Origin of the sequence: Burkholderia ubonensis, from assembly GCF_902833085.1 — a bacterium.
Taxonomy (GTDB): domain Bacteria; phylum Pseudomonadota; class Gammaproteobacteria; order Burkholderiales; family Burkholderiaceae; genus Burkholderia; species Burkholderia ubonensis.
Genome location: NZ_CADFEB010000013.1, coordinates 1 through 57,671, shown reverse-complemented (window position 1 = coordinate 57,671; position 57,671 = coordinate 1). Strand labels below are relative to the sequence as shown.

General features: G+C 66.2%; 37 protein-coding genes, 1 tRNA gene and 1 pseudogene (1 of these 39 running past the window's edge). 18 read left to right on the top strand and 21 right to left on the bottom strand.

What is annotated here, in order from left to right; all coding sequences use genetic code 11:
• The 8 genes from HWX31_RS31550 to HWX31_RS31515 all read right to left on the bottom strand — a co-directional run.
• Positions 1-4,069, bottom strand: the beginning of a protein-coding gene (locus HWX31_RS31550; protein WP_174965709.1) for a choice-of-anchor Q domain-containing protein. 4,241 nt of this gene lie to the left of the window's left edge; only the first 4,069 of its 8,310 coding nucleotides appear in the window; the start codon lies at positions 4,067-4,069; the stop codon falls past the left edge of the window.
• Between the two features lie 17 nt (positions 4,070-4,086).
• Entirely contained in the window at positions 4,087-5,742 is a 1,656-nt protein-coding gene (locus HWX31_RS31545) for a multicopper oxidase domain-containing protein (RefSeq protein ID WP_174965710.1), read from the bottom strand.
• 66 nt (positions 5,743-5,808) lie between these two features.
• Positions 5,809-7,392 (bottom strand): multicopper oxidase domain-containing protein, encoded by a 1,584-nt coding sequence (locus tag HWX31_RS31540; protein ID WP_174965711.1) that lies wholly within the window; start codon positions 7,390-7,392, stop codon positions 5,809-5,811.
• A gap of 383 nt (positions 7,393-7,775) precedes the next feature.
• Positions 7,776-8,633 (bottom strand): hypothetical protein, encoded by an 858-nt coding sequence (locus tag HWX31_RS31535; RefSeq protein WP_175934005.1) that lies wholly within the window; start codon positions 8,631-8,633, stop codon positions 7,776-7,778.
• A gap of 51 nt (positions 8,634-8,684) precedes the next feature.
• Positions 8,685-9,341, bottom strand: coding sequence for a TerD family protein (locus tag HWX31_RS31530; RefSeq protein WP_174964993.1), 657 nt, complete (start codon positions 9,339-9,341; stop codon positions 8,685-8,687).
• Positions 9,342-9,428: 87 nt separating this feature from the next.
• Complete coding sequence (locus HWX31_RS31525; protein ID WP_059618806.1) at positions 9,429-10,445, bottom strand: DUF475 domain-containing protein; 1,017 nt, start codon at positions 10,443-10,445, stop codon at positions 9,429-9,431.
• A gap of 49 nt (positions 10,446-10,494) precedes the next feature.
• Complete coding sequence (locus tag HWX31_RS31520) at positions 10,495-11,244, bottom strand: VWA domain-containing protein (protein ID WP_174964994.1); 750 nt, start codon at positions 11,242-11,244, stop codon at positions 10,495-10,497.
• A gap of 9 nt (positions 11,245-11,253) precedes the next feature.
• Positions 11,254-12,333: a toxic anion resistance protein gene (locus HWX31_RS31515; RefSeq protein WP_174964995.1), complete on the bottom strand. Its 1,080-nt coding sequence runs from the start codon at positions 12,331-12,333 to the stop codon at positions 11,254-11,256.
• Positions 12,334-12,813: 480 nt separating this feature from the next.
• Here HWX31_RS31515 and HWX31_RS31510 point away from each other — a divergent pair, with 480 nt between their 5' ends.
• Positions 12,814-13,542, top strand: coding sequence for a hypothetical protein (locus HWX31_RS31510; RefSeq protein ID WP_174964996.1), 729 nt, complete (start codon positions 12,814-12,816; stop codon positions 13,540-13,542).
• A gap of 65 nt (positions 13,543-13,607) precedes the next feature.
• On the opposite strand, the gene HWX31_RS31505 is transcribed toward HWX31_RS31510, so the two are convergent.
• A complete protein-coding gene (locus tag HWX31_RS31505; protein WP_174964997.1) occupies positions 13,608-15,074 on the bottom strand; it encodes an amidase family protein in 1,467 nt (488 codons plus the stop codon).
• Between the two features lie 70 nt (positions 15,075-15,144).
• Positions 15,145-16,377 (bottom strand): MFS transporter, encoded by a 1,233-nt coding sequence (locus HWX31_RS31500; RefSeq protein WP_174964998.1) that lies wholly within the window; start codon positions 16,375-16,377, stop codon positions 15,145-15,147.
• Between the two features lie 124 nt (positions 16,378-16,501).
• Here HWX31_RS31500 and HWX31_RS31495 point away from each other — a divergent pair, with 124 nt between their 5' ends.
• The 4 genes from HWX31_RS31495 (at position 16,502) to HWX31_RS31480 (ending at position 34,486) form a co-directional block, all read left to right on the top strand.
• Positions 16,502-17,074: a TetR/AcrR family transcriptional regulator gene (locus tag HWX31_RS31495; protein WP_174964999.1), complete on the top strand. Its 573-nt coding sequence runs from the start codon at positions 16,502-16,504 to the stop codon at positions 17,072-17,074.
• Positions 17,075-18,062: 988 nt separating this feature from the next.
• Positions 18,063-18,731 (top strand): hypothetical protein, encoded by a 669-nt coding sequence (locus tag HWX31_RS31490; protein WP_174965000.1) that lies wholly within the window; start codon positions 18,063-18,065, stop codon positions 18,729-18,731.
• Positions 18,732-18,821: 90 nt separating this feature from the next.
• The gene (locus HWX31_RS31485; protein WP_174965001.1) at positions 18,822-22,415 is read left to right on the top strand and encodes a hypothetical protein; all 3,594 of its coding nucleotides are present in this window, start codon (positions 18,822-18,824) and stop codon (positions 22,413-22,415) included.
• Positions 22,416-22,489: 74 nt separating this feature from the next.
• On the top strand, positions 22,490-34,486 hold the full coding sequence (locus HWX31_RS31480) for a hypothetical protein (protein ID WP_174965002.1): 11,997 nt from the start codon (positions 22,490-22,492) through the stop codon (positions 34,484-34,486).
• A 213-nt stretch (positions 34,487-34,699) separates the two neighbouring features.
• Here HWX31_RS31480 and HWX31_RS31475 read toward each other — a convergent pair.
• The 4 genes from HWX31_RS31475 to acs form a co-directional block, all read right to left on the bottom strand.
• A tRNA-Ser gene (locus tag HWX31_RS31475) sits at positions 34,700-34,789 on the bottom strand.
• 60 nt (positions 34,790-34,849) lie between these two features.
• Positions 34,850-36,865: a sodium:solute symporter family protein gene (locus tag HWX31_RS31470; protein WP_174965003.1), complete on the bottom strand. Its 2,016-nt coding sequence runs from the start codon at positions 36,863-36,865 to the stop codon at positions 34,850-34,852.
• A 3-nt stretch (positions 36,866-36,868) separates the two neighbouring features.
• The gene (locus HWX31_RS31465) at positions 36,869-37,213 is read right to left on the bottom strand and encodes a DUF4212 domain-containing protein (RefSeq protein WP_059617482.1); all 345 of its coding nucleotides are present in this window, start codon (positions 37,211-37,213) and stop codon (positions 36,869-36,871) included.
• Between the two features lie 73 nt (positions 37,214-37,286).
• Entirely contained in the window at positions 37,287-39,269 is a 1,983-nt protein-coding gene (gene acs, locus HWX31_RS31460) for an acetate--CoA ligase (RefSeq protein ID WP_174965004.1), read from the bottom strand.
• 323 nt (positions 39,270-39,592) lie between these two features.
• On the opposite strand from acs, the gene HWX31_RS31455 reads away from it, so the two are divergent.
• The 9 genes from HWX31_RS31455 (at position 39,593) to HWX31_RS31415 (ending at position 46,862) form a co-directional block, all read left to right on the top strand.
• Positions 39,593-40,492 carry a DMT family transporter gene (locus tag HWX31_RS31455; RefSeq protein ID WP_174965005.1) on the top strand — a complete coding sequence of 300 codons (900 nt, stop codon included), beginning with the start codon at positions 39,593-39,595 and terminating at the stop codon, positions 40,490-40,492.
• 121 nt (positions 40,493-40,613) lie between these two features.
• Positions 40,614-41,264, top strand: a complete 651-nt coding sequence (locus HWX31_RS31450; RefSeq protein WP_059617488.1) for a TIGR00645 family protein — start codon at positions 40,614-40,616, stop codon at positions 41,262-41,264.
• Complete coding sequence (locus HWX31_RS31445) at positions 41,261-42,784, top strand: fumarate hydratase (RefSeq protein ID WP_059633599.1); 1,524 nt, start codon at positions 41,261-41,263, stop codon at positions 42,782-42,784. The genes HWX31_RS31450 and HWX31_RS31445 overlap by 4 nt, the downstream gene beginning before the upstream one ends.
• Positions 42,785-42,944: 160 nt before the next feature.
• On the top strand, positions 42,945-43,421 hold the full coding sequence (bfr, locus tag HWX31_RS31440; protein ID WP_059617493.1) for a bacterioferritin: 477 nt from the start codon (positions 42,945-42,947) through the stop codon (positions 43,419-43,421).
• Positions 43,422-43,463: 42 nt separating this feature from the next.
• Positions 43,464-44,324 (top strand): glutamate racemase, encoded by an 861-nt coding sequence (gene murI, locus HWX31_RS31435; RefSeq protein WP_174965006.1) that lies wholly within the window; start codon positions 43,464-43,466, stop codon positions 44,322-44,324.
• 138 nt (positions 44,325-44,462) lie between these two features.
• A complete protein-coding gene (locus HWX31_RS31430; protein WP_059535413.1) occupies positions 44,463-44,699 on the top strand; it encodes a (2Fe-2S)-binding protein in 237 nt (78 codons plus the stop codon).
• Between the two features lie 216 nt (positions 44,700-44,915).
• Positions 44,916-45,653 (top strand): energy transducer TonB, encoded by a 738-nt coding sequence (locus HWX31_RS31425; protein ID WP_174965007.1) that lies wholly within the window; start codon positions 44,916-44,918, stop codon positions 45,651-45,653.
• A gap of 35 nt (positions 45,654-45,688) precedes the next feature.
• Entirely contained in the window at positions 45,689-46,420 is a 732-nt protein-coding gene (locus tag HWX31_RS31420; protein WP_174965008.1) for a MotA/TolQ/ExbB proton channel family protein, read from the top strand.
• Positions 46,421-46,433: 13 nt separating this feature from the next.
• Entirely contained in the window at positions 46,434-46,862 is a 429-nt protein-coding gene (locus HWX31_RS31415) for an ExbD/TolR family protein (RefSeq protein ID WP_042584470.1), read from the top strand.
• Between the two features lie 420 nt (positions 46,863-47,282).
• Here HWX31_RS31415 and HWX31_RS31410 read toward each other — a convergent pair whose 3' ends face one another.
• Entirely contained in the window at positions 47,283-48,254 is a 972-nt protein-coding gene (locus HWX31_RS31410; protein ID WP_010090018.1) for a LysR family transcriptional regulator, read from the bottom strand.
• A gap of 121 nt (positions 48,255-48,375) precedes the next feature.
• On the opposite strand from HWX31_RS31410, the gene HWX31_RS31405 reads away from it, so the two are divergent.
• The 3 genes from HWX31_RS31405 (at position 48,376) to hemP (ending at position 50,222) form a co-directional block, all read left to right on the top strand.
• Complete coding sequence (locus HWX31_RS31405) at positions 48,376-49,248, top strand: pirin family protein (protein ID WP_059617500.1); 873 nt, start codon at positions 48,376-48,378, stop codon at positions 49,246-49,248.
• Between the two features lie 100 nt (positions 49,249-49,348).
• Positions 49,349-49,831 (top strand): SRPBCC family protein, encoded by a 483-nt coding sequence (locus HWX31_RS31400; RefSeq protein WP_045567435.1) that lies wholly within the window; start codon positions 49,349-49,351, stop codon positions 49,829-49,831.
• A gap of 142 nt (positions 49,832-49,973) precedes the next feature.
• Entirely contained in the window at positions 49,974-50,222 is a 249-nt protein-coding gene (gene hemP, locus HWX31_RS31395; RefSeq protein ID WP_059617502.1) for a hemin uptake protein HemP, read from the top strand.
• A gap of 243 nt (positions 50,223-50,465) precedes the next feature.
• Here the strand turns inward: hemP and HWX31_RS31390 are convergent, their stop codons facing one another.
• The 5 genes from HWX31_RS31390 to uvrB all read right to left on the bottom strand — a co-directional run bounded on the left by HWX31_RS31390 (position 50,466) and on the right by uvrB (position 56,017).
• Entirely contained in the window at positions 50,466-51,872 is a 1,407-nt protein-coding gene (locus HWX31_RS31390; RefSeq protein ID WP_059618759.1) for a 4Fe-4S binding protein, read from the bottom strand.
• Positions 51,869-52,711, bottom strand: coding sequence for an FTR1 family iron permease (locus tag HWX31_RS31385; protein WP_059617506.1), 843 nt, complete (start codon positions 52,709-52,711; stop codon positions 51,869-51,871). Before HWX31_RS31385 ends, HWX31_RS31390 begins: the two co-directional genes overlap by 4 nt.
• A 55-nt stretch (positions 52,712-52,766) precedes the next feature.
• The gene (locus HWX31_RS31380) at positions 52,767-53,099 is read right to left on the bottom strand and encodes a cupredoxin domain-containing protein (RefSeq protein WP_042584475.1); all 333 of its coding nucleotides are present in this window, start codon (positions 53,097-53,099) and stop codon (positions 52,767-52,769) included.
• 56 nt (positions 53,100-53,155) lie between these two features.
• A complete protein-coding gene (locus tag HWX31_RS31375; protein ID WP_095402589.1) occupies positions 53,156-53,707 on the bottom strand; it encodes an iron transporter in 552 nt (183 codons plus the stop codon).
• A 219-nt stretch (positions 53,708-53,926) separates the two neighbouring features.
• The gene (gene uvrB / locus HWX31_RS31370) at positions 53,927-56,017 is read right to left on the bottom strand and encodes an excinuclease ABC subunit UvrB (RefSeq protein ID WP_174965009.1); all 2,091 of its coding nucleotides are present in this window, start codon (positions 56,015-56,017) and stop codon (positions 53,927-53,929) included.
• Between the two features lie 245 nt (positions 56,018-56,262).
• Between uvrB and HWX31_RS31365 the strand changes: the two genes are divergently transcribed.
• On the top strand, positions 56,263-57,462 hold the full coding sequence (locus HWX31_RS31365; protein ID WP_010090027.1) for an amino acid aminotransferase: 1,200 nt from the start codon (positions 56,263-56,265) through the stop codon (positions 57,460-57,462).
• Positions 57,463-57,547: 85 nt separating this feature from the next.
• On the opposite strand, the pseudogene HWX31_RS31360 reads toward HWX31_RS31365, so the two are convergent.
• Positions 57,548-57,671: pseudogene (locus tag HWX31_RS31360) on the bottom strand (3-hydroxybutyrate dehydrogenase); the annotation flags it as partial.

The window sequence follows — 57,671 nt, the reverse complement described above, 5'->3', positions numbered from 1 at the left end:
CAAACGGCGTCTTGCCGTACTCGATGAACGAGTTCTGACCCGAGAAGCCCTGCCACGCCTCCGACGTCACCCACGGCGGATCGACCCGCCCGGTCGAGCCGCTGCCGGTCGACGCGCAGTCCGCGTCCGCGCAGTACTTCGCGCCCGGCACCCGAAGACCGGACGGCACGGGTACGGTCTCGACCGTGTTCGCGAAGTTCTTCGCAATCGTCGAATTCCCGCTGCCCGGCACGCCGGTGCCGTCGACCGCGCCGCCCGCGTCATACACCACGTGCGTACCGGTCGGCTTGAAGCGCGTCATGTCGTCGTCCACCACGTACCAGTTGAACAGCGGAAACACCTCGTTGAACGGCGCATAGCCGTTGCCGTCCGTACTGTTGAAGTTCGAGTAGCTGCCGTCGCGGAACCGCATGTTGACCGACGCCAGCGCGATGCCGGGATCGTCCGGGTGCGAGATGCCGTCGCCGTGCAGGTCGATGAAGGTCCGCGTATAGAGGTTCGTCTGCCACTGCAGCACCGGAATGTCGCCGAGGTCGACCGTCGTGCTCCCGTTGGCGGCAGGAAGCTGGACCGCCTTCGCGAGCCCGTCGACGATCTGGTCGTTCCACTGGTCGAACACCGTGATGCGCGTCGTGCCGCTCGGCAGGCCGCTGATCGTGAACTTGCCCTGCGCGTCGCACTTCGTGAAGCCGTAATCCTCGCCGTCCGGGTCGCCGACGCTCACGTAGCACTGCGAGAACGCCAGCGAATCGTGCGACCCGCTGCCGTACAGGTTTTCGTTCGGCGGACGGCTGTAGTGCAGGTTCGTGATACGGCCCGTGATCGTGTTCCCGCATGGGCCGGTGTCGCACAGCCCCGTCTTCGCCGCGTTGGTTCTCCTCGCGTTGATGATCTGCGGATTCGCGAAGCCGATCGACACGTGATAGCCCGCCGGCCCGAACTCCTGGAAGTACGCGGGCCCGCCGACCTTGATGAACGCGTCGTGCGCCTTCTGTCCGTCGAGCGTATTGGTCTGCAGCCATTCCTCGCCGCGGCCGATGCGGTCGGCCGCCGGCGTCGCGACCACGCCGTACCTGCCCGGCATCAGGTTCGCGATCACGGCCTGGCCGACGAGCGGCGACAACGTCTTGCCGTCCGATTCGTACTTCGGGCAGGTCGGGATCATGCCGACCAGGCCGTCGGTCGCCGTCGTGATCGGGCACGCGTTGAGCCCGGTGAGCGGGTCGACGGTGCCCTGCAGCGCATTCGACAGCGGCATGTTGAACATGTCGTAGGTCATCTGCCCGGTCGGGTCGCCCGTGCCGCCGGCATCGTCCCAGAGCTTGATCTCGAACCCGCCGAGGCCCGGCTCGCGCGCGGTGCCGAAGCCGTCGGTCCCGCCGCTGACGTCCACTTCGCCGTTGAGCGGCGCATCGTCCTCGAACACGAACACCGAGAGCTTCGCGGTCGGATACGGCGTTTGCGTCAGCAGCACGTTGAGCTGCCCCGCCTGTCCGGCCGCGGTCTGACCTGCCCGCGCGGCCGCGACCTGCGCGGGCGTGATCGGCGCGCCGCCCATGCTGTGCCCGCACTTGCCGGTGCCCGGCGCAAAATCCGCGCCGCTCGGGCCCGACGGGCAGTCGAGCGCGATGCTGAACTGCCGCGTGCCGTTGTACGGCACGCCGCCGCCGTTCGAGAACGTGTTGCCGGCGTCGCCGGGCAGGATCGAGATGTAGTAGTGCTTGGTCGGATCGAGCGCGACGTACATCGGATCGACCGGCGACTGTTGCGCGACGTTCGCGCCGGTGCGGCACACGCCGTTGCCGACGTCGCACACGGTCGGCAGGTGCGTGTTCGACACCGGGTCGTACACGGTCTGCCCGGATTCGCACGCCACCGTGCCGACGCAGCCCGCGGCCACCACCGGCATGTAGCTCGTATGGAAGTTCGTGCCGAGGCTCGGGACCGGCAGCGGCGGGCAGTTCGCGGGCCGCGACGTCGCGGAATTCACCTGGCAGGCCGGATCGATCTGCATCGTGCGGTCTTCCTCGATGATCCAGCGATAGTCGGTGAGCTTGACCATCTTGTTCGGCGCGGTGGCGTCCGGCGCCATGCTCGGCGCATCCATCACGTTGACGACGAGCCCGCTGCCGGGATTGAAGGTGACGGTCACGGTGCCGGTCGTCTTGCTCGTCTGCTTCTGCGTATTGGTCACGTTGTACTGGAACGTCACCGTCTGCGCGGACGCGCTGCTGCCGGCAAGCGGCGGCGTCGCCGGCGCTGCGGTAAACGAGCCGTCCGGGTTCAGCGTCACGGCGCCGTTCTGGGCCGCCCCGACGAGCTGCGCGGTGAGCGGCAGCCCGGCCGGATCGCTCGCGCTGGCGAGCACGCCGGGCGCGCCGACCTGCAGCCGCGACGCGATGTTGCTCGTGAAGCTGGCGTTACCCGCGGTGGGCACCGACAGGCACCCGTTGCCCGCCGTGCAGGCGGTCAGCGTCACCTTCGCCGTCACCGGCGGCGTGCCGTTCGTCGACTGATAGACGAAGCTGTCGTTCGACGTGCTGCTCGACAGATAGGTGAACGTACCGTCCGTGTTCAGCGTGAGCGTGCCGTTCGCGGGCGGCGTCTGGACCTTCACGCCGTAGACGCCGGTGTCGTTCGCGATCACGCCCTTGGCCGGGTCCGACACGGTCAGGGTCGTGCCCGGCACGAACATGTAGTTCGCGCCCGCGGCGGTCGGCGTCTCGCCGATGCCGGCCGTCGCCGACGGCAGCGCGTTGTTGACCGCGATGTAGCCCTGCATCCCGCCGTCGCGCTGGTTGTTGGTCGACAGGCTCAGCTCGCGGTCGTACACGGGCAACGGCCCCGCGGCCGGCGCGTTGACCATCACGTCGTAAGTCTTGCCGGCGGCCATGAACACGGCGTTCTGAATGCGCGGGTTGCCGGGCATCACGTTGCCGTCCTCGGCGACGAGCGCGAACCCGGGAATCGACGGATTGCCCGTCTGCGCGCCGACCACGGCGGGAATGTGCATGCGCAGGCCGGCGTTCACGAGGCGCACGAGCACCTGCCCGGTCGATGCCGTCACGTTCGCGCTCGGCGCGAATGCCGACGCGTTCGGGTTCGTGCGGTCGAAGGCGACGCCGTTGATCAGGTAGTAGCGCGGATCGTAGTTCACCGCCGGCGGATAGCACGTGCCGAACGATACGGACTTCGAATTGCCGCATCCTCCGGGCTGCCCCGACCATGCCGCCGTCTCGCTGAAGCCCGGGGTCGCGACGGCCGCGGCGACCGCCGCGTTCTGCACCGGATCGATCTCGCCCATCACGAGCGGCACGTCGGCGTCATAGCAGCTCGCCGTGTTCGGATAGGCCTGGTTCGTGGATGCGCAGGTCGAGCTCGGGACGCTCGGGCTCTTCACGACCAGCACGCCGTAGAGGCCCATCGGCCCCTGGATCGACGGGTGCGTGCCCGACTCGAGCAGATAGGTGCCGGGCTTGAGGCTCGCCCAGGTGAGCGTCGTATATGCCTTCGGGTCGGTCGTCGGCGCCACCTCGGTGCCGAACGACTGGATGCGCGGCCCTTGCGCGGGCGGCGTAAACGCGGCGGGCGGCGTGGAGTACGGCGTCGGAGGCGCCGTCGTAGACGATACGATCGGCCAGGTCGTCGCGGTCTGCGTCGGATGCGGCGGACTCGGCACGGTGGTCGGTGCGCTTCCCAGCCCGCCGCCCAGTTGCCCGACGATGACGAGCGACGTCGGCACCGGCGCCGGCAGGTTGTTGGTCAGGTTGATCTGCAACTGCCCTGCCGGCACGGTGATCACCACCGGCGACCAGTTCGCGCCGGCGGTCGGATTCGCCGCCGCGCAGGTGGCGTTCGCGGCCGGCACCGTCGCGTTGGCGGCCGGCGTGCAGGTGTAGCCCCACATCGGCACGGACTGTCCGTCCGGCATCAGCGCGGTGGAGGCCTTCGCCGTCAGATTGACGACCGCCTGCGCGAAGCACGCCTCGCCGGCCGTCAGCAACATGGATGCCGCGACGCCTGCCTTGAACAGACCAAGGAGCGTCGCCGTGAGCTTGGTGGATCTCATCGCCTTTCTCCCCACCCCTAATTGGATTCGTCGATCGGAAATACCGGGGGATCAACGAGCATCATCATCATCATTCCGCCGGGGAAGATGTTGTTCGTCGTGATCTCGCGCTCGTTATGCGAGTGCCACATGAATGCGAAGCCCGCTTCCGTCGCCGCCGGGTTCAGTTGCACGCCGCTCGGCGGCGTCGTTCCCGTCGGGGACGTTGCTCGCGTCGTGGCGTCCGGCCCGAGATACGGACTGCCGCCATACCAGGCCCCGTTGGTCAGGATGTTCGAGTCCGGCAGCGTGACCGGCCCGCCGCTGCCGACCTTGCCGAACGGCGCCTTCTCGAGCGCCTTGCCATGGTCCTGGCACCACTCGTAGTAGTTCGGCGCATTGCGCGGAGCCGGCGGATTCGAGGCCGTCGTGTAGTAGCCGTTCGCGTCCGGGATGCAGACGCTGCCGTCGCCCGCGTAGTGCGCGTAGACGTCCCAGTTCAGGCCCCTGCCGGTCCAGTAGAAAATCCCGTCCATCGTGATGCCCGGCGTCGTGGTCGTCGTAAACAGCAGCGGGCCGGCCGGCAACTGGGCGCTCGCCGGGTTGTTCGGGCTGGCCTGGCTCAGCAGCAGGTTGCCGTCGCGCGCGAGCACGCGCACGTGATTGCCGTGCTCGTGGAACGGATGCTGCCAGCGGCCCGTGCCGATGATCCGCAGCAGCACCAGTTCGCCCGGATGCATGTGCGGGTTGCCGTTATACGGCTGGTGCGGATACTGCGGCGCATAGTTCGGGTCCATGTCGTCCGGCATCGAGCGGCCGTTGACCATGAAATACGCGGGGTGATAAGGCTCGGTCTCCACCGTCATGCAGCCGGCGGGTTTCGTGCAGGACGTGTTCGCCGCGACCTGCTGCTCCGCCTGCTGATGGATGCGCGGGTCCATTTCGGAGAACTGAAAAAGATACTCGCGATCGTAGCAGGCCGCGCTGTTGTCGAAGGCCGCCGCCGCATTGCGGAAATCGTGCTGGCCGAAGGGCCGGCCCGTATCCGGGAATGCCATGCAGCCCGCCGTGTTGACCGACGTATTCGGCAGCACGATGATCGCGCCGTACAGCCCCATCTCGATCTGCAGATCGCCCTGCGTGCCGCTGTAGTACGTATGCGTGCCGGGCGTCGATGCGACGAACGTGTAGGTGACCGTCGCGCCGTGCGCCGCCTCCTGCGCCAGCAGTCCGGGGGTGCCGTTGCCGGCCGACGGCGTGCAGGTCTTGCCGTCCGTGCTCAAGGTCCCCGCACACACGACGAACCCCGGGAACAGGATCGACGTGTTGCCGGCCGCGACGGGAAGATTGTTGGTGAGCGTCACGGTGATGACGTCGCCCTGCCTGACGATCAAGGTCGGACCGGGGATCTGCATCGTCGGACAGGTCGCACCGGCGATCGTCGACGGCGAAAAGACGAGCGGCGTCGCGCTGTTCGCCGCACAGCCGTAGCCCCAGGAGTAGACGCTCGTGCCGTCGGGCTGGGTGATGCGGGCCTCCCCGGCGCTCAGGTTGAAAACCTTGCCGGTGATGCCCGGCGCGGCGGCCAGCGCGTGCATCGACAGCAACGCGGCGAGCGTCGCGACGCTGACGCGTGCAAGCCGTCCAAGGTGCGCGAGCGTCGCGGTCCACGCGCGGTGAGTGATGTGTCCCACGGCTTTTCTCCTCAGTGCAGGACTACCCGTTCTGGCCCGCCCGATGACGCAGGCGGGCCTTGGTCATCAGAGCGTGCAATGCTTCGTGGCCGGATCCACCGCACTGCAGATGTGAATCTCGGTCATCAGGCCGCCGAAGTTCTCCTGATCGTTCGACAGGTGATCGAGGTTCGGCGTGTACAGATAGAAGATCTGGCCCGAGTGGTATTTCGTCGTGTCGCTCGCGTCGAGAATCAGGTCCAGCGACTCGCCGCCGGCCAGTGTGATCGAATTCGTGTCGTAGGCCAGGTTGTTGCCGGCCATGTCGCGCAGCATGCGGGCATTGATCGCGATCACGTGCATCGGGATCCCGAGCGACGCCAGCGTCTGGTATTCGGTGACGTCGAGATCCGAGATCCGCAGCAGCGCCCTGCCGCCGGCCGGAACGTTGATCAGCGTCGGCAGCGGTTGCGAAGGATGCATCGAGCTGTCCGACGCGGGCGTCGACATCGGCCCCTGCGTCACCGTGTCCGGATAGCTTCGGCCGTTCAGCATGAAGAACTTGTCCTTCATGTCGGTGAACGGCTCCGGATTGAACGTCATGCCGACGAAGTGGAAGTTCGGATCGAACCCGTGGATCTGGATCGGATACTCGACGTCGTATGCGGTCGAGCCGTCGCCGTCGTTGTATGCGTAGAGCGACAGCGTCTCCGGCGTGGTCGCCGGGATGTTGGGGTTCGCTGCGCGCACGAGTCCGTTGTTCTTCGTCGGCAGCGGCGTCGAGCACAGGATGTCGTTTCCGCAGCGGGTGCGCAGGTCGGATTGCTGCGTGACGAGCGCGTTGTACAGCGACACGCCTTTCGGCACCCGGTCCTGGCGCGGCCGCACGTAGATCTGGCCGACCATGCCCATCTGCAGGTGCTCCGGCGGCGTGATGTGGCAGTGCCAGAAATAGGTGCCCGCATCCGGCGCGAGGTAGTAGTACGTGAAGCTTGCGCCGATGTTGATCGCGACCGACGCATCCGGCACGCCGTCATAGAACGACGACGCGTTCGGGTAGCCGTGGAAGTGCACCGTGTGCTTCTCGAACAGGTCGGGACGCATGATCATCCCGACGTTCGTGAGCGTGAGGAAAAATTCGTCGTCCTCGTCGATCGCCATCAGCGGCGCCGGCTCGTTGCCGTTCATCACGCCGATGTCCATGATCGGGCGCGGATCGACGTGCCCGGTCAGCGCGCCGCCCGCGTCCGGATCGGGCGCGAGGCCGACCGCGCCGTTGTAGGTCGGGTCCGTTCGCGGATCGCCGACGGTGTTGAACACCGACGCGAACTCGGTGCCGGGCAGGCCGGACTTGATGTCGGCGAGCCCCGACAGCGGACCGAACGCGAACAGGTAGGTCTGCACGCCATTGGCCATCGTCGCGTAACCGTCGCCGCCCGAGATCTGCTGGCATTTGATCGCGCCGTTCACGGCGCCGGTCGCCGTGGAGGTCTGTCCCGTATAGGTCGGCTTGGTGTAGGCCGGCTCGCCCGCGCCGAGCGGCAGCGCGGTCGGATGCGACGGCGTGGTGAACGGGCATTGGACACGGAACGATTGCGCGAACGACGGGACGGCGAACAACAGGAGCAACAGTGCCGCCACACTGCTGCAGTACGTGCGGGTGCTGAACATATGACCTCCATCCTTGGGGTCAACCAGCGATACGCGCTGGACGTCATGCTCGGTTGCGAACGCGGGCCGGCGACGTCTTCGCAAAGACCCGTAGCTGGATTGTGCAGAGGCGCACGCAAGCCCGGGATGGGTCACCCCCCTACTTTTCGGGTAGGGGGGACCCAGCGCATCCGATGGGTCGTGTTGTCCGGAACGCAGGCTGGCGCGCGTTCCGATGGCCGCCGGCGGTCAGTCGCACGCGACGGGGGCGTCGACGGGATACGGGCGCGGCAAGGCCGCTTTCATTCCTGTTTCAGGGAAATGGGTGTCGCGCCGGCCGGCGCGCACCCGCGTCGTCGTGCCGGGATGCGATTGGCGCCCGAGCGGCGCCCGCCCCTCGCCGCTCAGCCGCGCGGCCGCGCCGCGGCCGCCGCCGGCAACACCACGTTCATCAGGTGATCGGCGCGCGACAGCAGGTCGGTCACCCGCTCGTCGAGCCCGCGCAGCAGCGCCGGCTGCATGCGGATTTGCTGGACCGCCTGCCCGACGATGTTGCGGCGGTCGAACAGCGTGCGTTCGAGCCCCGGGTCGTCGGGCGCGCGCACGACGTCCGCGACCGCGCTCAGCGCCGCGAGCACGACGACGAGGCTTTCGTCCGCGTGCCGGACCTTCGCGGCCAGCGCCTCGGTCCGGCGCGGGAAGAAACCGAGCGACTGCTTGAGCGCGCCGAGCGCCGCGCGGTAATCGACCTGGCCGGACGACGGACGGAACCAGCGGTCGAGCATGCCGGCCTTGCGCGTGGCCTGCGCGAGCAGGTCCGCCATCAGGTCGGCCGCGCCGAGTTCGTTGAATTCGCGCGTCGTCGCCGCGACGGCCTCGACGAGATTGCCGGCGCTTTCGAGCGCGGCGTCGCCGATCGTCGCCACGCTCGCGAGCTTGAGCGGCACCAGTTGCCGGATATGCCGCTCGATGCGCGGCGCGCAGTCGGGATAGAGATTCGGGAAACGCGCCTGCGCGGCGCGGAAGCACTGCTCGAGCAGCGGATGATCCGATTCGCCGAACAGCGCGCGGCCGACCGCGTCGGCAGGCGCCGCGCGCGTGTGCCGCTCGGGCGCCGGCCCCAGGTCGAGCGCCTTCGGCGCGGGCCGGTCGGCCGGCCGCGGCGCATCGGCCGGCGGCGTGCCGAACGCGAGCCGGCCCGGCGTGCGCGCGGGCGCGTCGTCGAAATCGAGCGGCTTCGGCTCGTCAGGCTGGCGGGTCATCGGTGCATCCCGCCCGGCGCGCCGGTGGTCCGTGCGCCGGGCTGCGGCGAGTCAGACCACGCCGCCGTAGGCGCGGACGAAATCGCCGAGGCCGCGGTTGTAGCCCGCGCCGACCGCCTTGAACATGAAATGGCCGTCGCGCCGGTAGAAGCTGCCGACCTGCACCGACGTCTCCATCGAGAAGTCCTCTTCGAGCGCATACTTCGCGATCACGGCGCCCGTCACTTCGTCGGCGATCTGGATGTAGCTGTTGCGCACCTGCCCGAAGTTCTGGCGGCGCGCTTCGGCCTGGTCGATCGTGACGACCACCGAGATTTCCTCGACGTCCGCCGCGAGCTTCGTCACGTCGATGAAGATCACCTCGTCGTCCCCGTCGCCGCTGCCGGTGCGGTTGTCGCCGCTATGCACGACGCCGAGGCATTTCGACGCCGGCATCCCGCGCTTCGGAAAATCGTCGCCGGGCTGGATGAAGGTGTCCTTGCGCTCCATCGTGCGCACTTCACTGTTGTAGAACACGAAGTGCTGGTCGGAGATCAGCTTCGGATTGTTCTGCGCGTCGTACTTGCACAGGAACACCGACACGTCGAGATCGAAATCCGTGCCCGTGTCCGTCGCGTTCGCATCCCAGCCGAGGCCGATGCGGAATTTCTGCGTGCCGGGCGCCTCTTTCGACAGGTTGAGGCGGCCGCCCTTCGACAAATTGATCATCTGAACATCTCCTGCTGGAATCCGCCGGCCACCGGCGGTAACCCGGGCTGCCCGCGGCAGCCTCTCGTCAATAGGTGCCGCGCGCCGTCACTTGCCGCCGGCCGCCGCGCGCTCTTCCTTGCGTTGCACGATGATCGACGACCACACGGCCGCGCCGATCGTCGCCGCGCCGATCAGGCCCGTCACGACCTCGGGGATCTCCAGCTTCACGCCGAGGAACATGATCGCCGCGAGCGCGCCGATCGCCCAGAACGCGCCGTGCTCCAGATAGCGGTATTGCGCGAGCGTGCCCTTCTTCAGCAGCACGAGCGTCATTTCCCGGATGTAGGCCGCGCCGACGCCGAGGCCGAGCGCGATCAGGAAAATGTTGTTCGACAGCGCGAACGCGCCGATCACGCCGTCGAAGCTGAACGACGAATCGAGCACTTCGAGATACATGAAGCCCGCGACGCCTTCGCGCACCACGCGCGAGCCGGTGTCCTCGCCGCCGATCAGGTCGCCGATGCCGTGCGCGATCACGAAGCTGATCACGCCGAACGCGCCCGCCAGCAGGAAGCTCACCTGCTCGGCCGACGGCACGTACAGCGACGCGATGATCACGATCGCGAGCGTCAGCGCGACCTCGAGCGCCGTGATCCGGCCAAGATGACGCATCGGGCCTTCGAAGATGCCGATCCAGTGCTCGTCCTTCTCGGTGTCGAGCATGAACTTGAAGAACACCATCAGCAGGAACGCGCCGCCGAACGCCGACACCTGGTGATGCGCGGACGTCAGGATCGCCGCGTACTTGTCCGGCGCGTCGATCGCGAGCGTCAGCGCCTCCCACATGCCGATGCGGCCGATCACCGCGACGATCAACAGCGGGAACACGAGCCGCATGCCGAACACGGCCACCGGCAGGCCGAACACCATGAAGCGGTTGCGCCACTTCTCCGACCAGTTCTTGAGCACGGATGCGTTGACGACCGCGTTGTCGAGCGACAGCGAAATTTCGAGCACGCACAGGACGGCGACGATGAGCATGTCCTTGACGCCGCCGAGCCAGTACGCGACGACGAGCGCCAGCACCGTGAGCGACAGCGGGATCTTGAAATCTTTCAGCATGATGGGAATGTGACTCTGTTCGAAAAAGGGATGCCGTGCGGGCCCGCGCTTACTTCGCGCGCACCCAATCGCAGAATTCCTGCGTGATCAGCTGTTCGTAGATCTGCTCGTCGGAGACGTCGAGCGATTCGAGATGCAGGAAGCCGACGTTCGGCATTTCGTCGGCGATTTCCTCGAGGAAGCCGAATTCGCTCGGGTCGCCGACGCCGACGAGCGACCAGTACAGCGGGTAATGCTGCGACTCGGCCAGCAGCTGGCGCACGCGCTTGCGATCGTTCTTCGGGTTCTGGCCGTCGGTGACGAACAGCACCCAGGCCGGCAGGTGGCCGTTCGCCGACACGGGCGCGCTCGGCGGCGCGGGCGTGTCGTCGGCGCCGCCGAACAGCCGGCTCAGGAAGCCGCGCTTGGCTTCGCGCCGGGGCGCCGGCTCCGGCGCGCGGAAGAAGAAGTCGACGATGTCGTGCATCACCGGCGCGTACTGCGTGCCGCCCCACTTGTCGATGTCGCCGTTCAGCACGAAGTCGGTGATGTACGCGCCGTAGTTGTCCGGCGTCGCGGTCGGCAGGCGGTCGAATCCTTCGGTGAAGGTCCACGTGTCGACTTCGCCGTTGTCGTCGAACTTCAGCGCGATGCCGAGGATCCGGTCGTGCGTCTCCTGGATCACGCCCGACTTGTACAGCGCCTTCGCGGAGCCCGAGATGTCGAGCGCCGCGCCGACGCGCACCACGGGCGGCTTCAGGATCTGGCGTTTTTCGAGGACGATCGCGACCTTCGCCGCGCGTTTCTCAAGCGTAATCATGCGTGAACCTCAGTTGTGCTTCGGGGCGAATCGGGTGATCAGGTCCTGTTCGAGCTGGCGCAGCCGCGGCGCGTCCTGCTCGCGCTGCCGCCTGCCTTCGGCGATGATCTGCGTGACGTCGTCGAACGCGCCGAACAGCTGCTGTTGCGCGTATTCGAACGTGTCGGTCGAGATCACCGGGCGCTGCGCGAGCTTCGCGACCTCCTGCGCATTCGCGCGGTTGAGGTCCGCCTGCGCGCGGATCGCCTCGTCGGCCGCGTCGTAGGTCGCGTTCGCGAGCGCCGCGGCGCGCTTCGTGCCGAGCTGTTCGAGGTAGAGCGCGAACGCGTTGGTCCACGCGGGGATCAGCACGGTCTTGATCGTCATGAACTTCGACGTCAGCGTGCGCTTCTGGTCCTGCTCCATCCGGATCTGCGGCGCGAGCTGCTTCGACATCAGCATCGCGCGGTCGAGATCGTCGAGCTTGCTTTCGAGTGCGTCGACCTTGCGCTTCACGTCGAGCAGCCGCTGCGCGCCGAACGCGTCGTCGGCCTGCTGGCCGGCCGCGAGATGCGCGCGCAGCGTCGCGAGCGCCGCTTCGCCGTGCGTCTTCGCCTGCGCGATCTCCTGGTGCAGCGCGTAGTTGTCGTTGTACATCCGCTCGAGTTCGTCGATGCCGGCCTTCTGCCGCTGCGCATGGCTCTCGAGCTCGACGACGAGCGTATCCATCCGCTTGCTGACCGACTCGTATTGCGACAGCAGCTTTTCCTTCGTCGAACGGAACAGCCGCGCGACCTGCGTGAGCAACCCGCCCTTGTCGGCGCCGCGCGGGTCCAGCCCCTTCGCGGTTGCAATCAGTTCGTTGAGCTTGTCGCCGAACTGGTCGGCGTCCGATGCGCGCACGCTCGCGAGAATCTGCTGCGAGAAGGCGGCGATCCGGCCGCCCTGCGCCGCGCCGAGCTGGTCGATCTCGTCGACGGTGATCAGGCGCGCGGCGTCGGCCGCCGGCGGCATGGCGGCTGCGGGCGACGTGACGACGGGAGACGAAGACGGGGTGGAAGGACGATCGCTGACCGCGTCGGATTTCTTGTCATCGAACAGCGGCTTCATGTGGCTACCACGTTTCCTTTTCTGCTTCTGCTGCGGGTTGTCGTGCCCCAATGACGGGCATCCGCGATTTCCGGCCATGCTCTCTCACGGCGGCGGCAGACGGACAATAAATGGGGTGAATGCCCGGCGTCAAGAGAATGCTTTCATTTTGCATTCATTGACGAAGCGGAACGTCGGGAACTGTGAAAGAAGCGGAAATTTCTTCCGGCGGGAAGCAGGCCCGGCGGGCTTGTGACAAGGGCGTGACGGCGTGCGGCGATCGGCGCGACCGAAAGACTTTTGAAAGATAGCGGGCGCCGCGCGTCGATCGGCCATTACGGATCACTGACCGCGTGACGCGGGGCTGCGGGGGCGCCATGTTCGCAATCGCAAGTCGGGACCATTGAAGGACGGCTGGATCGGCGGCATTCGCCGCGCATTCCCAAAGCCGTCGCCGGCCTTTATATTCTCGCGAATTCGCAAAATTTGTACGGGCCAAACATGAACGGTTGGGTTGCTGCGCTGGCCGGCGTCGTCATCCTCTACGTGCTGCTGCGCATGCTCAGGCAGCCGCAGGCGCCGCGGGCGACCGAAGCGGCAAGATCCGCCGCGGACGATACCGCGCCGCCCTCGTTGCCGGCCGAATCAAAGCTGACGCTGGCCGACCAGCCGGACGTCGCTTCGATCGATCGCGTCGTGGTCGACGCCACGGTCCAGGTGGCTGCGCTTCGGCGCGACATGACCGCGCTGCTCGTCGAATGCGGCGCGCTCGACCCGCGCGTTCGCGACGAGCACGAGCGCCTCCTGCCCGAATCACAGAACCTGGTGATCCGCGTCCCGTTGCGCGCAATTCCGAGCGCCCTGATTGCCCGGCTATGGGAGAACGCGGTCGACAACCTGCAGTTCTCCGCACACGTGACCTGGCGCAATCGCGGATACATCCACGGTGCATACGGGACTATCGCCGCTCTCGAGCAGGCATTCGACGCGTGGCTTAACGCCGCGCCGGGATGGCACGACGTCGGCCAGGAACGGGGCAGCTATATCGCCGGCGCATTCTTCACCGACGAGGTCGTGCTGCATATGAAGCGCGATTACCTCGACACCTCCGTCGCCATCGACGTCGTGTCGCGCGACGTATTGAGGCGCGACGTGCGCAGGCAGCTCGCTGAATTGCGCGCGCATCTGGACAATCGCCGCGCGGTCGACGCGAACCGGCTCGATCCGTAACCGCGCTGCGCGCATCGCGCTCACGCATGGGTCCGGCAGCGACGGCTCCGCGCCGAACCCGACGCTCAGGCCCGAAACGCAGGCGGCTCCACGCCGCCGAGCAACCGTTCCAGCGAAAGTCCGATCGCGAGCACGTCCCGGTCTCCGCCCGGCAGCCCGGCGAACTCGATCCCGACCGGCATGCCGTCGGCCGCGAGTCCGGCGGGCAGCACGATGCTCGCCATGCCGACGCAACTGCCGAGCCCGACGTTGCGGCCCAGTGCGTCGAACGCGTCGATCGTGCGCCCGCCGTCGATCGTCACGCCGGTTTCCTCGCCGATCCGGGGCGCACGCACCATGGCAACCGGAAACGCCAGCACGTCCGCGCGATGCTCGCGCATGCCGGCGGCAACGCTCGACGCGAGCGCATTCCGTTCGCGCAACGCCGCCTCGTAGGCTTCGCGCGTGGGCGTGTGCGGCGGCAGGACCATCGCATCCATCAGGTTCTTCGTATTCGACCCGAGCGTCGCGTACAGATCGTCGAAAGCGACCCCCGCTTCGTGGCGCCGAAGGAAATCCGCGACGCTGCCGCGCAGTTCGGCGGCCACGATCGTTCCGACGATGCCGGCCGCGCGCGCCACCTCGTTCAGCGAGCCGGCGATTTCCACGATGGATACGCCCGCTTCGCGCAGGCGCGCCAGCGCATCCCGTGCGACCCGTTCGACTTCGGGATCGAGCGCCGCCCAGAGCGCCGCCGGGACGGCGACGCGCATCTCGTTCACGGGGCGCGGCTCGATCGAACGCGCATCGCGCGCGGCAATCTGGTCGAACAGCACGAGATCCTCGACGAAGCGGGCGAGCGGGCCAACCTGATCGAAATTGCGGCTCAACGGCATGATGCCGTCGTCCGGATAGCGTCCGCGGCTCGGGCGAAAACCCGCGATCCCGCAGAAGGACGCCGGCAGGCGAATCGATCCCCACGTATCCTCGGCCACCGCGAGCGGCGCCATCCGGGCCGACACGGCGGCGGCCGAGCCGCCGCTGCTGCCGCCCGGGCTGCGCGCGAGATCGTACGGATTGCGAACCGCCCCGAAGGCTTCGTTGTTGCTGGTCCAGCCGAACGACAGCTCGTGCAGATTGGTCTTGCCCATGACGATCGCCCCCTCCTCGCCGAGCAGGCCGATCACGCCGGCATCCGCGGACGGCCGGAAGCCCGACAGGGACAGCGTGCCGTTCGACGTCGGCAGCGCGCGCGTATTCACGCTGTCCTTCACCGGAACCGGCAAGCCATGGAGCCGGCCGAGCGCGCCGCCGCGCCTGCGCCGTTCGTCGGCCGCGCGGGCCGCCTGCAGCACCGCATCGCGATCCAGCGTGCGAAACGCATTGAGCTCACGCCACCGGTCCGCCTGCTCGAGGAGCGCCGTCGCATACCGTTCCGCGCTGAATTCACCGCGCTGCATCGCGGCGACGGCCGCGGCCGCGCCGAGACCGAGCAACGCGGCGTCGCCCGACGACGCGGCCTGCGTGAAGCCCCCTGCATTGACCTTATCCATCTCTTTCTTCTCCGTCGATTGTTCGGAAACCCGATTCCGGCGCCGCCGGCGCGGCGCTGAAATCCCCCATTCAATGCGCGGCCTGTCCCGCCACGCGGCGATCGCTCCGATGTCGCACGATCGCGAGCACCAGTCCCGCCAGCACCAGCAGCATCAATGCGCCGCCATAGAAATTGGCGACCTTCAGCAAGCCGAGCCGCGGCGTCATGTAGCCCGCGAGAATCGCCGGCAGGCAGTTCGCGAGATAGCTTTCGACATAGAAGGCCGCCATCAGCCCCGCGCGTTCGTGCGGCTGCGCGAGCGGCATCACGCTGCGCACCGCGCCGAGAAAACCCGCACCGAAGCCGATCCCGGCGATCACCGAGCCGACCAGCAGGATCGCCGTCACGCCCAGATCGGCGCCCGCGAGGATCGAGGGAATGCCGAGGAGCAGCGCCAGCGCGCCGACGATCAGCACCGGCAGCGGCTTGCGCACGCGCACGACCAGGACGGCCGCTCCGCCGCTCAACGTCAGCGCCGCAACGCTCAGCCCGCCGAACCAGACCGATGCCGCGCCGGTCACCTTGCCGATCAGCGACGGCATCAACGACAGATAGAAACCGCCGAGCGCCCACACCGCGATGTTGATCGGCGTGATCGCCAGCAGCTCGGCCCTGGCGGCCGGCGGCACCGAAATGCTCGGCCGCAGCGACTTCAGCGCGCCGGGCCGGCCGCCCGCCGTTTCCGGCGTGCGCCACGTCTGCAACAGCTGAAACGCGAAAAGCGCCAGCAGCAGGACGAATACGAGATGCAATGGCGCCGGCGCCAGTTGGGCCAGCGCGGTCGAGCCGAGCACCCCGAGCGACATGCCGCCCATCGGCGCCATCCCGTTGGTGAACGCGCCCCGCTCCCGGTCGAGGTCGATCAGGGCCGCCCCCACGGACGCGGTGGCGAGCCCTGTCGCCACGCCTTGCAGCACCCGGGCGGCGATGAGCCAGCCCGGGCCGACTGCCGCCAGAAACAGCGCCATCGCCCCCATTTCGAGGATGAGCGCCGCGCTGATCACCGGACGCCGGCCGATATAATCGGACAGCGCTCCCGCCACGATCAGCGCGGACAGCAGCGACAGCGCATACACGCCGAAGATCAGCGTCAGCAGCATCGGCGAGAAATGCCATTGCGCCTGATAGAGCCGATAGAGCGGCGTCGGCACGCTCGACGCGGCCAGATAGCCCACCAGCGTAATCGTGTGGGTCGTCATCGCGGAAGCGGTCGCAGCAGGCGCCGCTCCGGCGGGTGCTTCGGTTTGGGTGACGTTCGACATGGGCCAGTCGGCTCACTAAAGCAAAGAATGTGCTTTAAGATAACGATGATCGAGCACAAATGCAAATATTTTGCTTTAGTGACGTTCGTTGCTTGATGTGTTGCATGAAGGAATTGAATCGACCATGACGACGAGAAAGGGATTGAGGCCGGGTGGTCGCAGCGCGCGTGTGCAGGAAGCCGTGCATCGCGCAGTCCGTGGCCTCCAGCAGGAACATGGCCGGGACGGCCTGACCGTGCCGGCCATTGCGGCGCGCGCCGGCGTGACGCCGTCCACCATCTACCGGCGCTGGGGCGACCTGCCGCAGCTGCTTTCCGACGTGGCCGTCGAGAATCTCCTGCCCGACAGTCTCCCGCCGGACACGGGTTCGTTTCGACAGGACATGGAGAACTGGCTGGCCCAGTATCTCGAGGAGATGTCGTCCGAGGTCGGCCGGGCGCTGCTGCGCGACGTGCTGAGCAGCGCCGATCCGCTCAATGCGGGGCAATGCGCGCGCTGTATCGAGGAACAGCTGGACCGCATGCGCGAGCAGGCGCTTGCGCGCGGGGAGACGCCGCCGGCTTGCCAGACCCTGATGGATTACGTCATCGCGCCGCTGGTCTACCGGATCCTGTTCGCGGCGGAAGCGCCGGCGTATGCGTTTGCGCAGGCGTTGCTGGATCGGGTGCTGGCGCGGGTTGTCGGGATCGACGCGTGATGTGGAGTCCAAATCGATATTGGAACCCGGCGCAGCCATGCCGATGTGGCGATGGTTGCATGTTGCGTCCGATTATCAAGCAAACGCCGCCATGCGCATCCTGACGGCCATCGTGTCGTGGAAAACGCGCTCGCTGACGCGGAATTGCCTGACGCGTCTCCGTGCGGTCCGAAGCAGCGACGTCCCCCCTCAGTGAGTGCCGACATCAATGCCCGCGTGCGGTTTGCCCCCTTCACCGCATCGTCATTCGATTCGTTGCGGCGTATATGTTTGCCTTTGTATTCGAGCGTTCTTGTACTAGTATTCTGCTGACGTTATCAATGACCGGTATCCGGTGGTTGGGAAAAAAGCGAATAAGAATTCGCCTGCTGCAGTTTGGGCAACCGCAGGGTATACGCATTATCGGGGTATCACAGACGCACATCGCCTGATGTGTCGCAAGGTTGTTTGCACACGAACGCTTGGATTGAGACTCGCTTTCCGATCTGGAAGACGCGACCGGATTTTCGCAGGCAACAATCGCAGCAAAATGGTTGCAGTGCAGCACTGGCCTATTCGCAACCTTGCAAAAAGCAAATCGGCATTTTGTTTTTCGAAATGTAAAGCGTAAAGATTTGCCAAACAGAAACCCAAGTCATATTTCCTTCACGCTACCGACATGAACGCTCACATCGTCAATGCGTTCGATACTTTAATAAGTTATCCAAACATTATTGATCATGCGGTGAGCGGCGATGCATTCATGTGCGGCGCTGGAGCGCGATGATGTGCGCCCGCAAGGCCCGGCTCGCCCGAGATCGGAGCCGCGCCGTGGTCGCCCCGATCGAGCCGTCCCGACGACGCCCCGGTGTGGAAGGGCTTCGAGCGGCCGGCCTTGCTGCGCCAGCCGCGCCCGCTACCGGAACGGAGCCCGATATTTCCACGGCGGCACCGGAGCGGTGCCGTTTTCCCACGCAACCGCGACACGCAAAATCAAAGGAGCATGACCATGGCCGGAACCACCAACCAGACCGTGATTACGCTGGCCGGTAGTCCGACGGGCACCACCATTCCCGTCGCGTACAACACCATGCCGGGCAACCAGCCGGCGGAATACGGCAATACCCTGTTCATCTGGCAGGCAGGCAACGCCGTCCCGTGGAACAGCCCCCCGGAGGGCAAGCAATCCATCTCCAGCAATTCCCAGGACGGCTCGGACACGTTCCGGGACCTGAGCGTGACCACCCTGTCCTACATCATCGGCTACGCCGTCGGCCCCGATAAAACCCAGGTCTGCGCCTCCGTGTTCGTCCCGGCCGTCGGCGGCAGCGACGCCGCGCAGATCCAGAAGGCGATCGACATCGCCCTCGCTCAGGGCAACCAGGCAAGCGTCGCCGTGCAGGCCTTTCCCGGCGCCACCTCGGTGCAGGTCAACTACACGACCCTGGACGGGTACCCTCCCGGCGCCAACAACAACTGGGTCGGCATCTGGGAACGCGGCACCGTCCCCCTGAGCGGCGCCGACCCGATACAGAAGGTCAGCATCACCTCCAATTCATCGACCGGCTCCACGGGCTTCAGCAACATCCGCCTGCTGCGCGGCCACACCTATTCGGTCGGTTATTTCATGGGACCGAAACAAACCATGCTGGCAGCGTCCTACACCTTCACGGTCTGAGGCGATCCCCGCGGACGACCGCGCGGCATCAAGAACGGGTAGAGGCTGTACCGGAACCCAGGTACAGCCCGTTTCGGGCAGATGACAGGCATGCTTACATTCACGCAAATCGGCAAGTCCCGCCTGTATCAGGCGCCCTCCACCGCCGGTGACGCCGGCTGGCTCGGCTTGGTGCTGCCCGCGGGCGTCGAACCGCCGGCGCCGACGCTCGGCTTCGACGAGGCGCTCGCCAGCCCCGCGCTCGGCGCCTCCTTCGTCTTCGCGCTGCAGCCCCCCGGCCTCGGTGACGGCAACGCGGCGGACGCCTTCCTTCAGGCCATCTACAAAGTCATCGATGCCAGCATCGCCAACCGCAATTTCATCTGGCTGCCGGGCGAGGCCTGGCGATTCGATTTCGCGGCGATCCCCGCATTGAAGCCGCCGCAGATGCCCATCAGCGACGACGGCAGCAGCCTCGTCTCCAACCTGACGGTCCCGTTCAGTCACGCGCTCAGCTTCGTGGCAACCTCCGGCGATCGTCTCGATTTCAATGCCGACACGGCGCGGCTCACGCTGAGCAACAGCAGCGGCGCGACCCAACTGACGGGGCCGTCCGCCCCCACGTATCGGGCAACCGGGGCCGCCGTCATCGACCTGCAGGGCGCCAACCGCGGCCGCCTGCAAACGGACATGTCGCTGCAGCGCTCCAGCATGCTCGACAAGCTCGGCTGGGGGTTCGAGTACTACGCGCCCGCGACCGCCGGCACGACCTTCGCGTACGAAGATACCTACGCGCCATTCGCGTCGGGCGAACTTCCCAGGCCCACCGATCTGCTGGGTTTCAACGTCCGCGTGGACCCGCGCGATCCGAACAACACCTGCAACCCGGACCACACCGCGAGCGCGTTCTACTTTTCGGCCGACGCGGTCCTGGTGTCGTGTTTCCGTACCAACTACGGTCACACCATCGAGCTGCTGCCGGTCACCGTCCAGCAGGCCGACAGCGAAGCACACGCAGCTCGCTTCACCGTGGCGCCGGGCGTGGATACCCAGCAACGGGTCAGGGATTTCAGTTTCGCGCCCGGTGGCGATTTCGTCATGCAGATGGCCGCCGAAACGCCCGACGCCCCCATGTACTTCCTGCAGTGTTCGCTGGCCGGCGTTGAAAACATAGGATTCCTGCCGAAGACCGACGCTTTCCCCGGCTTTCGCCTGCGCTTTTTCCCCGGCAACCATGCATGCGCGCCAGTCTTCCCGATTCCCGAGTCGTCCCCCGTCGGCCCCCCCGTCGACACCGCCGCCCCGCTGCTGGATGGCCCCTTCCGCACCGCGTGGATGACGGTGCTGCCCGCCGGGGGCAAGCCCGTCGTTCCCTACTCGGCCCAGCCCAAGGGCGCCAACCTGTTCGGCAAGGGAACGGCGGTCGACCCCATCCCCGTTCTGAATCCCGCGGATCCGGCGGTCTCGCTGCCGTCGGCGCCGTTCCCGATGATCCCCTACGCAGGCGTGCAACCGTCCGCCTTCGACATCTCGATGTCGGCCGATGCGGTGGAACTGTTCGAGCAGCAGATCCTTTCCCCGGCCCGGCGCGTCACCATCGGCAGCACGCCGCCCCGGATGCATGTCAGTGCCCGCAGGGCGCTCGACGCGCCCCCGGCTCCGGATGCAGCCGCCGCAGCGGACATCGGCATCACGAACCTGACGACGCCTTCGGGTGTCATCGCCGGCGTGGATTCGGCCAGCGGGCAATGGCAGAGCGTCACGCTCGGCAAGAATTTCGAGCCCGTGGAACGCACCATGGGCTTTCTCCAACCCGACGCATTGCTGCAGCAGGCCTTTCAGACCAGCGACCTGTTCCTGGTGGCGGCCGACCCCACCAACCTGGGTGCCTACGGCAGCCCGTTCGGCGCGTTGGAAGGGGCTGGAGCCGCACGCTTCGAAAACAGCATGAATGTCGAGGACTGGGTCATGGCTGCCGCCGTGGGGCGCGGCAACGCATACAACGACTACCGCAACATCCTCATCGTCAAAGGCACCAAGGGCCGGCTGGTCGACCTCGTGCAATCGCCCAACAAGTGGACCCAGAAGGGCGACTTCTCGTCGCCCTCGTCCCTGCAGCCCGGCGTCAATCCGGCCTCGGCAACGCCGGGAGACGGCGGGCAGCTGGTCATACTCGCCCAGTGGATCGAAGATTACTTCGACGCCGCGCTGGCCCAGGACAACGACTACTTCCGGCACTTCAACCGGATCATCCGGGACGAGAACTGGACCGGCATCCTGGTGCTCAAGGCGGATATCGACAAGGTACCGAAAGCGCTCGCCGGCATCACCCAGGGCGTCGACCTCGACCGGTTCTACGCGCACCACTTCGGCATCGACATCTCACCCGTCGACGGAACCGACGTGGACATCAAGAAGTCGAGCTCCGTGTTCGGCCTGATCTACTACGTGGACCCGGCCTTCGACGACCGCGCGGTACCGCCGCGTCCCGTGGCGCCGCCGCCCAACGTCGACTGGGATTTCAAGGTGCTGAGCCTGAAAACCCTGTTCGAGAATACTTCCGTCAAGACATTCGAGAGCTGGGCCCAGGTCACGCTCAATACGCTCTTCAGCGATCAGGTCACGTCGATGACCGTCCTGGACGCCGCGGACGGGCAGACGCGAGACGGCGAGAATTTCAACAGCCTGCTGCTCAAGGGCGCCTACCAGCACAACAGCGGCTCGCCGGTCTATTCGCTGTCGTCGATCGACACGGGCATCTACAGCCTGCGTGGCAAGGTGCTGCCCCGGGTGGAAATCGACACCGCGCAGATGTCCACGCTGGACGACGGCGAGAAAACCGGCCAGGTCGTTTCCTGGATCGGCATGACGGGATACATGAATTTCGCCGACGTCGGTCAGTCCGGCCAGTCCGGCCAGCCCGACCGGCCCTTCGACGTGTTCTCCTTCGGTTCGGACACCGTATCAGACACGCCTCGCCAGGGTCTGGCGTTCCGCCAGCTGGGACTGAGCCTGAGCCATCCCCTGAACGATCCGGCACAAGGCAGCATCGCCCTGGTCTCGAGCCAGCTGGGTTTCGACCAGGGCAACAGCCGCATTCGGGACAAGAGCCTGGTACGCAACTTCGCACTCACGGTGAGGGAATTCATCACCAGCGACGCAGCCAACCCGCCCTCCAAGCTGGGCTACCTGAGCGTCATCACCGATGGCGGCCTGGCGGGACTGGGCACGGGCGCATGGAACGGCCTGGTGCTGCGCGTGAACCTGGGCACCCCCGGCGCGCTGGCCGGCAAGGTGGGCCTCAACAGCGACCTGTTGCTGGCCTGGGCGCCCGGCACCGCATCGGCGGACGACCGGGTCGGCAACGACGGCGGCAAACCGGACGCCGACACCTACCTTGCGCAGATCGGCCTGAGCCTGCCCGGCTCCGTCGGCGGTGCGCCGCTGATCAGCCTGCAGACGGTCATGAAGCTGTCCGTCGGGATGATTCGCCTGCTGTACGTCGACGGCGCGTCGAAGGGGAAAACCGGGTTTCTGCTGCTGCTCACCGATATCGCTCTCAAGTTCCTGGGCCTGCTGAAGATTCCCCCCAACGGCTCCACCGCGTTCTATCTGTTCGGCAACGACAAGCCGGGGGGAACGGACAACGACGGCGTCGGCTGGTACGCGATCTACAACCAGGACCAGCCCAAGCCCGGGCAATAAAGCCGCCCGCCGGCCCGCATTCGCCGTCGGCACGAACAAAGACCACGGCGGTGATCGCCGATGAGGGAAGCATCATGGCTCAGACATGGCCCAGCACGTTTTATTCCGCCTTCTACGACGTACTGTCCCGTTTCCGTTCGAACAACGTCGATGCCGGGCTGACGGCGTTCCGCACCTACCTCAACAACCACGTCGACAATCCGCGGGTACGCGTATTCGTGGACGGAACCAAGGGCTTCGGCCATCAGGTCTCGTCGATCAACATCGTCCGCCGCCTGACCGATGCCGTCGACGCCGCGCCCATTGCAGGCTTTGAATACGGCGGAACCATCGAGATCCGCTACACGGGCGACGCCCCCACCCTGGCCAAGATCAGGGAACAGCTGTTGCCCGACGCCGGCTGGAACGGCAATACCGGACACCTTGGCAACGCCACGCTGCAACTGGCGGCGAACCTTCCCGGCGACGGGGATCCCGTGGTCAACCTGGGCTTTACCGGCGGCGCCGACGACCGGAACGACCTGGGCGTGCGGATGCGCACCCGCTACTTTCTGCTGCTGCAACCTTATCGCTGGGCCCAGCCCAACGAGATCCAGTTCGACAATCCGAACTGGCCGTCCATCGACCTGCAACTGCAGAACGTGCTGGGACGAGCGGGTTACGCCCAGCGGGCCTTTTTCCAGGACGTCCAGCCGCTGACCGCGAATCAATGGCAGACCTATATCGGGGCGGGCGGCGAAGCGGGAACTCGCGCGCAGATCCTGCAGTGGCTCACTGACGACGCGCAGCTCAACGATTTCGACCTGGTGCCGGTCTACGGTATCCGCGCGCCGGCGTTCTGCGAAATGGGAAGGCCGGCCAGCGAGCGAATCGTGCAACTCGTCGCCGGCTATCTGGATTCGCAGTTCGAGGGAAACGCTCCGGCGCAGAATGCGCGTCCGATCGTCATCGTCAACCTGGATACCTACGACCCGCCCGCGAGTGCCGACAACAACGGTTTTCCGTACGTCATTGCGCTCCTGGATGGCAGCGCGACATCTTCCGAGAACATCTACCTGCCCAAGGTCAAGGGCACGGACCGAATCGACGTCGACGACGTCACCAATTCCGGCATCCGGGCATACAACGCCAGGCGCAAATACTTGCTGAGCCTGAACGCAAACCATCGCAGCGACTTCCTTTGGCAGAACGTAACGCTGCAGGCGGTGCAGAATTTCGTCAAACCGATACGCGGCCACAACGACCGGGTGCACTTCATCCAGTTGGGCATCGTGCCCCAGCCCGTGTTCAACGACGTCTTCGCGAACAACACCCTGCCCAGCGTTTTCGAGGGGCAAAACACGGCCAACCTGGCGCTCAACCTGGGTCGCCCCTATTTCCACGTCGCGCGTCCCGGCACCAACGATATCCAGTACCCCACCACCACCTTGGGCTACCCCGAGGCCGCCGGCCAGTTGCCCACACGCCTGCAGAACATCGCGAATCAGATTCATCTGGACCTGAGCGCGTGGCCGGTCGCCGGCATGGCGCCACCGGCGGTCATCGGGCAATTCGTGCGCACGTGGCGCGGCGAAGCCCAAAACGGTGAATACCACCGGTATTTCCGGCAAATCCGCGACTTCTATCACGCCCCCGCCAACGACAAGCTGAACCTGGGCATCAATTACCTGAACTACGTCATCAACGGGCGCGCCCGGGAACAGGCGCTGCGCCTCGGGCGCGAGCCGGTCTACACGCTGCTCGAGGACGGTGGCGCGCTGACGCTCGACCAGCTCCATGCCAACCTGCGGAACGCCATCGAGGCTTCGGGCAACGAGACCCTCGATCTTGCCGCCCCCACGCTCTACGACGACGGGCTCATCGCGCAGATCCTGGGCGCACTGGTACGTGCCGTAACGGGACAGGCGGGTGCGCTGACCGTCAAGGTCGGCTCGCTCGACCGCGAGCCGAACGAAGGCGACATCCAGCGCATCAAGTTGAGCGGCGCCACCAGTTTCTTCGGCCTGCCTACCAAGGTGGACGTCGCGTACACCGCGCCGGAGAACAAGGTCATGGCCGTGGCGACCTTCACCGCCGCGCAGAACTGGTCAATCGACGCCGCGCCCTGGATCGTCTTCTCCGGCCCCTATGTCCAGTTCACGCTGTCCAACGCCAGCATCCCTTCCGTGGGAGCGATCGGCGGCAGTCTGCAGGCGGGTCCCACCGGCTTCGATTTCGCCCTGCAGTTGCCCGGCGAGGAAAACACCTGGTTGTTCCAGGCCGACTTTCCCGACGGCAAGCGCCCCGGCATCGACCTGTTCTACTCGCTGGCCGGCGGCATCAACCTGGTGCAGGTGCTTCCCCCGCCGTTCAATGTGCTGGCCGACGTGGGACTGTCGCAACTGGAACTGCAGTACGACTTCGCGAACAACCGCGTGGGCTACCTCGCGTTCACGATGAAGACGAGCCAGTCCGTGCCGCTGTTCGGCAACATCGCGCTCCAGGACCTGACCATCCAGACCACGATCAACAACCCGGCCAGCCTCAAGGAACGCAAGTGGGTTTCCACCATCCAGGGTGAATTCGCGATCGGCGGCAACGGTCGCGGCGTCGCGCCTGCACTGCCCGGCATCCACACGGACGCTCCTGCGCAACCGGCCATCGTGCAGCTCGCCGCCGTCGTGCCCACCCTCAACTTCGAAGGCAATCTCGTCTCCGGCCAGATCAACGTCCTCGACCTCATCAACCAGTTCATCCCCGGCACGCCGCTGCCCACGGGCCTCTCTCCCGTCATCACGGACTTCAATTTCAGCTACACCTACGGCAACGGAAACCTGTCGTCGGGCATGAACATGAACACCGATTTCAAGTTCCCTTCGGCCGACAACCCGGTATTCACGCTCGAGGGGCTGAACTTCAACCTCGCCCGCGAGTCCGGGAACACGCTGGGCGGCATCGGCGCCAAGGTGATCCTGTTCCAGTCCGACAGCGATCCCGACAGCGAGATTCCCCTCGACATCGGCGCGCAGTATCGGGGGAGCACGCTCGGCTGGACCTTCAGCGCGACCCAGTCGGGCAACGGGGTCTATCTGGACAAGCTGCTGGCGCGCTATTTCGGCCCCAACTGGGTCGCCGACCAGGTGAAGGGCCTGGGTTTCGCCGACCTGAGCATCACCCTGCAAACCGGCACGTCGTCCTGGCAGTTTTCCGGCCGCACCGCCGAGCCCTGGCAAATCCCGTTCCTTCCCGGCCTGCCGCCGATCGGCGCCAACGTGCTGCTGGGCTACAACGGGCCGTCGTCCGGCAAGCCGGCCAGCCGCGAGCTGCTGCAACTCGGAAATGATTCGGGCATCCAGTCCTTTCGATACGCTCACAGGGAGATGACGCTGGCCGCCGACGGACCGGGCGCGCTGCCCGGCTCGACGGTGCCGGGCCAGCCGCTCAACGGCTGGAGGCTCCTGGCCGCCGAGCAACTGCTGGCGGGCGAGCCCGGCCTGTTCGGCAAGATCGGCCTCAACATCTATTTCAACAACATTCCCGCCACGGTTTTCTTCAACTTTTCCCCCGACGCCAGGAGCTTCGGCCTGACCTGGGGCGTCCTGAGCGTGACGGTCGAGGAAAAGGCGCCCGATGCGGCCCATCTGAGCCTGCCCGGCGTGGGTGTGGTGCGCCCCGATGCGGATGTCCTCATGGCGGTTGCCGCCGATCCGCAGAAACACTGGATCGCCACCTTCACCCTGGCAGACAAGAGCCTGGGCGAGATGGTCGAAATGCTGATCTCCTGGGCCACCCGGACCGAGTTCGGCCTGGGCGCGCCCTGGAACCTGCTGAACCACATCCCGTTGAGCGCCTTCGCGCTGCAATGGGACTTCAGCACCAACCAGGTCACCTTCAAGGTCAACATCGGTCCCATCAACCTGGGCTTCGCGACCATCAAGTCCATCGGCGTCAACTACGATTCGCAGAGCACCCGGGACCGCAAGGTCAACGTCAGCCTCGAGGGCAGCTTCATGTGGGACGTGAAGCCTCAGGAGGGCGTCCGGTTCGACGTCGCCGCGAACGGCGACCAGCGGCTCACCTGGGACGCCACCAAGCCGGAGCAGACGCCGGCCCCTCCGGGCGGCGGCAACAAGTACCTCGACCTGCGCCTGCTCGCGCTGGGGCAGCGGGTGAGCATCGGCGGCCTGGCCCAGCTGGATACGGTCGAAAAGCTCGTCGCGAAGTTGCGCGATCTGCCCAACAACGCGCCGGATGCCATTCCCGTGGGCGGTCCGGGCCAGCCCTACTTCGACGCCGGCAGCTCCTGGCTGATCGCCACCAACTTCGGTGTCCTCAAGGTGGAAGATGGCGCGCAGCAAGGCAAAGCGGCGGCGAACGATGCGTCCCTGCGCGCACGGCTGCCCATCGGCATGCCGCTGCCGACGGGCAGGGAACTGATCGTCCTGGAGCAAGCCAAGCCGGAGTACTTCCTCGACCTGTCCATCGTCTTCAACGATCCGAAGCTCTATGCGCTGCGCGTCGCGTTGGCCGGGCCGGCCGCGAAGATCCTGGCCGGACTGGCCTTCGAGATCATGTACCGCCAGGTGTCGGACACCGTGGGCGTCTATTCCTCCCGCCTCAGCCTGCCCACCGCCATGCGGCGGCTGGATTTCGGCACCTTCACCATCACGCTGCCGGAATTCGGCATCGAGATATTCACCAACGGCGATTTCAAGGTCGACGTGGGGTTCCCGTACAACGAGGACTTCTCGGTTTCCTTCACCATCGAAGCGATCGTCTACCCGGGCATCCCCCTGCTCGGCTCGGCGGGCTTCTACTTCGGCAAGCTGTCCAGCGAAACCAGCAGCGATGTCCCGCAGGCGAGCAACGGCTGGTTCAACCCCGTCATCGTGGTCGGCTTCGGCGCCCAGCTCGGCGTCGGCAAATCCGTCTCCGTCGGCATCCTGGAGGCGGGTTTCTCCATCACCGCCTTCGGCATCATCCAGGGCGTGATTGCCCAGTGGCACTACTACGACGGCAGCAATCTTCCCGTCAGCAAGAACCAGGTTCAGGATTCCTACTATTTCGCCATCAGCGGCACCTTCGGCATCCTCGGCAGGCTTTACGGCACCATCAATTTCGCCATCGTGCAGGCCAACGTGGACATCACGGTCAAGGCCATGGCCAGCATCGTCTACATGTCCTACCGGGACATCCCGATTTCCGTTTCGGCCGGCGTCAGCGTGCGCGTGTCGGTCAAGATCAACCTGGGCCTGTTCAAGATCAGCATCAGTTTCTCGTTTTCGGCCACGGTCAAGGCCACCTTCGTCATCGCCAACAGCGGCAGGGCTCCCTGGAACACGCTGGAGACAGACCGCGGCCAGTTGCGGCTGCGGCGGATGCAGGCGCGGCTGCGCGCCTATCAGGAGCGCATGGGGCTCTTGCAATCGACGACGTACGCGCCGGTCTGGAGCCGGCTGCGCGGCGCCGCCGCCCCCGTGGGGCTGCAGGGCTATTTCGCTCCGGCGCTGACCGTCGCAGGCGATGCGGCCCAGGCAAGCGGCGATCTGTCGAAGCAGTTCGCCGCCTACGTGCTGTCGTTCTTCATCGCCACGCAACCGCCTGTCTCCGGCGCCAATGCCACCGAGGTCCACCAGCGCAGGCTGACGCTCCAGCAGGGCGACGACCCCTTCAAGACCTTGACCCTGCAGGTCACCCGCTGGCTCATCGCCGCGGGCCAGTCCGCGGACATGACCGCGGCTGCGGTGGACGACCTGGTCGTCAGCGACGTGTTCCTGAGCGGGATCTACGACTACCTGGGCAATGCGCGGAACACCAGTCCCATCCCGGCCGGCGACATCAACGATTTCCTCAATGCCCAGTTCAGCATCGACTTCAAGCTGCAGGTGCAGGCGGGTGAAGCCGACGCCGTGTTCTTCCCCGCCGCCCCCTGGCTGAACATCAAGGTTCCGGCCTACGGGAACGACTATCCGGGAATCGACTACCTCCTCGCGAACTACAACGCCACGAGTCCGGACTACGCCCAGTGGCTGCGCAAATACTTCCAGGAACTGGCCGTGTCGGTCCAGCAGGAAGGCGCGAACGCGGCCGTGAAGTTCGATCTGGCCGGCGACAGCGGCCCCGCGGTCGCCAGCTTCGTATTCCAGGACTATTTCACGTTGATCGGCCGGCAGATGGTGGACAGCCTGCGCAGCGGGCTGCGCAACTTCCAGTACGTGCTGCGGACAGGCCAGAGCATCGCCGACATCGTCGACACCATCAACACGACCGGCCGGTTGAGCGGGGATGCCGCGATTACGGCGGCGGACCTGTTCGCGGCCAATCCGCGCCATCCGCTGACCAAGGGCAGCCGCCTCGGCATCCAGGGATCGACCTTCACCACGCCGGCGGGCCTGGGCTTCAGCGACATCGCCGCCCTGACCGTGTTCCGCAATGCCGCGGGTCAACCGCTGTTCGACGGCAAGTCCCTGGCAGGCGCAAACCTCGCGGCGAAGTCGCTGCTGCAGCCCGGCGCGGTCGTCACCTACCCCGGCAAGCCGGACTACCGCGTGCAGCCCGACGACAGTCTCGAACGCATCGCCGTCGAGGTCTTCCAGGTCGCGCCCGATGCAATGCTGACGCATTCCAACGTCGTCACCCTCAAGGATCTGCTGATCCCGCTGGCCACCCTGTCGCTGCCGGCTTTCGAATACCAGAGCGTCGAGGGCGACAACCTCAACGCCGTCGCGGCGCGTTTCTCGATCACCCTGGACGACCTGAGCGGCGTTGCGCGCAACGTGACCGGCATCCCGGGCCTGTTCGACGCCTCCGCCGAGCCCTACCTGGACGTGCCCCACCTGACCCAGTACCGGGTCGGCGACCTGCTGGACGAGGCGGTGCGCACCCTGGCGGTGCAGCATCTGGGCAGCATGGCCTCGCGCTACTACCTGCACGGACTGCGCGTGCCGACGAACGGCGTCACCCCCAGGCAGCCGGGCATCTTCGTCTCGGGAACCAGCCCGAACCTGACGCTGCCCGCTGAAATCGGCCTGTTCGCCCTCGTCGGCCAGGAAATCGCCCTGCCGGCCCTGACCGACGGCGACGTGTTCAATTTCACGGTGAGCGCCGCCAACGGAAGCAATTGGCTGCGCTTCACCACCGACCAGCAGACACGGAACACGCAGGCGGCACAGGCAGGCTCGGCACCGTCGCTCACCTTCGAGCTGAGCAACGCGGACGACCTGGCCCGCGTCAGGAGCGTCGTCGACTATGCCTCCCGCAATCGCCTGTTCACGAACACCTCGCTGCTCGGCCCGGGGGCCGAGAGCGAACTGCATCTGGCCAGTTACGCGTTCGAAAGCCAGACCGTCTGGCAGTCCGGCGGACCGGTTCCGTTGCCCGTCTCCCTTGCTCCCGCACCGCAGGTTCCGGCGCTGAACATCTGGGGGCTTTCGCCGGCAATGGCATCACTTCCGGGGGCATCCCGCGCCGTCGCGCCGGCTTTCAGGATCGACATCGGGCGCTACGACGAAGCCACCGGCCAGATGGCGGTCCGCCAGATTCGCAACGTCGGCTTCGGCAGCATCGTGCGCTTCAGGATCAAGCGGGTGCCCCCGGTCGCCACCAGTCCGTCGACGGAGCGCACCTACGAGATCCTGGGGGCGGGCACCACGGATATCCTCATGCTGGAGCGCATCCTGAGCGGCGTCTCGTCGGATGCGGCCTATTTCGCCGTCGACCTGCTGTTCCCGCAGGGCGGCACGAGCGGTCAGCCCGCGCTGCGGTCCTATGCCCGCCCGGATACCGTGTTCGGCATTTCGCAGGTCAACCTCTCCACGGTCACTCGCCCACCCAGCGGCGCCGTTCTGACCGCCGCCCGTTCCGAGCGGGTCAACCCGGGGTTGCTCAATGCTCCGGGGATGTTCCTGCGTCTGCTGTGGGAAGCGAGCATTACCCGCGCCGGCGGCTTCTTCCTGTACTTCGACGCCATCGCCGAGGATCAGGGCCTGCCCGACGCCATTTTCAACGACCAGGGCGAGGCCGAGGTCGCCGTGCTCGCGCTGTACCAGGCGAAGGGCGATACGCAACAGGGCTGGCTGGAACTGCCCGACTACGTCAATTGCGTGGTCACCGACGAAGCCACCGACAGCGGTCAGGACCAGGTGTATGCGCAGGCGGTCGCCCGTCCGGTCACGGCCCTGCTGCCGGAAGAAGGGCAAAGTCTGGGCGAAATCGCGAGCGCCTATTTCACCGATGCCCCCGGCATCGTCATGGAGAACCTGCTCAACGGCGCCAACCCGGATACGCGGCTGCGCTCGGGCGCCGAGATCGTGATCGAGAACGGTCTGTACCAGGTGCCGCCCCAAGGCGAGGCCCCCGGTGGCGATCTCGACGCCATCGCCGCCTGGTTCGGCGTCACCGCCGCGCAGATTCGCCAGGCCAATCCCAGGATCGGCACCTGGCCTCCAGTGCTGCCGCCTCTCGTGGCCATTCGCTTGCCGCGGATCATCGTCAAGGTCGGCGCGAGCCATGGCGGCGACACGCTCGTGTCGCTGTCGAATTACTATCGCGTGCCGTTGCAGGCGCTCGCCGCCGCCAACGCCGACCGCGTGGATATCCTGGCCGCGGGCGCCACGCTGGACTTCTCCACCGGGCCGATTCACCGCAGCGCCGGCAATCGGGTCGGTGTCGTCGCCTACGACCTGATGCGCGCCGTGCCGCCCGAGATTCCCGATCGGCCCACCGGCGACTACGCGCAGATCTACCTGCAGCACGTCTTCAACATGCTCGGCTACGCCACCGTGGAAACGGTCGATTTCCGCGCTTCCAACATGGGGCTGCCCGCAGGGCCCGCCAACAGCGACGACGGCATGGCCTTGTTCGAAAAAGTCAGGGCGCCCGGCCTGCTCGAGGCCGGCGAGAACTGGGACTACACCCAGTCCATTCCGTACAACGGTCTTGCCAAGGAACAACCCACCCTCGCCCTGGGCGCCGCCGAGAGCGACGTGAGCCCCTACGCCGGCGTGGGCGGCCTGCTGCAGACCGATTTCGCCTGGTACGACCTGTACGGCAACACCATGGTCAGTCAGCTCAGCGCCCCACAAAAAGGGGATGCCGCACCGCTGAATCGTCCGCCGGCCATCACCGGGTACACCGATGCCCTGCTGGGTCCGGGCCAATGGCCAGCCGTCTCCGTCGCCTACCAGCTCGCCGGCGGAAACGGCACGCCGGTCGGGATCGCATTCGTGTTCGCCTTCGACTACAACCGCTACAAGCCGTACGATCCGCAGAACGGCACTGGCGACGACGCGTGGAAGGAAAACGCCGCTCGGGATCTGCATACCTATCAGGTCATCCACTACCAGCTTCAGGACCCCAACGGTATCGGCATGGAGGTGGAAAGCACGCTATTGACCGGCGCGCCTCCCGAACTTACCGACGCACAGGCCGGCGCCATCACCAACTGGGCGTACCAGGTGCAAGCGTTCCTGCATCAGCGCGCCAATGGCGACCAGAGCGCGACGCCGCCCGCGCCACTCGATCTGGTCGTGCCCGTGGACACGGCCCGTCTCAATCCGGCGCTGCTCTTCGAGCTGAGCATGGACTTCGTCATCTCCCGCCGTGCAGACCTTGTGGCGGGGGCGCTGCGCAACGTGCCGGGCATCGGATCGGTGCGTACCGCGGTGTCTCCGTATACGGGCAACCTCGAGAACTACAACAATCCGGCCGACACGCGCAGTCTCACGCAGTTCGCCCAAGACCTCACCCGTGCGCTCGCCGGCCTTGGCGCCTATGCGTACCAGGCCTGCGTGGGCACCGACCGTGCCGCGCCGCCCGAGGCACAGGCCAAGCAGCGGGTGTGGATCACGCGCTTGGGCACGACGAACGGGAAGGCGCCCGCAGAGGCCATTTCCTACCGTGTGCGCAACCCCTCGCAGCCGGTCCAGTACGCGCCGCGCCCGTTGTCCAACCAGCTCGTGTCCCGCGCCGTGCGGATCTACGGCTATACGACCGGCACGGGAATCGATTTCGACACCCCCACGCGCATGGTCTCCTTCACCGACATGGACGCGGACCGCTGGCTGTTGCAGTTCCTGTCCCAGGTGGATGCCCTGCTGAGCCCGCGCTTCGTCAGCCCGGCGCTGATCCTCGACAACAAGTGCGATACCCGGCTGCTGCAGGCGCTGCTCGACGCCAAGGAGCATCTGGCCGCGGGACTGAAAACATTGATGATTGCGGTCTTCAAGGACCAAAACCCGGATGCGGCAGCGACCGGCGACGCCCAGGACGGCTTCCGGCAGATGATGCTCGACCGCCTCGCCAACGGCTTCAACGTCGCTGCCGCCGTGCAGTTTTCGGTCGACGTCAATGCCGACATCGCGCAACGCTATCCTCACGTGCCGCGGCTGTACGGCACGATCGCTCCGGCGGCCGACCGGTCGGGCGTCGAAGCGGAGAAGAATGTCTCCCTCACCACACCCAAGCTCGACCTGCGGACCACGAAGCGCGACGCCCCCGCCAATCTCACCTTCATGGTCAGCACCAGCGAACATGGTACGCGCACCGCCGACACCATTCCTCTCGACGTGGTGTACCAGGGCCGCTACATCGAACACCAGATCGGCGAAGTCCCCGGCATCAGCGACGGCAATGACAACGGCTATCTCGCCTCCAGCTGGCTGAGTTTCCTCAACCTGCCCACCGACGCCACGCCGGGCGACTGGCCGCTCGACCAGGCGCTGGGGAGTTTCAACGTTCCGCTGGTGCTACGCGAATACCCGCAGATTCCCGTCATGGTGCAGCAGCAGAGCCTGCAGACGGGCCGGAAGCCGGCGGACGGCGACACCGATGTGGATGCACTGATCAGGCAGGCCAAGCAGTGGAACTACGGTTTCACCTACAGCCTGCAGCAGCATCGCCTGCAGGATCGCATCCACTGCGCCGTCACGTTCAACATCAAGGACAGCCTGTCCGCGAGGAATTTCGCGGAAACCAGGGACCTCTTCGACGACCTGGGTGAATTCATCACGGTCTATCCCGCCGTGGAAAAGGATCTCAATATCTACCTCGCCACCATCACCGAGGCAACCACGGACAAGATCCAGCTCAAGAACGCGCAGACGGCTCTCGACTCGGCGGTGCAACTCGTCGCCCGCGCCGCGCAAAGCGCACAGGTCCCCACGATTCGGCGCGCGGCCTCGCTGCACGCGAGGGCGCTGCAGACCCTCGCGGAAGCCGGGACCCAGGATGCACCGTCCCCTGACCTGCCCTACGCGTTCATCGTTTCCGAGAGCAGCCGGAGCGTCGAAGCCGGCGGACAGGGGCCGGTCGACGCGCTCATGATCACCATCGCGGGCAAGCCGCCTGCGGGGATCGGCGCACCGGTGGTCAACATCGAGGGTTACCGGGCCGAGCGCCAGGGCGACGAGGACGACGTCTTCAGCTACCTGTACACGAAGGATGGTCACTATTTGGACGTGGAGACAGGCGCTGCGATCCCCGACCGTCAGGTCGAGCTTCCTGCGCTGGACATCTTGGTGCGCCAGGACGCGCTCAGCGAACTCCACCTGACGCGCAACGAGTCCTTCGGTGGTCGGGCGACGGCAGATCCGTTCGTCTATAGCACGCCGGACGTGAAATTCACCGGCCCCCTGCATCCGACCAACGCGCCGGACGCCGCCATCGACATGTCCCTGATCGGACAAGGTAACAACGGCAAGCACGTCAAGCGCAGCCTCAGCGGACATCTGCAGGCGCTGTTCGATGCCCTGTTCGCCGACACCGCTCTACAGGAGCAGTTGATCCAGGTGACGTTCTTCTATGAGTACGCCACCAATGACGCACTCAGCCCGATACGGCTGCCGGTGTACCACCTGCCGCAGCAGGCGATCCGCATCGGCGGCACGCCCGACGCCGGGCAGATCGGCCTGGAACGACTGATCGAAATTCTTTCGGGCAAATATCAGGCGTGGAAGGACAGGAACCAGGCTTCCGGTAACCGGGCCGTACTGAGGTTCGACCTGACGATCCTTTCCGGCCTTACGCGGCAGCCTGCGCCTGTCCTGGTTCTGGGCAATGTCTTCGTGGACCTGAAAGATGTCGGTCAGCAGTGAGGCTTCGATAGGATGAACCACCGGTAACCGTGCGTGACTCGCCCGTGTTCGTCGACTCGGGGTGGCTCGGGATATCGCCGCAGACTCTCCCGAAGTGCCCGGAAACTGGAGTCTTGCGATTTTTCCTGGAGGCCTGCGAACGCTTGAGCGCCCCGCAAAACCTTGTTCATCCTGGTTTTGCGGCGCTTCTTGAATGATGCTGGAGGGGTATTCTGGCGGAGAGAGGGGGATTCGAACCCCCGATAGGCTTTCACCTATACACGCTTTCCAGGCGTGCGACTTAAACCACTCATCCATCTCTCCGGGAAGAGCGAGAGTATAGCAAACTCTTGCCGCGCCCCGCCACTCCCTCGTGCACAACCGTCACGGATGGCGAATGTAGTCGACGAGCGCGCGCGTGTAATCGTCCGGCCGGCGGTCGAGCAGGCTGACGACGATCGCGACCGCAAACCCCGCCGGCACGCCGAACACGCCCGAGCTGATCGGCTCGATCCCGAACCACGTCGGCCCGGCGAAGCCGGTCAGCTGCGCGAAGTACGGATACGTCGACACGATGTAATACACGCACACCACGAGCCCCGTCACCATCCCGGCGATCGCGCCGCGCGTCGTCGTGCGCTTCCAGAACACGCCCAGCACGAGCACCGGAAAGAAACTCGACGCCGCGAGCGAGAACGCCGCGCCGACGAGGAACAGGATCTTCCCCGTATTGAGCGACGCGACATACGACGCGAACAGCGCCACCCCGAGCAGCAGCACCTTCGAGATCGTCACCCGCCGCTGGCTCGACGCGTCGGGCGCGACCATGTGGTAGTAGATGTCGTGCGACAGCGCGTTCGCGATCGTCAGCAACAGGCCGTCCGCGGTCGACAGCGCGGCCGCGAGCGCACCCGCCGCGATCAGCCCCGACACGACGTACGGCAGTCCGGCGATTTCCGGCGCGGCCAGCACGACCATGTCAGGCTGCATCTGGATTTCGGACCAGTGCACGATGCCGTCGCGAATCTCGTCGACGATGCCGATCAGGTCCGGCTCGAAATGATGCCACTGCGTGACCCACGCCGGCAGCGCCGCGAACGGCCGCCCGACGAGGTTCGCGAGGATCTCGTACTTGATCATCACCGCGAGCACCGGCACGCTCAGATAGAACAGCGCGATGAAGAACAGCGTCCAGCCGACCGACCGGCGCGCGGACGCAACCGACGTCGTCGTGTTGTAGCGCGTCAGGATGTGCGGCAGGCTCGCGGTGCCGAGCGACAGGCACAGCAGCAGCGCGAGGAAGTTCCGTTCACGCGGCCGCCGCTCGTCGTCGCTCGCCGCCGGAAACGGCTCGTGCATCGGCACCGGCGGCGCCGCGCGCGCGAGCAGGTCGTCGCGCGCCTGCGACCACACCACACGCGCCGCCGCCGGGTCGCGCGGGAACTCCGCGAGCGCGCGCTCGCGCTGGCTGATCTCGCGCAGCGGCCCGTTGTGGCGGCGCAGGTCGGCCAACTGGTCGACGAGCCGCCCCCGCTCCTGCGCATACGACGCGGGCAGCCGGTCGAGCTGCGTCTGGATGTGCGCGGCCTGCCGGCGATAGGCATCGCGCACCCGCTGCTCGTCGCGCGAATCGCGCACCTGCGCTTCGCGCGCCGCGACGCGCTCCATCAACTGCCCGTAGCTGAATTGCGGCACCGGCCCGAGCCCGTTCTTCATCGCGATCAGCGACACGGGAATCAGGATCGCGCTGATCAGGATGATGTACTGCGCGACCTGCGTCCACGTCACCGCGCGCATCCCGCCGAGGAACGAGCAGACGAGAATGCCCGCGAGCCCGCAGAAGATGCCGATCGCGAAATCGACGCCGATGAAGCGCGTCGCGATCAGCCCGATGCCCTGGATCTGCGCGACCAGATAGACGAACGAGCACAGGATCGCCGCGCCCGCCGCGAGCGCGCGCACCGCGGTGCTCGAGAAGCGCGTGCCGAGAAAGTCGGGAATCGTGTAGCGGGCAAGCTTGCGCACGTACGGCGCGAGCAGGAACGCGACGAGGCAGAAGCCGCCGGTCCAGCCCATCAGGTAGGCGAGCGCGTCGTAGCCGGTCGCGTACAGCGATCCGGCGAGGCCGATGAACGACGCGGCCGACAGCCAGTCGGCGGCGGTCGCCATCCCGTTGAACGCGGACGGCACGCGCCGCCCGGCGACGTAGTACTCGACGAGATCGGACGTGCGCGACAGCAGCCCGATCACCGCATAGACGGCGATCGGCACGAACAGGAACACGTAGCCGATCCACACGCCGGAGCCGGCCGCGCGCTCGATCCGGCCCAGCAGCAGCACGAACCCGAGAAAGCCGAGCGTGTACAGCGCATACGCACGGATCAGGCGACGCGTCAGCATCCGTCAACGCCCGCCGCGCGTGTTGCCGGCCTGCGCCGCGTACTCGTCGTACGTGCGGCGCAGGATGCGGTCGGCGCGTTGCATCAGCCCGATGTAGATCACGATCAGCACGAGATAGACGAGGATCGCGCCTTGCGCGCCGACGTAGAACGGCAGGCTGAATCCGACGAAGCGCACGCCCGCGAGCGCGGGCGCGAAGAACGGCACGATGAACGACACCGCGAAGCCGGTCGCCATCAGCACGGCGATCAGCGCGACGTTGAAGCGCCAGTAGCGCGCATGCGCGCGAGCGAGCGGCGCGGGAACGGGCGGCGGCGCGACGGGCGCGGGACGGGACGGGACGGTCATGCCCTTGTGTAGCAAAAAGCCCCTGCGCGGGCAATCGGGATTGCCGCGCAGGGGCGCATGCCGGTGTGCCGGCTCAGCGCACTTCGGCGAGCTGATCGAGGATCGCGGGGTTCTCGAGCGTCGACGTGTCCTGCGTGATCGTCTCGCCCTTCGCGAGCGAGCGCAGCAGGCGGCGCATGATCTTGCCGGAGCGCGTCTTCGGCAGGTTGTCGCCGAAGCGGATGTCCTTCGGCTTCGCGATCGGCCCGATCTGCTTGCCGACCCAGTCGCGCAGCTCCTTCGCGAGCTTCGCGGCCTCTTCGCCTTCCGGACGCGCGCGCTTGAGCACGACGAACGCGACGACGGCCTCGCCGGTCGTCTCGTCCGGACGCCCGACCACGGCCGCCTCCGCGACGAGCTCGTGCGCGACCAGCGCCGACTCGATCTCCATCGTGCCGAGCCGGTGGCCCGACACGTTCAGCACGTCGTCGATCCGGCCCATGATCGTGAAGTAGCCGGTGCCCTTGTCGCGCACGGTGCCGTCACCGGCAAGATAGAGCCGGCCGCCGAGCTCGTCGGGGTAGTAGCTTTTCTTGAAACGCTCCGGGTCGCCCCAGATCGTGCGGATCATCGACGGCCACGGGCGCTTGACGACCAGAATCCCGCCCTGCCCGTTCGGCACGTCCTGCCCCGTCTCGTCGACGACGGCCGCCATGATGCCCGGCAGCGGCAGCGTGCACGAGCCCGGCACGGTGGGCGTCGCGCCCGGCAGCGGCGAGATCATGTGGCCGCCCGTCTCGGTCTGCCACCACGTGTCGACGATCGGGCAGCGTTCCTGGCCGACGTGCTTGTGATACCACATCCACGCTTCCGGGTTGATCGGCTCGCCGACCGTGCCGATGATGCGCAGGCTCGACAGGTCGTAGCTCTTCGGATGGACCTTGTCGTCGGCGTCGGCCGCCTTGATCAGCGAACGGATCGCGGTCGGCGCGGTGTAGAACACGCTGACGTGGTGATCCGCGATCATCTTCCAGAAGCGGCCGGCGTCCGGATAGGTCGGCACGCCCTCGAACACGACCTGCGTCGCGCCGCACGCGAGCGGGCCGTACGTGATGTACGTGTGGCCGGTGATCCAGCCGATGTCGGCGGTGCACCAGAACACGTCTTCCGGCTTCCAGTCGAACGCCCATTTCATCGTCAGCGCGGCCCACAGCAGGTAGCCGCCGGTGCTGTGCTGCACGCCCTTGGGCTTGCCGGTCGAGCCCGACGTATACAGGATGAACAGCGGATGCTCGGCGCCGACCCATTCCGGCTCGCACGTATCGGCAACGCCTGCGGTCAGCTCGTGCATCCACAGGTCGCGGTTCGCATGCCAGTCGATCTTGCCGCCGGTGCGGCGATAGACGATCACGCTCTTCACGGCGTCGCAGCCGCCCATCGCGAGCGCTTCGTCGGCGATGCTCTTGAGCGGCAGCGTCTTGCCGCCGCGCAGCTGCTCGTCGGCGGTGACGAGCGCGCTCGCGCCGACGTCGACGAGCCGTTCGTTGAGCGACTTCGCGGAGAAGCCACCGAACACGACCGAGTGCGTCGCGCCGATGCGCGCGCAGGCCTGCATCGCGACGATCGCCTCGACCGACATCGGCATGTAGATGACGACGCGGTCGCCGCGGCCGATGCCGCGCTGCTTCAGCGCGTTCGCGAAGCGCGACACGCGCGCGAGCAGGTCGGCATAGGTGACGCGGGTGACGGCGCCGTCGTCGGCTTCGAAGATCACCGCGACGCGCTCGCCGTTGCCGGCCGCGACGTGGCGGTCGAGGCAGTTGTACGACGCGTTGAGCTCGCCGTCGTCGAACCACTTGTAGAACGGCGCGTCGGACTCGTCGAGCACCTTCGTGAACGGCGTGTGCCACGCGAGCGTGTCGCGGGCCTGGCGTGCCCAGAAGCCTTCGTAATCACGCTCGGCCTCGTCGGCCAGCGCACGATAGGCTTGCATGCCGGAAATGGCCGCCGCCTTCACGAGCGCCTCGGGCGGCTCGAACTGGCGGCTTTCGTGAAGAACCGATTCAATCGTGGACATCGACTACCCCTTGGTGAACATGAATCCTCTGATTGCCGGCGCGTGTCATGCGCGCCGCGTCTTGGTCGGCGCAAGCGCGCCGCTGTCTCCCACCTCACCCGCACGCGGCCCGGGGGCTGCGCGCGATGCTGCGCCGCACCACTTCGCACGACGGCAAGCGCGTGGCCCGGCGCTTCCAAGATAAGCGCGTCAACTTACCCGTCACTTACGGACAAAAACGGACAAATTCGGCGATACCACCGGCGGCACACCATGCGGCGCGCTTTGCGCTGTTACGACCACGACCCTACAATCCTAACTGAACTCGCCTTACGGATTCCAGCTTGAATCGCTACGCACTTTTCCTCATCGTGTCGATGCTGCTCGTCGGCAGCAACGTCGGCATCGGCAAATCGATCGTCGTCTTCGTTCCCGTCGCCATTCTCGCCACGCTGCGCTTCGTGATCGCGATCGGCGTGCTGTGGCCGCTGTTCCGTCCGGTCAAGATGCGCGCGGTCAAGCGCGGCGAATGGCTGAACCTGTTCCTGCAGGCGTTCTTCGGCACCTTCATGTTTACGCTGCTGATGCTGAACGGCGTGCAGCGCACGAGCGCGGTCGCGGCCGGCGTCATCACGAGCACGATCCCCGCCGTCGTCGCGCTGTTCGCGTGGCTGATCCTGCGCGAAAAACCGAACGGCCGTGCGCTTGTGTCGATCGCGCTTGCGATCGTCGGCGTCGTGACGATCAACTTCGCGAACGGCGGCGCGACCGCGACCAGTGCGACGGCCGGCTCGCTGACGGGCAACCTGCTGATGCTCGGCGCGGTGTGCTGCGAGTCGATCTACGTGATCCTGTCGCGCCGCCTCACGCAGACGCTCGCGCCGATCGACATTTGCGCGTACACCCACCTGTTCGGCCTGCTGCTGATGCTGCCGCTCGGCGCGGGCGCGATGTGGCATTTCGATTACGCGAGCGTGCCGGCGAGCATCTGGGCGCTCGTCGTCTGGTACGGGCTGTCGGCCAGCATCTTCTCGTTCTGGATGTGGATGAAGGGCATCCGCCACGTGCCGGGCAGCCTCGCCGGCGTGTTCAGCGCGGTGCTGCCGGTCGCCGCGGCCGTCTACGGGATCGCGTTCCTCGGCGAGCGGCCGACGCTCGCGCACGGCTTCGCGCTCGCGTGCGTCGTCACCGGCATCGTGCTCGCGAGCCTGCGCGTGAAACGCACTCCGCCCGTCACGCCCTGATCCGTCCCCGGCGCCCTGCCGGGCCGCGGGGCGCGTCGCTGCAGCCGGGCGGGACGACGCGCTACAATAGCGCGCTTTTTCCGAATTGCTACCCCCCGATACACGCGCCCGTTCCGCCATCATGTCCGCCCCGCAGACCGACCCGCATTCGCCCGTCCGTCCCGTCGTCCGCCCCATGCGCCCGCTGCCCAGACTGATCTTCATGAGCCGCTGGCTCCAGGTCCCGCTGTATCTCGGCCTGATCGTCGCGCAAGGCGTCTATGCGTTCCTGTTCCTGCACGAGGTGTGGCACCTGCTGTCGCACGCGGCGAGCCTCGACGAGATCGGCGTGATGCTCGCGGTGCTCGGCCTGATCGACGTGGTGATGATCTCGAACCTGCTGATCATGGTGATCGTCGGCGGCTACGAGACGTTCGTGTCGCGGCTCGGCGTCGAGGGGCATCCCGACGAGCCGGAATGGCTCGACCACGTGAACGCGGGCGTGCTGAAGGTCAAGCTGTCGATGGCGCTGATCAGCATCTCGTCGATCCACCTGCTGAAGACCTTCATCAACCCGGACCAGCACACCGCCCACGCGATCATGTGGCAGGTGCTGATCCACGTGTCGTTCCTCGTGTCGGCGCTCGTGATGGCGTGGGTCGACCGCCTGACGACCCACACGCATCCCGCGCATTTCCACGAGACGCACGCCCCCGCCGCTGCGTCCCGCAAACCGGCGGAACATGCCGCCGGCAACGCATTCCCCACAGTCCTCACAGAGTCTCAGCCATGACCGTCATCAAACAGGAAGACCTGATCCAGAGCATCGCGGATTCGCTGCAGTACATCAGCTATTACCACCCGCTCGACTACATCCAGGCCCTCGGCCGCGCGTACGAGCTCGAGGAAAGCCCGGCCGCGAAGGACGCGATCGCGCAGATCCTCACGAACAGCCGCATGTGCGCGGAAGGCCGCCGCCCGATCTGCCAGGACACGGGGATCGTCACGGTGTTCGTGAAGGTCGGCATGGACGTGCGCTGGGACGGCGCGACGATGGGCGTCACCGACATGATCAACGAAGGCGTGCGCCGCGGCTACACGCATCCGGACAACGTGCTGCGCGCGTCGATCGTCAATCCGCCCGAAGGCGGCCGCAAGAACACGAAGGACAACACGCCGGCGGTGATCCACTACGAGATCGTGCCGGGCGACAAGGTCGACGTGCAGGTCGCCGCGAAGGGCGGCGGCTCGGAGAACAAGTCGAAGTTCGTGATGCTGAACCCGTCGGATTCGATCGTCGACTGGGTGCTGAAGACGGTCCCGACGATGGGCGCGGGCTGGTGCCCGCCGGGCATGCTCGGCATCGGCATCGGCGGCACCGCCGAGAAGGCGATGGTGATGGCGAAGGAATCGCTGATGGAGCCGATCGACATCCAGGAGATCATCGCGCGCGGCCCGAAGGACTGGGTCGAGGAGCTGCGCGTCGAGCTGCACGAGAAGGTCAACGCGCTCGGCATCGGCGCACAGGGCCTCGGCGGCCTGGCGACCGTGCTCGACGTGAAGATCATGGCCGCACCGACGCATGCGGCATCGAAGCCGGTCGCGCTGATCCCGAACTGCGCGGCCACGCGCCATGCGCACTTCGTGCTCGACGGTTCGGGTCCGGCAAAGCTCGAGGCGCCGTCGCTCGACGCTTGGCCGAAGGTTCAGTGGGAACCGAACACGGAGACCAGCAAGCGCGTCGACCTGAACACGCTGACGCCGGAAGAAGTCGCAAGCTGGACGCCGGGCCAGACGCTGCTGCTGTCGGGCAAGATGCTCACCGGCCGCGACGCCGCGCACAAGCGCATCGCCGACATGCTCGCGAAGGGCGAGAAGCTGCCGGTCGACTTCACGAACCGCGTGATCTACTACGTCGGCCCGGTCGATCCGGTGCGTGACGAAGTGGTCGGCCCGGCCGGCCCGACGACGGCCACGCGGATGGACAAGTTCACCGAGACGATGCTCGCGCAGACGGGCCTCATCTCGATGGTCGGCAAGGCCGAACGCGGCCCGGTCGCGATCGACGCGATCAAGAAGCACAAGGCGGCCTACCTGATGGCGGTCGGCGGTGCGGCGTACCTCGTGTCGAAGGCGATCCGCGGCGCGAAGGTGCTCGCGTTCGAAGACCTCGGCATGGAAGCGATCTACGAGTTCGACGTGCAGGACATGCCGGTGACGGTTGCCGTCGATTCGTCGGGCACGTCGGTCCATCAGACCGGTCCGAAGGAATGGCAGGCGAAGATCGGCAAGATCCCCGTCGCCGCAGCGTAAGCGCGAACGCCCGAAAGGCCGGACACCTGTCCGGCCTTTTTGCTTCTCATTCTCATCCCGCTGCGTTGGCCGCTCGGACGAGCGCGGGAAGCTTGGCATTTCGCTTTCGAGCGATTATCGTTCGGGTTCTAAAGCCCCACCATCAAGAAGGAAACAAGCCATGCAAGGCGACAAGAAAGTCATCGAATATCTGAACGCCCAGCTGAAGAACGAGCTGACGGCGATCAACCAGTACTTCCTGCATGCGCGCATGTACAAGCACTGGGGTCTCGAGAAGCTCGGCAAGCACGAATACGACGAGTCGATCGGCGAGATGAAGCATGCGGACTGGCTCATCGAGCGCGTGTTCATGCTCGACGGCCTGCCGAACCTGCAGGACCTGCACAAGCTGCTCATCGGCGAGGAGACCGAAGAGATCCTGAAGTGCGACCTGAAGCTCGAGCAGATCTCGCAGGCGACCTGCAAGGAAGCGATCGCCTACTGCGAATCGGTTCGTGACTACGTGTCGCGCGAAATCTTCGAAAAGATCCTCGACGACACCGAAGAGCACATCGACTGGCTGGAAACGCAGATCGACCTGATCGGCAAGGTCGGCATCCAGAACTACCAGCAGACGATGATGGGTTCGCCCGAGTAAGCGCATTCCCCGCCCTTCCCCGCCATTGCAGACTGCCTGAGCATGTCGACGCCTTCCGTCATCGCCACGACGGCCGCCGCGGGCGCGCCCGTCGGCGTCTTCGATTCCGGGCTGGGCGGCCTGTCGGTGCTGCGCGCCGTGCGTGCGCAACTGCCCGACGAATCGTTCGTCTACGTCGCCGATTCGCGCAACGCGCCCTATGGCCCGCGCGACGAGGCGTTCATCACGGAGCGCACGCTGGCGATCGGCGAGTGGCTCGCGCGCCAGGGCGCGAAAGCGCTGGTCGTCGCGTGCAACACCGCGACGGCGCAATCGATCGCAGCCATCCGCGAACGTCTCGCGATCCCGCTCGTCGGCGTCGAACCGGGCATCAAGCCCGCGGCAGCCTTGTCCGCAAGCGGCATCGCGGGCGTCCTCGCGACCCAGTCGACGCTCGCCAGCGCGCGCTTCCAGGCGCTGCTCGACCGCTACGGCGCCGGCCGCCGATTCATCTGCCAGCCCGGGCACGGGCTCGTCGAGGCGGTCGAACGCGGCGACACGAACTCGCCCGCGCTGCGCGCGCTGCTCGACGGTTACCTGCAGCCGATGCTCGATGCCGGCGCCGATACCCTCGTGCTCGGCTGCACGCACTACCCGTTCTTCACGGAAACGATTCGTGACCTTGTCGGCGACCGCCTGACGATCGTCGACACCAGCGACGCGATCGCCCGCCAGCTCGCGCGCGTCCTCGACGAACGCGGCCTGCGCGCGCCGGCCGGCACCCGGGCCGCGCCGCCGCGCTTCTGCTCGACCAGCGACGGCCGGCAGCTGCGCGCCCTCGCGTCGACCCTGCTCGGCCTCGACGCGCCGGTCGAATCCGTCGCCATTTCTTCGCCGAACGCACACGCATGCACGGCCGCCTGACGCCCTCACCCGGCCCCCTTCTCCGCCAGTAACCCCTCTAAGGGTCTGGATTTGTTACAAAAAAGCCGGATGCGGGCTTGTCAACGCCGGAAAATTTAATGATAATAATTCGCATTAACGTTAGCTATCGCACTCATCATGATCGTCTGCGTGTGCAAGTCTGTATCCGATCGCACGATTCGCGCGTCCCTCGCGGAAGGCGTGGATTCTTTCGATGAACTCCAGTTCGAACTCGGCGTGGCCACCTGCTGCGGCAAGTGCGAGGAGTCCGTGCGCGACCTCATGGCCGAGCAAGGCGTCTGCGCGAGCCGGTGCGGTGTCGAGCATCATGCTCACCCGATTCCGGTAACGTTCTACGAGCGCAAGGCGGCCTGACCCGCGCCGAGTGCGTATGCGGCCCAGGCCGCATTTTTTGTTTTGCCCGTCAGCAAGCCGGCATCAGCGCGAGCCAACGGCCTACCTGTCAAGGAGCCTGTCATGGAATTGCTGATCGGATTTGTTACCACCGTGTGCATCTCGTTGCTGATCTTCCGCAAGTGATGCTGCGTCACCCGCTGCACGTCGCGTGCGGCGCCGTTCTTTCAAGCTAACATGCAGGCTTCGCATTCCGCTCCAGCCGGCGCCTGGCCGGCGGCCCCCCGTATGAATCCCCGAGTGATCGCCGCCGCGGTCGGCGTGGTCGCCGTGCACGCGGTCCTGCTGACTGCGGCCTGGCTCCATCGCAACGCACTGCCGGCGAAAAACGTCGAGGTCCAGTCGATTACCGCGCAACTGATCACGCCTGCGCCGATCGCGCAGCAGGTCGCGGCCGAATCGATCCCGCAACCGGCCCCGCCGAAGCCCACGCCGCGCGTGAAGCCCAAGGTCGAGCCGAAGCCGGTGCCGAAGGTGTCGAAGCCGACGCCGCAGCCGGTTGCGCCGTCGCCCGTGCCGTCGCCGACACCGGCCCCCGCGGCCGACTCGACGCCTGCGCCCGCGCCCGCCGCGCCGGCTGCCGCCGCGCCGTCGGCCGCGCCCGGCCCCGCGCGCGAGACGATGGACGTCAGCGCGCCGAAGAATGTCCCGACGCTTCAATGTGCGTTCGTGAAGCCCGACTATCCGTCGATGTCGCGCCGCCGCGGCGAATCGGGCACCGCGTACGTGCATTTCGTCGTCGGCGTGACGGGCAAGGTCGAGAGCATCGAGCTGCAGAAGAGCAGCGGCTATCCGCGCCTCGACGAGGCCGCCCTCGCCGCGATGCGCGCGTCGACGTGCCGCCCCTATATCGAGAACGGTCAGGCGATCCGCGCTGCCCGTACCCAGCCCTACAACTTCGGGCTCACCGACTAACACTGCCTCATCCGGAAGATTCGAAAGGAATAAAAATGCAAAGCTACGGTATCGCGCACGTCTGGGCGCAAGGTGATTTCGTCACACGCTTCATCGCAATCGCGTTGCTCGTGATGTCGATCCTGTCGTGGATGGTGATCGTCATCAAGGGCTGGAACGTGATTCGCCTGAACCGCCTCACGAAGAACGCCGAGCAGGCGTTCTGGCATTCGGACGACTTCGACGACGGCATCCAGAAGCTCGGCCAGGCCGCGTCGACGCCGAGCGACAACCCGTTCCTCGCGCTCGCGCTCGCCGGCAAGGAAGCCGCCGATCACCATCACCAGACGCAGCCGCATCTGCATGACCGGATGGACGTGTCCGACTGGATCACGCGCTGCCTGAAGGACACGATGGACGAAGGCATCGCGCGCATGCAGGGCGGCCTCGCGATCCTCGCGTCGATCGGCAGCACCGCCCCGTTCGTCGGGCTGTTCGGCACGGTCTGGGGGATCTACCACGCGCTGCTCGTGATCGGCGCAACCGGCCAGACGTCGATCGACCAGGTGGCGGGCCCGGTCGGCGAGTCGCTGATCATGACGGCCTTCGGCCTGTTCGTCGCGATTCCCGCAGTGCTCGGCTACAACGCGCTCACCCGCGCGAACAAGGGCGTCGTCAGCAAGCTGCGCCGCTTCGCGCACGGCCTGCATGCGTACTTCGTGACGGGCGCGCGCCTCGCGTCGTCGTCCACTCGCGACGGCCTGCGTCTCGCGGCCCGCGCCAGCTGAAGCGGGGTGAACGATGGCAATGAACACCGGTTTCAGCGACGATGACGACGACAGCGTGATGAGCGAGATCAACATGACGCCGCTCGTCGACGTCATGCTCGTACTCCTGATCATTTTTCTGGTGACGATCCCGGCGATGCAGCACGCGGTGAAGATCGACCTTCCGCATGCGAGCAGCCAGCCGGTCGAAGACAAGCCGCAGACCGTCGACGTAGCGATCCAGGGCAACGGCACGATCCTGTGGGACGATCAGACGGTGACGCGCGAACAGCTGCAGGCGCGCATTGCCGAGGCCGCGCAACGCAAGCCGCAACCCGAGTTGCATCTGCGCGCGGATCGCAAGGTCGCCTACGAGCGGGTTGCCGAGGTGATGTCCGATGCGCAGGCCGGCGGCCTGACGAAGCTCGGCTTCGTGACGGAGCCGAAGGCAAAATCAAAGTAAACGCGCGTTGCGACCCTCGCCGGCAGCGCCTAGCCGGCCGCGCCTCGCCGGCCGCGCCTCGCCGGCCGCGCCTAGCCGGCCGCGCCTCGCCGGCCGCGCCCAAAGTAAAAGGCCTTCATCGCCAGATGAAGGCCTTTTTTCATGCGCACGCGGGCGCCTTCGGGCGGCGGGCTCTTCGGCGGTATCGGTTGCGCCTCGAGCAACGCAAATGCGGCTACCGTGGTCTGCACGGACTGCGCTTCCTGCCCTATCTGGCTCGCAACATATGCGGCCACCGTCTTCCGCTCAGAACATCCTTCGCGAAATGGGATTCCAATATAGGCCCGCCGGCCCGCGCATTCAAGACTTCACCGATTGAAACTTGCGATTGCAAGCGACGCTTCAATGACAAAACAAATTTGCAGTGCTTGAAGGTCCGTGTCACGCGGCCGACGCATCCTCGGCCATCTGTTTCGCCCGCTCCGGGCAGCCCGGCTGCTGGTATTTGCCGTGGTCGAGCTTCTCGACCAGGTAGTCGACGAACGAGCGCACCGCGGGCGGCATCCCCTGCCGTGACACGAACACCGCATAAAGCTGCGGCACCGGCAGCGTCCAGCCCGGCATCACCGGCGAAAGCTGCCCGGCGCGCAGCGCATTGCCATACATCATCTCCGGCAGCGCCGCGATCCCGACGCCGTCGAGCACGGCCTCGCGGATCGTCATCAGGTCGGCCGTCACGAGGCGCGGATCGTGTTCGTGCACGTGCTTCGTCCCGTCCGGCGCGATCAGGTTGAACACGTGCCGCCCGTCGACGCTCGGCGTATCGAGCGTCTCGAAATGGGCGAGATCATCCGGCACGAGCGGCGGCGCGTTCTGGCTCAGAAGGCTCGGCGCGCCGACCAGCATCTGTTCGGTCCGCCACAGCGGCCGCACGATGATGTTCGCGTTTTCCGGCGGCTCGGAGCGCACCCGCAGCGCGACGTCGATCGAATCCTCGAACAGGTCGATCACGCGATTCGTCACGCGAACATGCACCTTCACTTCCGGGTAGCGATGCAGGAATTCGGGCAGGATCCGCGACAGCATCGTCTGCGACACCGTGACCGGCACGCTGACCCGCACCGAACCGCGCGGCGACGCGCGCAACTGCTGCACCGCGTTCATCGCGGCCTGCGCTTCTGCGAGCATCGCCTGACAGTGCTGATAGAACAGCTCGCCCGCCTCGGTCAGCGCCAGCTTGCGGGTCGAGCGCTGCAGCAGGCGCACGCCCAACGACGCTTCGAGCTCGGTCAGGCGCCGCGACAGGCGCGACTTCGAGATCCCCAGCACACGTTCGGCCGCCGAGAAGCCGCCGTGCTCGACGACCTGCGAAAAGTACATCAGGTCGTTCAGGTTATGTGCGTCGATATTCATGTCATCGTTCCAATTCCAGAACAATCCATTGCGAACTGAGCTGAATTAATAGGCAAACCGCCCAATATAATAGCGCTACGTTTCAAAAATGGCGCTATTCCATCTTTCCGAGGCCTGCCGCATGACGACCGATCGCTCCCTTGACCGCACCTACCCCGCCCTTCGCACGACCGAAGGCGGCGGCTTCGTGGTCCACCGGCCGTTTCCGACCCGGCTGCTGATGGATTTCGATCCGTTCCTGCTGCTCGACGAAATGGGCCCGGTCGATTACGGCCCGGACGAGGCCAAAGGCGCGCCCGACCATCCGCATCGCGGCTTCGAGACCGTGACCTACGTGCTCGACGGACGCTTCCGGCACCGCGATTCCGCCGGTCACGCGGGCACGCTCGGCCCGGGCGACGTGCAGTGGATGACGGCCGGCGCCGGCGTCGTGCACAGCGAGATGCCGGACCCGGCGTTCGCCCGCACCGGCGGCCGCTCGCACGGCTTCCAGCTGTGGGTCAACCTGCCGCGGCGCGACAAGCTGATCGCGCCGCGCTACCAGGAGATCACGGCCGACCGTATTCCCACCGCGACGTCGCCGGACGGCCGCGCACGCGTCCGGGTGATCGCCGGCGAAGCGTTCGGTGTCAAGGCGGCCATCGAGACGCGCACGCCGATCCTCTACCAGCATTTCACCCTCGAACCCGGCGCGACGGTCACTCAGCCGGTGCCCGCCGGCTATCGCGTGTTCGCGTACCCGATAGCCGGCACCGGCCTCTATGGACCGGACCGGCAGGCAATCGACGCCCGCCACATGGTCACCTATCGCTGCGACGGCGACGCGGTCACGTTTTCCGCCGGCACGGAGCCGCTCGACCTGCTGCTGATCGGCGGCGTGCCGCTCAACGAGCCGGTCGTGCGCTACGGTCCGTTCGTGATGAGCACCGAAGACGAAATCCGGCAGGCCGTGGCCGACTACCAGAGCGGGCGCATGGGCCGCATTGCATCCTGACCGTGTCGATTCGGGGACGCGGGTACCGCGATCGCGCGGGATTTGCGTCACAATAGGTTCTTGAACCACGTGGCGCCCGCCACTACCAGGACCCCTCCCCTTGAACTTCGAACACCTGATCCAGATCAACGCCGACGATCCGGCCGTGCCCACCCTGACCCGCGACCAGCTGTGGGAAGGGCTCGTGCTGCGCGCCGAGCAGCCGCAACTGTTCGTGATCGGTCTCGACAGCTGCGTCGTCCACGAACGGACCGAGACGACGCTCGAGCGCGAACTGCACTTCGGCAACGCGACCGTGCGTGACCGCGTGACGTTCACGCCGAACCAGCAAGTTCGCTACGACATCCACGCGGCGGATGGCGAGATCGGCGGCTCGCTGACGATGACGATCGAGGAACGCGAAGACCGGCAGCTCTTCCTGCGTTTCGAGTACCGTACGACGCTGGCTGTCAGCAACGACACCGAAGACGCGCGGCAGACCCACGAGATCGTCAAGGAAGCGTATCGCACGTCGGATATCGACACCGTGCGGCTGATCCGCGAATACGCGCAGGGACGCAAGGATCCCGATCCCCTGCACTGATACGAGGGCGGCGGCCGCATGCGGCCGCCTCTTTGATTCGTCCTATCAGATTCAAGGTTTCGATCAATAAAGAGTTTTGGTAAATGGGAATGGTTATCATTTAGAATTCATTCCATCGTATCGACATTGACCGATCAACCGAATGACCGACACCACTCGCTCGAGCACGCTGACCTTGCGTCGTACCACCGGCGCCCCAGGCGGCAGCCGCCAGAAGACGGCAGCGGTCACGACGCCGGCGAAGCCCGTCGTCGCAAGCCGCGACGCCGGCACGCGAGTCGTCAGCAGCGACGCGTTGCTGCAGGGCCGCAGCCACGTCAGCATCGCGCACAACGGGGAAACCTATCAGTTGCGCGCCACGCGGCTCGGCAAGTTGATCCTGACGAAGTAGTACGCAGTACAGAGTATTGTGGGGACCACCTCCCTGAGAGGTGTTGGGCATTAGCCAGCGTAACGGCTTGCACGCGAGATCTAGACCCCTTCGTGCAAACACACTCAAGCAGCCGTTGCAGCAAGCCAAGCCACTTTTTTTGGTTCTCGCAGCAAAAACAAAAGCGACACGTCGAAGGACGTGTCGCTTTTTCATTTCATGCGCGGCGTGCGGCGCAGTGGTCTGCGCACACGCCCTCTTCGGTCAGAAACTCGCGAAGCCCCAGAACATCAGCCACCACGCGCTGTCGATGACGGCGAGCGCAACGGCAAACCATGCGAATGCCGCCACGCGGCGCGGCCAGGCCGCATAACGCCCCGTCACCTGCCACGCCAGCCACGCGCTCCATGCGTTTGCCGCGACCAGGATCGCGATGCGCACGTCCGACGCCCAGCCGAGCGGCACGTGTTCGGCACGCAGCAGCGACAGCGTCGTCGCCGACAGGCCGAGGAACACGCCCGCACCCGCGATCGGAATCAGCGACTGCGCGAGATGGTGAACCCGCACGCGATCGAAGCGGCCGAGCATCAGCGCCGCGCAGGCCAGCACGACGAGCAGCGCCGTGCCGTACACGAGCCCCGTGCCGACGATGTAGCTGACGATAAGCCCACCGTCGAGCCACGAGAATACGTCGTTGCGATCCGGATAATGCGTGAGCAGGAACCACGGCGCATTGGTTTCGAGCGGCCACGTGATGTCGCGATCGATCAGCCAGCCCGCGAGCCATTGCTTGATCTGCACGAACCATGGGCTGACGGTCCAGTGGAACGCGCCGATCGCGACGCCGAGCAGGCCGTACAGGATCAGCGCGGTGTCCCACGGATTCGCCTGCTGCGCGCCGAGCTTCACGACCTCGTCGGACGGCGAGCGCCACGACAGCGAGATCGCGTCGCGGTGCCCGCTGCAGCGGCCGCACATATGGCATGCAGCCGCGCCCTTCATGTTGCGCAACGGCACGAGCGGCGCGCAATTGATCGGAATCACGCGATGCCCGTGCTCGCCGTTCTTGTACGAACGGCGCCATGCGTCCTCGTCGACCTTGTAGCGCATCGGCGCGAGCCGCGCGAGCAGCCCGAACACGCCGTTGACCGGGCACAGGTACTTGCACCACACGCGCTTCTCGCGGCCGTACAGCACGCCGATCACGATTGCGCCGACGGTCGAGCCGCCGAGCACGAACAGCACCGCCAGCGGATACTGGTACACGCTGACCATCTGCCCGTAGATCGTCGTGAGCCCGAACGCGACGAACGGCCAGCCGCCCCACCGCACCCAGCGCGGAATCGCGCCGCCGCGGCCGAACTTGCTCGCGTATTCGGTGAGCGCGCCCTCCGGACACAGCACGCCGCACCAGACGCGGCCGAGCATCACCATCGACAGCAGCACGAACGGCCACCAGATGCCCCAGAACACGAATTGCGCGATGAGCGTGAGGTTGCTCCAAAGATGCGCGGAATCGTCCGGCAGCGGCAGGATCGCCGGCACGAGAATCAGAAACGCATAGACGGCCACGACGCCCCACTGAACGCCGCGGATCAGCGCGCCGTGACGCTGCATCCATTGGCCGGCCCGGGCGAGCCAGCCCGGTCTTGCGCCGGCGACGGTACTCATGCGGCGCGCCCCGCGGCCGCGGCCGGACGCCGGCTCGCGCGCTTGAGCAGCAGCCAGACGACCGCCCAGTACACCGCGTACGCGATCAGGTTCATCAGCGCCGGATGCGCGCGATAGCCGGTCAGCGTCGCGACCAGCGAACCGAACGTGCCGGAATCGTCGAGGATGGCCGACGTATCCCACACCTGCGACATGCCGAGCGGCAGGATTTCCTTGTCGATCAGCTTGTCGACGCCGGTCTGGAACAGGCCCGCGCCGAGGAGCAGCAGCATCACTTCAGTGACGCGGAAGAAATGCCGCCACGAGAAGTACTTGCCGCCGAGCTGCAGCAGATAGAACGTCAGGAACGCGAGACCGAGACCGATCACGACCGCGAGCATCTGGCTGCCGTCGACATGGCCCGACTGGCCGAACCCGAGGCCGTACAGGAAAATCACCGTTTCGCTGCCTTCGCGCGCGATCGCGAGCGCGACCAGCACCGCGACGCCCCACCAGTTCGAATCGCGCGTGCTCTGCTGCAGCGACTGCTCCATGTCGCGCTTCAGCGTGCGGCCGTGCTGGCGCATCCACAGCACCATCTGCACGATCAGCACGCACGCGATGAGCACCATCGCCGTCTGGAAATAGTCCTGCGCGTCGCCGGACAGCACTTCGGTGAATCCGACGAGCGCGGCGCCGAGCCCGACGGCCATCAGTAGCCCGACCGCGACGCCCGTCCACAGATACGGAATACCGCGACGCGCGTCGTCGTCGCCGTTCTTCAGCCACGCATAGAGAATGCCGACGACGAGCAGCGCCTCGACGCTCTCCCGCCAGACGATGAACAAGATCTGACCCATCGATACCTCCCTGACATGCGGGACACTCAAACGCCCGCATGCAGACAAAACTGCATTACTTCGCGACGATCACGCCCTGCGCCTGCTGGTGGAAATCGTCGAAAAACTTGTATTCGCCCGGCGAAAGCGGCGCGACGACCACGAACGAGTCGGCGCCCGGCGCGAGCACCTTCTCCTTGCGCAACTGCACGCTTTCGAATTCGGCGGCGCCCTTGCCGGTGTTCCTGATCTCGATCTTGAAGCGCTGGCCGGCCGGCACCTCGATGCGTGCCGGATTCAGCTTGCCGTCCGCCATTTCGAGCTTGAACGTCGGCAGATCGGCGGCCTGCGCGGCGCCGGCGAGCAACAGCGCGGCGGCCGCGACGACGAATTTCTGGGGGAATTTCATTCTGGTTTCTCTACGACGACGGCGCGCCCGAGGCGCGCCGTCCGTTATGCCACCGATCAGTAACCGCCCTTCTTGCCGATGCCGGCGAACGGGAAGTCGTATTCGAGCGTGACGGGCTTGAACCACTGGCCCACGCCGGTTTCCTTGTCGACGTGGCGGCCGAAGGCCATGTGGCCCGTCTGCATCGGCGCCTTGACGACCATCGTCAGGTGGTACTTGCCCGGGCCGTTCAGCTTCACGTTGTCGCCGTAGTGCGGGCCGTCGCTCGCGACCATGCCCATCAGGTCGCCTTCCGCCTTCCACTTCGCATCGCCCTGCTTCGTCAGCTTGTAGGTGACCTGCAGGTACGGCATCCAGTCGCCTTCGGCGAAACCGGTCGGGTTGTTCTTGACCGCGTGGATGTCGGCCTCGAGGTGGATGTCCGAATCCGATGCCTTGCGCATCATCCCTTCCGGATCCATCGTGATCGGCTGCAGGTAAACCGCGCCGATTTCCATCCCGCCCTGGATCTGCTGCTTGCCGATCGGATATTCGGCGGCGGATGCCGACATGGCGGCCAGCGCCGCCGCTACCGCAACCGAAGTGCGGATGAACGAAGAACCCAACATGGACACTCCTTGTTTTTATCTGACACAAGTGCGGCCGCCCGGCTGGGCGACCCACCCACAAACACTAACGCAATGAAGAACGTTAATGCGAACAATTCTCAATAATGGCGAAGTTTAGCACCGAACGCGCACGGGGACAAACCGGCAACCGCGTAAAACCCTGATACGACAAGGCTTACAGGCAGGTTACCGGCCGTCTTTGGCAACAGTTGGAGAGATTTACCGGACGCCGCTCACGTGGTCGCCGACGTTCGCGCCGAACACGCGCTCGCGCAGCAGCGCGAGCTGGTCGCGCGTGGCAGCCGCCTTCTCGAACTCGAGGTTCTTCGCATAATCGGCCATCTGCTTTTCGAGGCGCTTGATTTCCTTCGCGATCTGCTTCTCGGACATGTCCTCGAACTTCGCACGCTGCTGCGCTTCCTTCAGTTCCGCGCGCGCATCGTCGGCGTTGTAGACGCCGTCGATGATGTCCTTGATGCGCTTCACGACGCCGCGCGGCGTGATGCCCATCTGCTCGTTGTACGCGATCTGCTTCGCGCGGCGCCGCTCGGTTTCGCCGATCGCGCGCTTCATCGATTCGGTCATCGTGTCCGCATAGAGGATCGCCTTGCCGTTCACGTTGCGCGCCGCGCGGCCGATCGTCTGGATCAGCGAGCGCTCGGCGCGCAGGAAGCCTTCCTTGTCCGCGTCGAGGATCGCGACGAGCGACACTTCCGGAATGTCGAGCCCTTCGCGCAGCAGGTTGATCCCGACCAGCACGTCGAACGTGCCGAGCCGCAGATCGCGGATGATCTCGACGCGCTCGACCGTGTCGATGTCGCTGTGCAGGTAGCGCACCTTGACGCCGTGATCGGCGAGGAATTCGGTAAGCTGCTCGGCCATCCGCTTCGTCAGCACGGTAATCAGCACGCGCTCCTCGGCCTTCACGCGCGCGTTGATCTCGGTCAGCACGTCGTCGACCTGCGAGCTTGCCGGCCGCACTTCGATCTCCGGATCGACGAGCCCGGTCGGCCGCACCACCTGCTCGGCGATCTGCCCGGTCACGCGCTTCTCGTAGTCGGCCGGCGTCGCCGACACGAAGACCACCTGGCGCATCTTGCGCTCGAACTCGTGGAACTTGAGCGGCCGGTTGTCGAGCGCCGACGGCAGCCGGAACCCGTAGTTGACGAGGTTCTCCTTGCGCGCGCGGTCGCCGTTGTACATGCCGTTCAACTGGCCGATCAGCACGTGCGACTCGTCGAGCAGCATCAGCGCGTCGGGCGGCAGGTAGTCGACGAGCGTCGGCGGCGGCTCGCCCGGCGCGGCGCCGGAGAAGTGCCGCGAGTAGTTCTCGATGCCCTTGCAGAAACCGAGCTCCTGCAGCATCTCGAGATCGAACCGGGTGCGCTGCTCGAGGCGCTGCGCCTCGACTAGCTTGTTGTCGCCGTGGAAGAACTCGAGGCGTTCGCGCAGCTCGTCCTTGATCGTCTCGACCGCGCGCATCACCGTGTCGCGCGGCGTCACATAGTGCGACGACGGATACACGGTGAAGCGCGGAATCTTCTGCCGCACGCGGCCCGTCAGCGGGTCGAACAGCTGCAGCGTCTCGACCTCGTCGTCGAACAGCTCGACGCGCACGGCCATCTCCGCGTGCTCGGCCGGGAAGATGTCGATCGTGTCGCCGCGCACGCGGAACGTGCCGCGCTGGAAATCCTGCTCGTTGCGCGTGTACTGCATCGCGATCAGCCGGGCGATCACTTCGCGCTGGCCGAGCTTGTCGCCCGTGCGCAGCGTCAGGATCATCTGGTGGTATTCGGACGGATTGCCGATACCGTAGATCGCCGACACCGTCGCGACGATCACCACGTCGCGACGCTCCATCAGGCTCTTCGTCGCCGACAGCCGCATCTGCTCGATGTGCTCGTTGATCGACGAGTCCTTCTCGATGAACAGGTCGCGCTGCGGCACGTACGCTTCCGGCTGGTAGTAGTCGTAGTACGACACGAAGTACTCGACCGCATTGCGCGGGAAGAACTCGCGGAACTCCGCGTAGAGCTGCGCGGCGAGCGTCTTGTTCGGCGCGAACACGATCGCCGGGCGGCCGAGCCGCGCGATCGTGTTCGCCATCGTGTAGGTCTTGCCGGAACCGGTCACGCCGAGCAGCGTCTGGAACGAGAGGCCGTCCTCGATGCCTTCGACGAGCGTCGCGATCGCGGTCGGCTGGTCGCCGGCAGGCGGATACGGTTGATACAGCTGGAACGGCGACCCTTCGAAGGTCACGAATTTCGATTCGTCGAGCGCGTCGCCGACGTCGGCATGATGTTCGGACATGGAATGCGGCCGGGACCAGGACAAAAGAGCATTCTAGCGCTTCGCGGACGGCCGGACTGCTGTCGGCTCCTGACGCGCGCGGACGGCCGCCGATTGGCGATCGACGCGTCACGATGCGAAAAAAAGCCGCGAATTCGCTACAATGTCGAACTGCTGCGCTTTCGGCGTCGTGCCCGTCCGCGCGCGGCCTGCCGCGCCCCCGCCCGATGAAAGCCTGACCCTCTTTTCACTACTGCCGAACCATCATGTCGCTCTTCTCCGCTGTCCAGCTTGCTCCCCGCGACCCGATCCTGGGCCTGAACGAAGCCTTCAACGCCGATACCCGCTCGACCAAGGTCAATCTCGGCGTCGGCGTCTACACGAACGAGGAAGGCAAGATTCCGCTGCTGCGCGCGGTCCGTGAAGCGGAGAAGGCACGCGTCGACGCCGGCCTGCCGCGCGGCTACCTGCCGATCGACGGCATCGCCGCGTACGACGCCGCCGTGCAGAAGCTGCTGCTCGGCAACGATTCGCCGCTGATCGCCGCGGGTCGCGTGGTGACGGCGCAGGCGCTGGGCGGCACGGGCGCGCTGAAGATCGGCGCCGATTTCCTGCGCACGCTGAACCCGAACGCGAAGGTCGCGATCAGCGATCCGAGCTGGGAAAACCACCGCGCACTGTTCGAAGCGGCCGGCTTCGAAGTCGTCGCTTACCCGTACTACGACGCGAAGACCAACGGCGTGAACTTCGAAGGCATGCTGTCGGCGCTGAACGGCTATGAGCCGGGCACGATCGTCGTGCTGCACGCGTGCTGCCACAACCCGACCGGCGTGGACCTGAACGACGCGCAATGGCAGCAGGTCGTCGACGTCGTCAAGGCGCGCAACCTCGTGCCGTTCCTCGATATCGCATACCAGGGCTTCGGCGACAGCATCGACGCCGATGCGGCCGCCGTGCGACTGTTCGCCGCAGCCGACCTGAACGCATTCGTGTCGTCGTCGTTCTCGAAGTCGTTCTCGCTGTATGGCGAGCGTGTCGGCGCGCTGTCGATCATCACGTCGAGCAAGGACGAAGGCGCGCGCGTGCTGTCGCAGCTCAAGCGCGTGATCCGCACGAACTACTCGAACCCGCCGACGCACGGTGGCGCGGTGGTTGCCGCGGTGCTCGCGTCGCCGGAACTGCACGCATCGTGGGTGCAGGAGCTCGGCGAAATGCGCGACCGCATCCGCGCGATGCGCAATGGTCTCGTCGAGCGCCTGAAGGCGAGCGGCGTCGACCGCGACTTCAGCTTCATCAATGCGCAACGCGGGATGTTCTCGTACTCGGGCCTGACGTCGGCACAAGTCGACCGTCTGCGCGACGAGTTCGGCATCTACGCGGTCGGCACGGGCCGGATCTGCGTCGCCGCGCTGAACACGCGCAACCTCGACGTCGTCGCCAACGCGGTCGCGGCCGTCCTGAAGTAACTCGCCGGCACGCAGGACGGCATCTTTCGGTGCCGTCCCGCCGACGTGAAAAACGCGCTCCCCGGAGCGCGTTTTCTTTTGCGGCTTACTGCATGAACCAGCCGTGGCTGACGACGACGGACTGGCCGGTCAGCGCGGCGCTCGGGAACGCCGACAGGAACAGCACCGTCTGCGCGACGTCCTGCACCGTCGTGAACACGCCGTCGACC

Coding starts and splice junctions, on each gene's coding strand:
- uvrB (WP_174965009.1), bottom strand. CDS start 56,017: ATGTCCGAACATCATGCCGACGTCGGCGACGCGCTCGACGAATCGAAA.
- HWX31_RS31415 (WP_042584470.1), top strand. CDS start 46,434: ATGGCAATGAACACCGGTTTCAGCGACGATGACGACGACAGCGTGATG.
- HWX31_RS31510 (WP_174964996.1), top strand. CDS start 12,814: ATGAACGGTTGGGTTGCTGCGCTGGCCGGCGTCGTCATCCTCTACGTG.
- HWX31_RS31390 (WP_059618759.1), bottom strand. CDS start 51,872: ATGAGTACCGTCGCCGGCGCAAGACCGGGCTGGCTCGCCCGGGCCGGC.
- hemP (WP_059617502.1), top strand. CDS start 49,974: ATGACCGACACCACTCGCTCGAGCACGCTGACCTTGCGTCGTACCACC.
- HWX31_RS31385 (WP_059617506.1), bottom strand. CDS start 52,711: ATGGGTCAGATCTTGTTCATCGTCTGGCGGGAGAGCGTCGAGGCGCTG.
- HWX31_RS31495 (WP_174964999.1), top strand. CDS start 16,502: ATGACGACGAGAAAGGGATTGAGGCCGGGTGGTCGCAGCGCGCGTGTG.
- HWX31_RS31525 (WP_059618806.1), bottom strand. CDS start 10,445: ATGCTGAAAGATTTCAAGATCCCGCTGTCGCTCACGGTGCTGGCGCTC.
- HWX31_RS31470 (WP_174965003.1), bottom strand. CDS start 36,865: ATGCTGACGCGTCGCCTGATCCGTGCGTATGCGCTGTACACGCTCGGC.
- HWX31_RS31430 (WP_059535413.1), top strand. CDS start 44,463: ATGATCGTCTGCGTGTGCAAGTCTGTATCCGATCGCACGATTCGCGCG.
- HWX31_RS31490 (WP_174965000.1), top strand. CDS start 18,063: ATGGCCGGAACCACCAACCAGACCGTGATTACGCTGGCCGGTAGTCCG.
- HWX31_RS31420 (WP_174965008.1), top strand. CDS start 45,689: ATGCAAAGCTACGGTATCGCGCACGTCTGGGCGCAAGGTGATTTCGTC.
- HWX31_RS31375 (WP_095402589.1), bottom strand. CDS start 53,707: ATGTTGGGTTCTTCGTTCATCCGCACTTCGGTTGCGGTAGCGGCGGCG.
- HWX31_RS31380 (WP_042584475.1), bottom strand. CDS start 53,099: ATGAAATTCCCCCAGAAATTCGTCGTCGCGGCCGCCGCGCTGTTGCTC.
- HWX31_RS31500 (WP_174964998.1), bottom strand. CDS start 16,377: ATGTCGAACGTCACCCAAACCGAAGCACCCGCCGGAGCGGCGCCTGCT.
- murI (WP_174965006.1), top strand. CDS start 43,464: ATGTCGACGCCTTCCGTCATCGCCACGACGGCCGCCGCGGGCGCGCCC.
- bfr (WP_059617493.1), top strand. CDS start 42,945: ATGCAAGGCGACAAGAAAGTCATCGAATATCTGAACGCCCAGCTGAAG.
- HWX31_RS31530 (WP_174964993.1), bottom strand. CDS start 9,341: ATGATCAATTTGTCGAAGGGCGGCCGCCTCAACCTGTCGAAAGAGGCG.
- acs (WP_174965004.1), bottom strand. CDS start 39,269: ATGTCCACGATTGAATCGGTTCTTCACGAAAGCCGCCAGTTCGAGCCG.
- HWX31_RS31450 (WP_059617488.1), top strand. CDS start 40,614: ATGTCCGCCCCGCAGACCGACCCGCATTCGCCCGTCCGTCCCGTCGTC.
- HWX31_RS31480 (WP_174965002.1), top strand. CDS start 22,490: ATGGCTCAGACATGGCCCAGCACGTTTTATTCCGCCTTCTACGACGTA.
- HWX31_RS31365 (WP_010090027.1), top strand. CDS start 56,263: ATGTCGCTCTTCTCCGCTGTCCAGCTTGCTCCCCGCGACCCGATCCTG.
- HWX31_RS31425 (WP_174965007.1), top strand. CDS start 44,916: ATGCAGGCTTCGCATTCCGCTCCAGCCGGCGCCTGGCCGGCGGCCCCC.
- HWX31_RS31445 (WP_059633599.1), top strand. CDS start 41,261: ATGACCGTCATCAAACAGGAAGACCTGATCCAGAGCATCGCGGATTCG.
- HWX31_RS31405 (WP_059617500.1), top strand. CDS start 48,376: ATGACGACCGATCGCTCCCTTGACCGCACCTACCCCGCCCTTCGCACG.
- HWX31_RS31515 (WP_174964995.1), bottom strand. CDS start 12,333: ATGAAGCCGCTGTTCGATGACAAGAAATCCGACGCGGTCAGCGATCGT.
- HWX31_RS31505 (WP_174964997.1), bottom strand. CDS start 15,074: ATGGATAAGGTCAATGCAGGGGGCTTCACGCAGGCCGCGTCGTCGGGC.
- HWX31_RS31410 (WP_010090018.1), bottom strand. CDS start 48,254: ATGAATATCGACGCACATAACCTGAACGACCTGATGTACTTTTCGCAG.
- HWX31_RS31535 (WP_175934005.1), bottom strand. CDS start 8,633: ATGACCCGCCAGCCTGACGAGCCGAAGCCGCTCGATTTCGACGACGCG.
- HWX31_RS31485 (WP_174965001.1), top strand. CDS start 18,822: ATGCTTACATTCACGCAAATCGGCAAGTCCCGCCTGTATCAGGCGCCC.
- HWX31_RS31465 (WP_059617482.1), bottom strand. CDS start 37,213: ATGACCGTCCCGTCCCGTCCCGCGCCCGTCGCGCCGCCGCCCGTTCCC.
- HWX31_RS31540 (WP_174965711.1), bottom strand. CDS start 7,392: ATGTTCAGCACCCGCACGTACTGCAGCAGTGTGGCGGCACTGTTGCTC.
- HWX31_RS31520 (WP_174964994.1), bottom strand. CDS start 11,244: ATGATTACGCTTGAGAAACGCGCGGCGAAGGTCGCGATCGTCCTCGAA.